The sequence below is a fragment of the Pseudomonas sp. GM78 genome (assembly GCF_000282475.1).
Classification (GTDB): Bacteria; Pseudomonadota; Gammaproteobacteria; order Pseudomonadales; family Pseudomonadaceae; genus Aquipseudomonas.
In genome coordinates, this window is record NZ_AKJF01000068.1 from 1 (window position 1) to 55,327 (window position 55,327).

At 60.1% G+C, this 55,327-nt stretch carries 50 protein-coding genes; 31 read left to right on the forward strand and 19 right to left on the reverse strand.

Annotated elements, in window-relative coordinates:
* Together PMI35_RS33785 and PMI35_RS21530 are read right to left on the reverse strand one after the other, a co-directional pair.
* Positions 1–196: 3-hydroxyacyl-CoA dehydrogenase NAD-binding domain-containing protein (locus PMI35_RS33785; RefSeq protein ID WP_238543158.1), on the reverse strand; the 196-nt coding region annotated here is incomplete at its 3' end.
* Positions 197–371: 175 nt separating this feature from the next.
* Positions 372–2,300, reverse strand: a complete 1,929-nt coding sequence (locus PMI35_RS21530) for a RecQ family ATP-dependent DNA helicase (RefSeq protein ID WP_008057576.1) — start codon at positions 2,298–2,300, stop codon at positions 372–374.
* A 262-nt stretch (positions 2,301–2,562) separates the two neighbouring features.
* Between PMI35_RS21530 and PMI35_RS21525 the strand changes: the two genes are divergently transcribed.
* From PMI35_RS21525 to PMI35_RS21505, 5 genes are all read left to right on the forward strand, one after another.
* Positions 2,563–3,627 (forward strand): S8 family peptidase, encoded by a 1,065-nt coding sequence (locus tag PMI35_RS21525; protein ID WP_008057577.1) that lies wholly within the window; start codon positions 2,563–2,565, stop codon positions 3,625–3,627.
* A gap of 301 nt (positions 3,628–3,928) precedes the next feature.
* A complete protein-coding gene (locus tag PMI35_RS21520; protein WP_008057578.1) occupies positions 3,929–4,219 on the forward strand; it encodes a hypothetical protein in 291 nt (96 codons plus the stop codon).
* Positions 4,220–4,623: 404 nt separating this feature from the next.
* Positions 4,624–4,923, forward strand: a complete 300-nt coding sequence (locus PMI35_RS21515; protein WP_008057580.1) for a hypothetical protein — start codon at positions 4,624–4,626, stop codon at positions 4,921–4,923.
* Positions 4,924–5,172: 249 nt separating this feature from the next.
* Positions 5,173–5,526 carry a DUF1493 family protein gene (locus tag PMI35_RS21510; RefSeq protein ID WP_008057581.1) on the forward strand — a complete coding sequence of 118 codons (354 nt, stop codon included), beginning with the start codon at positions 5,173–5,175 and terminating at the stop codon, positions 5,524–5,526.
* Between the two features lie 45 nt (positions 5,527–5,571).
* A complete protein-coding gene (locus PMI35_RS21505) occupies positions 5,572–6,426 on the forward strand; it encodes a DMT family transporter (RefSeq protein ID WP_008057582.1) in 855 nt (284 codons plus the stop codon).
* Positions 6,427–6,486: 60 nt separating this feature from the next.
* On the opposite strand, the gene PMI35_RS21500 is transcribed toward PMI35_RS21505, so the two are convergent.
* The 3 genes from PMI35_RS21500 to PMI35_RS21490 all read right to left on the reverse strand — a co-directional run bounded on the left by PMI35_RS21500 (position 6,487) and on the right by PMI35_RS21490 (position 9,728).
* Positions 6,487–8,028 carry a phosphoenolpyruvate carboxykinase gene (locus PMI35_RS21500; protein ID WP_008057583.1) on the reverse strand — a complete coding sequence of 514 codons (1,542 nt, stop codon included), beginning with the start codon at positions 8,026–8,028 and terminating at the stop codon, positions 6,487–6,489.
* Positions 8,029–8,207: 179 nt separating this feature from the next.
* Positions 8,208–9,110, reverse strand: coding sequence for an Hsp33 family molecular chaperone HslO (gene hslO, locus PMI35_RS21495; protein ID WP_008057584.1), 903 nt, complete (start codon positions 9,108–9,110; stop codon positions 8,208–8,210).
* A gap of 213 nt (positions 9,111–9,323) precedes the next feature.
* Positions 9,324–9,728: an RNA-binding S4 domain-containing protein gene (locus PMI35_RS21490; protein ID WP_008057585.1), complete on the reverse strand. Its 405-nt coding sequence runs from the start codon at positions 9,726–9,728 to the stop codon at positions 9,324–9,326.
* Between the two features lie 215 nt (positions 9,729–9,943).
* On the opposite strand from PMI35_RS21490, the gene rimB reads away from it, so the two are divergent.
* Together rimB and rimK are read left to right on the forward strand one after the other, a co-directional pair.
* Positions 9,944–10,423 (forward strand): retropepsin-like aspartic endopeptidase RimB, encoded by a 480-nt coding sequence (rimB, locus tag PMI35_RS21485; RefSeq protein ID WP_008057587.1) that lies wholly within the window; start codon positions 9,944–9,946, stop codon positions 10,421–10,423.
* Positions 10,420–11,325: a 30S ribosomal protein S6--L-glutamate ligase gene (rimK, locus tag PMI35_RS21480; RefSeq protein WP_008057588.1), complete on the forward strand. Its 906-nt coding sequence runs from the start codon at positions 10,420–10,422 to the stop codon at positions 11,323–11,325. Before rimB ends, rimK begins: the two co-directional genes overlap by 4 nt.
* Before the next feature lie 120 nt (positions 11,326–11,445).
* Here the strand turns inward: rimK and PMI35_RS21475 are convergent, their stop codons facing one another.
* Positions 11,446–12,759 carry an ATP-binding protein gene (locus tag PMI35_RS21475; RefSeq protein ID WP_008057589.1) on the reverse strand — a complete coding sequence of 438 codons (1,314 nt, stop codon included), beginning with the start codon at positions 12,757–12,759 and terminating at the stop codon, positions 11,446–11,448.
* Positions 12,760–12,875: 116 nt separating this feature from the next.
* The gene (gene ompR / locus PMI35_RS21470) at positions 12,876–13,616 is read right to left on the reverse strand and encodes an osmolarity response regulator transcription factor OmpR (protein WP_008057590.1); all 741 of its coding nucleotides are present in this window, start codon (positions 13,614–13,616) and stop codon (positions 12,876–12,878) included.
* 361 nt (positions 13,617–13,977) lie between these two features.
* On the opposite strand from ompR, the gene PMI35_RS21465 reads away from it, so the two are divergent.
* From PMI35_RS21465 to tauD, 7 genes are all read left to right on the forward strand, one after another.
* Positions 13,978–16,302: a Tex family protein gene (locus PMI35_RS21465; protein WP_008057591.1), complete on the forward strand. Its 2,325-nt coding sequence runs from the start codon at positions 13,978–13,980 to the stop codon at positions 16,300–16,302.
* A complete protein-coding gene (locus tag PMI35_RS33290) occupies positions 16,302–16,685 on the forward strand; it encodes a PaaI family thioesterase (RefSeq protein WP_008057593.1) in 384 nt (127 codons plus the stop codon). Before PMI35_RS21465 ends, PMI35_RS33290 begins: the two co-directional genes overlap by 1 nt.
* A 273-nt stretch (positions 16,686–16,958) precedes the next feature.
* Positions 16,959–18,542 carry a glutamate--cysteine ligase gene (gene gshA, locus PMI35_RS21460; RefSeq protein WP_008057594.1) on the forward strand — a complete coding sequence of 528 codons (1,584 nt, stop codon included), beginning with the start codon at positions 16,959–16,961 and terminating at the stop codon, positions 18,540–18,542.
* A gap of 207 nt (positions 18,543–18,749) precedes the next feature.
* Positions 18,750–19,727 carry a taurine ABC transporter substrate-binding protein gene (tauA, locus tag PMI35_RS21455; RefSeq protein ID WP_008057596.1) on the forward strand — a complete coding sequence of 326 codons (978 nt, stop codon included), beginning with the start codon at positions 18,750–18,752 and terminating at the stop codon, positions 19,725–19,727.
* A gap of 16 nt (positions 19,728–19,743) precedes the next feature.
* Complete coding sequence (gene tauB, locus PMI35_RS21450; protein WP_008057598.1) at positions 19,744–20,538, forward strand: taurine ABC transporter ATP-binding subunit; 795 nt, start codon at positions 19,744–19,746, stop codon at positions 20,536–20,538.
* Positions 20,535–21,368, forward strand: coding sequence for a taurine ABC transporter permease TauC (gene tauC / locus PMI35_RS21445; protein WP_008057599.1), 834 nt, complete (start codon positions 20,535–20,537; stop codon positions 21,366–21,368). Before tauB ends, tauC begins: the two co-directional genes overlap by 4 nt.
* A 145-nt stretch (positions 21,369–21,513) precedes the next feature.
* A complete protein-coding gene (gene tauD / locus PMI35_RS21440) occupies positions 21,514–22,356 on the forward strand; it encodes a taurine dioxygenase (protein WP_008057600.1) in 843 nt (280 codons plus the stop codon).
* Positions 22,357–22,515: 159 nt separating this feature from the next.
* On the opposite strand, the gene mgrA is transcribed toward tauD, so the two are convergent.
* From mgrA to PMI35_RS21425, 3 genes are read right to left on the reverse strand one after another with little or no spacing between them, the layout of a single operon-like run.
* Entirely contained in the window at positions 22,516–23,553 is a 1,038-nt protein-coding gene (mgrA, locus tag PMI35_RS21435) for an L-glyceraldehyde 3-phosphate reductase (protein WP_008057601.1), read from the reverse strand.
* Positions 23,554–23,573: 20 nt separating this feature from the next.
* On the reverse strand, positions 23,574–24,917 hold the full coding sequence (locus PMI35_RS21430) for an LLM class flavin-dependent oxidoreductase (RefSeq protein WP_008057602.1): 1,344 nt from the start codon (positions 24,915–24,917) through the stop codon (positions 23,574–23,576).
* A 2-nt stretch (positions 24,918–24,919) separates the two neighbouring features.
* Entirely contained in the window at positions 24,920–27,166 is a 2,247-nt protein-coding gene (locus PMI35_RS21425; protein WP_032831484.1) for a TonB-dependent receptor, read from the reverse strand.
* Between the two features lie 206 nt (positions 27,167–27,372).
* On the opposite strand from PMI35_RS21425, the gene PMI35_RS21420 reads away from it, so the two are divergent.
* Positions 27,373–28,413, forward strand: a complete 1,041-nt coding sequence (locus PMI35_RS21420; protein ID WP_008057604.1) for a LacI family DNA-binding transcriptional regulator — start codon at positions 27,373–27,375, stop codon at positions 28,411–28,413.
* Positions 28,414–28,449: 36 nt separating this feature from the next.
* On the opposite strand, the gene PMI35_RS21415 is transcribed toward PMI35_RS21420, so the two are convergent.
* Positions 28,450–28,914 (reverse strand): type II toxin-antitoxin system HicB family antitoxin, encoded by a 465-nt coding sequence (locus PMI35_RS21415; RefSeq protein ID WP_008057605.1) that lies wholly within the window; start codon positions 28,912–28,914, stop codon positions 28,450–28,452.
* Positions 28,911–29,093 (reverse strand): type II toxin-antitoxin system HicA family toxin, encoded by a 183-nt coding sequence (locus PMI35_RS0132455; RefSeq protein WP_032831485.1) that lies wholly within the window; start codon positions 29,091–29,093, stop codon positions 28,911–28,913. The genes PMI35_RS21415 and PMI35_RS0132455 overlap by 4 nt, the downstream gene beginning before the upstream one ends.
* Positions 29,094–29,187: 94 nt before the next feature.
* Between PMI35_RS0132455 and PMI35_RS21410 the strand changes: the two genes are divergently transcribed.
* Both PMI35_RS21410 and PMI35_RS21405 read left to right on the forward strand, forming a co-directional pair.
* Positions 29,188–29,559, forward strand: a complete 372-nt coding sequence (locus PMI35_RS21410; protein ID WP_081504800.1) for an SDR family oxidoreductase — start codon at positions 29,188–29,190, stop codon at positions 29,557–29,559.
* Positions 29,560–29,665: 106 nt separating this feature from the next.
* Positions 29,666–29,926, forward strand: coding sequence for a hypothetical protein (locus PMI35_RS21405; protein WP_008057607.1), 261 nt, complete (start codon positions 29,666–29,668; stop codon positions 29,924–29,926).
* An 8-nt stretch (positions 29,927–29,934) separates the two neighbouring features.
* Here PMI35_RS21405 and betT read toward each other — a convergent pair whose 3' ends face one another.
* Positions 29,935–31,890 carry a choline transporter BetT gene (betT, locus tag PMI35_RS21400; RefSeq protein ID WP_162831842.1) on the reverse strand — a complete coding sequence of 652 codons (1,956 nt, stop codon included), beginning with the start codon at positions 31,888–31,890 and terminating at the stop codon, positions 29,935–29,937.
* A 400-nt stretch (positions 31,891–32,290) separates the two neighbouring features.
* Complete coding sequence (gene epsC / locus PMI35_RS21395; RefSeq protein WP_008057609.1) at positions 32,291–33,217, reverse strand: serine O-acetyltransferase EpsC; 927 nt, start codon at positions 33,215–33,217, stop codon at positions 32,291–32,293.
* Positions 33,218–33,407: 190 nt separating this feature from the next.
* Here epsC and PMI35_RS21390 point away from each other — a divergent pair, with 190 nt between their 5' ends.
* From PMI35_RS21390 to PMI35_RS21330, 13 genes are all read left to right on the forward strand, one after another.
* Positions 33,408–34,400: a D-cysteine desulfhydrase gene (locus tag PMI35_RS21390; protein WP_008057610.1), complete on the forward strand. Its 993-nt coding sequence runs from the start codon at positions 33,408–33,410 to the stop codon at positions 34,398–34,400.
* A 292-nt stretch (positions 34,401–34,692) separates the two neighbouring features.
* Positions 34,693–35,493: a cystine ABC transporter substrate-binding protein gene (gene tcyJ / locus PMI35_RS21385; RefSeq protein ID WP_008057611.1), complete on the forward strand. Its 801-nt coding sequence runs from the start codon at positions 34,693–34,695 to the stop codon at positions 35,491–35,493.
* Entirely contained in the window at positions 35,493–36,158 is a 666-nt protein-coding gene (gene tcyL / locus PMI35_RS21380; RefSeq protein ID WP_008057612.1) for a cystine ABC transporter permease, read from the forward strand. Before tcyJ ends, tcyL begins: the two co-directional genes overlap by 1 nt.
* Before the next feature lie 4 nt (positions 36,159–36,162).
* On the forward strand, positions 36,163–36,918 hold the full coding sequence (tcyN, locus tag PMI35_RS21375) for an L-cystine ABC transporter ATP-binding protein TcyN (protein WP_008057614.1): 756 nt from the start codon (positions 36,163–36,165) through the stop codon (positions 36,916–36,918).
* 459 nt (positions 36,919–37,377) lie between these two features.
* Positions 37,378–38,136: a hypothetical protein gene (locus PMI35_RS21370; protein ID WP_008057616.1), complete on the forward strand. Its 759-nt coding sequence runs from the start codon at positions 37,378–37,380 to the stop codon at positions 38,134–38,136.
* 221 nt (positions 38,137–38,357) lie between these two features.
* Positions 38,358–39,599 carry an SfnB family sulfur acquisition oxidoreductase gene (locus tag PMI35_RS21365; RefSeq protein WP_008057619.1) on the forward strand — a complete coding sequence of 414 codons (1,242 nt, stop codon included), beginning with the start codon at positions 38,358–38,360 and terminating at the stop codon, positions 39,597–39,599.
* A 23-nt stretch (positions 39,600–39,622) separates the two neighbouring features.
* Entirely contained in the window at positions 39,623–40,816 is a 1,194-nt protein-coding gene (locus tag PMI35_RS21360) for an SfnB family sulfur acquisition oxidoreductase (protein ID WP_008057621.1), read from the forward strand.
* Positions 40,816–42,174 carry an LLM class flavin-dependent oxidoreductase gene (locus PMI35_RS21355; protein ID WP_008057623.1) on the forward strand — a complete coding sequence of 453 codons (1,359 nt, stop codon included), beginning with the start codon at positions 40,816–40,818 and terminating at the stop codon, positions 42,172–42,174. Before PMI35_RS21360 ends, PMI35_RS21355 begins: the two co-directional genes overlap by 1 nt.
* 128 nt (positions 42,175–42,302) lie before the next feature.
* Positions 42,303–43,112, forward strand: coding sequence for a MetQ/NlpA family ABC transporter substrate-binding protein (locus PMI35_RS21350; RefSeq protein ID WP_008057624.1), 810 nt, complete (start codon positions 42,303–42,305; stop codon positions 43,110–43,112).
* Positions 43,113–43,114: 2 nt separating this feature from the next.
* Complete coding sequence (locus PMI35_RS21345) at positions 43,115–44,236, forward strand: methionine ABC transporter ATP-binding protein (protein WP_008057626.1); 1,122 nt, start codon at positions 43,115–43,117, stop codon at positions 44,234–44,236.
* Positions 44,226–44,870 carry a methionine ABC transporter permease gene (locus PMI35_RS21340; protein WP_008057629.1) on the forward strand — a complete coding sequence of 215 codons (645 nt, stop codon included), beginning with the start codon at positions 44,226–44,228 and terminating at the stop codon, positions 44,868–44,870. The genes PMI35_RS21345 and PMI35_RS21340 overlap by 11 nt, the downstream gene beginning before the upstream one ends.
* A 356-nt stretch (positions 44,871–45,226) precedes the next feature.
* Positions 45,227–45,568 (forward strand): DUF6124 family protein, encoded by a 342-nt coding sequence (locus tag PMI35_RS21335; RefSeq protein ID WP_008057631.1) that lies wholly within the window; start codon positions 45,227–45,229, stop codon positions 45,566–45,568.
* A gap of 136 nt (positions 45,569–45,704) precedes the next feature.
* Complete coding sequence (locus PMI35_RS21330; protein WP_008057632.1) at positions 45,705–46,331, forward strand: class I SAM-dependent methyltransferase; 627 nt, start codon at positions 45,705–45,707, stop codon at positions 46,329–46,331.
* Positions 46,332–46,461: 130 nt separating this feature from the next.
* On the opposite strand, the gene PMI35_RS21325 is transcribed toward PMI35_RS21330, so the two are convergent.
* From PMI35_RS21325 to PMI35_RS21315, 3 genes are read right to left on the reverse strand one after another with little or no spacing between them, the layout of a single operon-like run.
* Entirely contained in the window at positions 46,462–49,515 is a 3,054-nt protein-coding gene (locus PMI35_RS21325) for an efflux RND transporter permease subunit (RefSeq protein WP_008057634.1), read from the reverse strand.
* Complete coding sequence (locus PMI35_RS21320; RefSeq protein ID WP_008057635.1) at positions 49,512–50,579, reverse strand: efflux RND transporter periplasmic adaptor subunit; 1,068 nt, start codon at positions 50,577–50,579, stop codon at positions 49,512–49,514. Before PMI35_RS21320 ends, PMI35_RS21325 begins: the two co-directional genes overlap by 4 nt.
* Complete coding sequence (locus PMI35_RS21315; protein ID WP_008057636.1) at positions 50,576–51,679, reverse strand: efflux RND transporter periplasmic adaptor subunit; 1,104 nt, start codon at positions 51,677–51,679, stop codon at positions 50,576–50,578. Before PMI35_RS21315 ends, PMI35_RS21320 begins: the two co-directional genes overlap by 4 nt.
* A 189-nt stretch (positions 51,680–51,868) precedes the next feature.
* On the opposite strand from PMI35_RS21315, the gene PMI35_RS21310 reads away from it, so the two are divergent.
* Positions 51,869–53,065, forward strand: a complete 1,197-nt coding sequence (locus PMI35_RS21310; RefSeq protein WP_008057637.1) for an AAA family ATPase — start codon at positions 51,869–51,871, stop codon at positions 53,063–53,065.
* 18 nt (positions 53,066–53,083) lie between these two features.
* Here PMI35_RS21310 and PMI35_RS33295 read toward each other — a convergent pair whose 3' ends face one another.
* Together PMI35_RS33295 and PMI35_RS21305 are read right to left on the reverse strand one after the other, a co-directional pair.
* Entirely contained in the window at positions 53,084–54,184 is a 1,101-nt protein-coding gene (locus PMI35_RS33295) for an RHS repeat-associated core domain-containing protein (protein ID WP_008057639.1), read from the reverse strand.
* A gap of 174 nt (positions 54,185–54,358) precedes the next feature.
* Entirely contained in the window at positions 54,359–55,141 is a 783-nt protein-coding gene (locus tag PMI35_RS21305) for a MetQ/NlpA family ABC transporter substrate-binding protein (protein ID WP_008057641.1), read from the reverse strand.
* Positions 55,142–55,327: the final 186 nt, after the last annotated feature.

Sequence of the window (55,327 nt, forward strand, 5' to 3'; positions counted from 1 at the left end):
CGGCATAATCGGCGGCCGCCGTGACCCGCGCAATGCGGGCATCGGCCTCGACCTGATCGATGCGTTCCTGCCGAACACTGTGGGCATAGGTGTCCGCCACGGTGACCAGTGCCTGTTCAAGCATCTGCGGATTGTTATCGACCCATTGCACCGCCACCCCGGCGTTGGCCAGGCACATGACGATACCTCGACCCATGGTGCCCGCGCCGATGACGGCTGCGCGCTGAATATGAACGGTGTCTGGCTCATACTTTGTTCTCTTGTTGGCGATCCAAAGACAGCCCTCACCATAGTCAGCCGCCACGCCTTTTTGAAATTTATTCCTGTGATGAGCAACATTCAGCGGATGGATGCGCTCCGCCAGACTCCGATTAGAGGTGTGCCTGGGCCCACCCTCGCACCTCGGCATACGGATAATCCTCCAAGACCGCAAACCCCGAAATAGTCCGCACCTTGAGCTTGGTAAACAGCGGCATACTGATTCCGCACAGAAACCGCGTCACGCGTTCGGCCGACGGCACCTCCCCAGTGTGCTGTTGATGCCTGTGGATAAAACCGCTGCACAATGCCTCGAAGTTTTTATCCACAAGCGCCGGTAATGCCGGCGGTTCAGGCAGCCGCGCCACCTGCCCGTGGCAAACCGAGCAATGCCCGCACTGGCGAGGCACATTTTCGTCACCGAAATACTCGGCCAGGCGATAGCCCAGGCAGCGATCAGTGGCGAATAAATCCAGCATGGCGTGAATCCGCGCAACCTCGGTCTGTTCATGCCGAGTGAAACCGGCGTGCAGCTCTTCACTCAACGCGGCACTGTCCAAACCGCTTTGCAGCAGGCTGTAGACCTCGGTCATCTGCTTGCTTTCCAGCTCGACCCAGCCCTTTTCCTGGAAATAATCCAGCGCCTTGACCACCCGACTGCGCTCGGCCCGGTGCTGTTCATACAGCGCTTCGAAATTCACCGTGGCCCAGGTACGTGCGCGGCTGGACGTCTGGATGATCGCCGCGACGAAATCCCTGCGCTCGCCCTCGAAGCGGGCCAGCAATACCTCTGGCTCCTGCAGGTATTTGAACCGGTATTCGGCGTAATAGGCGTAACGCGGAGCGATCAAGCCACGAAGCTCCAACTGAACCAGCAAGGTCTTGAGCGGCAGCTGGCGGATGTTGCTCTGGTCTGCCAGAGGCCCCAGCAGAAACTCCCATTGCCCTTCGGGCACGGCGGCCTGCATCTCGTCGAGCACGTAGCGGATACCGTCCCGTTCAGGCGTGTCACCGTAGACGAAGTTTTCCAGCACGTTGAGGCTGTCGCGATTGGCCAGCACCAGGCAGTCCGATGGCTGCCCATCCCGCCCGGCACGGCCGATTTCCTGGCTGTAGTTTTCGATGGATTTGGGCAGGTCGAAATGCACCACGTTGCGGATGTCGCTCTTGTCGATGCCCATGCCGAAAGCGATGGTGGCGACGATGCAATTGGACTGCCCACCCATGAAACGCTTCTGAATGCCTTCGCGCTGCTCGTGGGGCAAGCCGGCGTGATAAGCCTCGGCCTGGATGCCATTGCGCTGTAGATGCTCAGCTATGTGCTCGGCGGTTTTCTGTAGGGTGACGTAGACAATGCTCGGCTGGCCGGGCCGCTGGCTCATCCACTCCACCAGGCGTCGGCGCTTGTCCTGGCCGCGAACCGGCTCCACCCACAGATTGAGGTTCGGCCGATAGAAACCGGTGGTCACCACGTCGCCAGGTTCGATGGCGAATTTCGCCTGCATGTCGGCGATCACTTTCGGAGTCGCGGTGGCGGTCAGCAATAACGCCTGGGGGATGTTGAACTGGCGCTGATAGTCCGGAAGCTTGAGGTAGTCCGGGCGAAAGTTATGCCCCCATTCCGAAATGCAATGCGCCTCATCCACCACCAGCAGCGAGATGGGCACCTGCTGCAGGAAATTTCGAAAACGCTCGTTCTTCAGGCGCTCCACGGAGACCATCAGGATTTTCAGTTCGCCGGACCTGGCGCGGGCCATGACATCGCTCGCGTCGTCACGACCCTGGGTCGAATCGATACTGCCCGCGGCAATGCCGTGTCGCTCCAGGAACGCCAACTGATCCTGCATCAGCGCCAGCAATGGCGAGACCACCAGCGTCAAGTGCGGCAGCAATACCGCCGACAGCTGATAACAAAGGGACTTGCCGGAACCGGTGGGGAAAATAGCAGCCGCCGAGCGCCCCGCCAGCACCGCACTGACCACCGCCTCCTGACCGGGCCGAAACTGTGGATAACCGAAAACCTGTTCCAGGGTGTTGTGCATAAGCTGTCACTCCGTTGACTGCTGCGATGAGCAAAGCCTAGCCGGCGATCGCAGCGAGTCGAGAAAAGGTCGGGGGCAAAAACGATACGGGATGATACAGCGTTCCATCCACCGATCCTTGGCCACAGGTTGAAACACACGAGGCACTTTGCCAACTGACGCCAAGCTTCCCTCAGCCGGTATGGTTGATCTCCATCAACCTCCGTCAGGTGTTCATCATGCAGAAAGCCTGAGATACGCGGATCTATATCAAGGAACGATCATGTCCCAAACATCCTGTTCACCATTCGCCCTCGTCCTGGTGTTTCCCGTGCTGTTGAGCGGATGCCTGACCGTCCCGGAACGACCTTCCCCTGACACTGCTGCATTCGAAACGCCGGAGTATCAAGCCCAAAAAGGTCTGGCGATTGTCAAAGCATCAAGTCTTTATGCCCGCGGCGGAACCGGCCAGGGTGTGGCTGTCGCACTGATCGACTCGGGCCTGAACAGCAGCTTGCCGGAGTTTCAAGGACGGCTCCGTGATCCGGGTTTTGATTATGTCGAGAATCAGGTCGGCACCATTGACCGGGTCGGACATGGCACCCAGATGGCCGGCATTCTCGCAGCTAACAAGGATGACCAAGGCATGCACGGCGTCGCGTTCAATGCACAGCTGATTCCCTATCGTTTTGGCGACGACAACGAACCGTTTTTCTTCGACAGTGAAATCGCTCAGTCCTGGCAAGCAGGTTTCGACAAGGGCACGCGCATTTTCAACAACTCGTGGGCCAACGCCATTCCAGCGACCGAAATCAACGAGGCGCGCTACAAGCAGGTCATGCCGCAATCAATGGTTACCGCGCGAAAACTGGTTGAGGACGGTGCTGTATTTGTTTTCCCTACCGGCAATGAGCTGAAACGAGAACCCTTGGCTGAACCCGGCTTACCTGTCGCCATACCCGAACTGGAAAAAGGCTGGATTGCGGTGGTTGCGTTGAAAAACGACGGTAGCGCCATCAATGCCAAATCCAATTATTGTGGCGTGGCGGCAGCTTGGTGCATCGCCGTACCGGGCGGCGACTCCGGTGCAGGGCAAGGCTTGCTAACCACCAGCAAGGATGGCAAATATACCCAGACGGCAGGCACCTCACCTGCTGCCGCGCTGGTCAGCGGTGCATTGGCGGCATTGCAAAGCCGTTACCCCGAACTCACCGCGCAGCAAGTACGCGAGCGTCTGCTGTCGACGGCAAACCGGACTGGCATCTATGCCAACAGTGAGGCGTACGGTAGAGGATTAATGGATCTCGATGCGGCATCGCGCCAGGTGCCAAAGGTTTTGGCCAAGTAAGTCGTATGGGTTGTTCAGCACGCAATAGCGAAACGCCCTACGGTTTATGACACGCCCTCTGTCGAAGTCTGCCTCGCCGTAGCCAACATCTCTGTAGGCTTTTTTACCAACAGCAGGTCCACAGCAAAAAACTCAAACAACCTGTAGGGCACGTCCTCAAAAACAATAAAAGCCCTACAAAACCTGTCCATCACAGCCGTCTTGTCGCACGGTAATACGCGCCTCTATAGTTTCCGGCGCAGCTGAAAAAGTGTCTCTGAATGCCGGGCGCACTTGCCGATTTCGCACAGGACCCACCTCGATGAACAACGCCGATCCACTGACCGACCGCTATCACCTGCTCAAGTCCAGTAACAGCGAAACCCCAGTGCTGGTAATCGACACCGAGGCTGACCCCCTGGAAATCCTCGACGCCGCCCGTCAACGCATCCGCGCCGCCAGTGACCTTCTGGAAACCTTGTACTGCCTGTGCTTCAAACAGGCCGACGCCAGCGACATCCCCAACATCGTCAACGCGCTGTACCTGCTGACCCAGGATGGTAACGACCTGCTCGACATCGCCCGGCAACGCCTGACGAAACTCACCGACTGAAGAACACCAAAATCCCGTGCAAGAGCGAGCCTGCTCGCGATGAACGATAACGCGGTGCACTGTGGACAAGTCCGTCAGCAATGCCCTATCAAAGCTTCGGCAAGGTCCTACAAAAGAAGATGCCTTGTCTCCTATCGCTGCCGGGAGACTCAAATCTATAGTCCGAACTGTCGCTGCCAAATCAGCGGCTCGGGTTTGGTCACCTGAAAATGAGAGAAAACTTACGCATGCGCTTGTATGCTGTCGACATCTTTTTGTCGGCACACTTTATGGCGGCTGTGTTTGGGACGCTTCGGCGTGCCCGGGTTATCTCTCCCTGGTTTGACCAACCTGAACACAGTCCGCCTCCCAATCGCTTGGTCACGATTACGGCGGTTCATCGGCTACTAAAAGAGAAAATCCCAATGAACAAATGGAACCCGTTCAACAACGAACGCTACCTCCCGCTCCACACCAACCTCACCGACACCATTCCGCTAGTCATCGACACAGAAGCCAACCCCCAACACATCCTCGAAGCCGCTCTCCAGCGCATTCGGGCTTCCAGCGAGCTCCTGCAAACCCTGCACTGCCAAAGCTTCCATGACGGCGACGTCGAAGACATCCCGCACATCACCCACGCGCTCTACCTTCTGACACAGGACGGCTGCGACCTGCTCAAAGTCGCTCAGCAACGCATGCTCAACTGGAAAGCTCCGGTTTAACGTCAGTTGCAGATCGCTCCCACGCACTGCGCAGGAGCGATCAAGAAACAAGATTTGGTTCGATTGAAAACAATGCGCATCGAAAGCCACCATCGAACATTGGTGATAGCAATGAACAGATTTTTTGATGAGCTAATGGAAAGCGTTCAACAGATGAACGAGATTCTGCGGGATGAATGTCGATACGAATTCTTCCCCTCCAGTCCAACGCCCAATAAGATCTGTCCAAGCCCACCCGGACACCCCGCAATGAACCTCGCCCCCAACCTCCCCGACGACCCCACCCTCCAACTGCTCATCCAGCTTCTACACGAAGAACTCGGCCTCCCCGAACGCAAAACCATCAGCCTCAACACCTCGATCAACTTCGACCTGAACTGCAACGGTGTCGATGCACAACACTTGATCGAAACCCTGGAAGATCACTTCGCCATCGATTTCGTGGATTACGACAGTTATCGCTATTTCCACCCCGAAGGCTACGATGTATTTCTCAAACGCAAAGCCAAGGGTCGCGGCGTCAAGGAACCATTGACCATCGGCATGCTCTACCGAGCAATCAAAGCTCAACGCTGGGACACCCGGGAGCTCGAAGGCCTGTAGCGCGTCCGCGGCGCATAACAATAAGGAAATTGCGTGGACGTATTGATGGGCTTGTTGGCCGCCTTGCTGTGGGGCGGTACGGATTTTCTGGTGGGTTTGAACGCCCGTGCGGTTGGTGTCAAACGTGCCGTGTATTTCGGTCAGGCACTGGGCTTTACCATCATGAGCCTTCTGCTGATCGCCTTCCCCGTGTTCATTCTCAGGTCCATGGCCGCGCCGCTTGATGTCTGGTTGATCGGCGTCGCTGCCGCCGTGCTGACCGTGTCTGGTGCGCTGGCCTTGTCCAAGGCCTTCGCCCTGGGTAAAGCCTCCATTGTGGCGCCGCTGGTGACCTCCTACGGCGTAGTGACCACGTTGTTGTCCTGGGCTGGCGGTGAGCAGATCAGCCTGCTGCAGTTGCTGTGCATCGCGCTCTGCGTCATAGGCGTGGTCCTCTCCAGCATTCATTCCGACCCAAAGGTGCCACACACCACGCAGGCGAGCAGCTCCATTGCCTATGCGCTGCTGGCGGCGCTGTTCTACGGCACCAGCTTCTGGTTGCAAGGTCGCTTTGTGTTGCCCGTGCTGGGGCCGGTGACGATGCTCTGGCTCGCGTACCTTGTCGGACTGATCGTGCTGGTGGGCATCGTGCTTAGGATCGACGACGGCCTGAAATTCCCGCCGCTGAAAAATTGCCTGACACTAACCGGTGCCAGCCTGATGAACCTCGGCGGGTTTTCATCCTTTGCCTGGGGTGCGGTGGCGGGATCGGTTTCGGTGGTGACGGTGATCAGCACGTTGTCAGGCGGGATTGCGGCAATTCTGGGGTATGTGTTTTTCAAGGAGCGCCTAGGCAAGGTGCAGGTGCTGGGGGTTGTACTGGTGTTGGTCGGGGCGTTTGTCCTGCATCTGAAAACCTGAAATGCCGTGCACAAAAAAGCCGCCCCGAAGGGCGGCTTTTTCATGGCTTCAAACCAACACTTACAACTTAGGACCCGCAGCCTTGATCGCGTCGCTCACTTCGAACTTCTTGAAGTTCTCGATGAACAGGCCGGCCAGTGCTTTGGCGGCTTCGTCGTAGGCGGCTTTGTCAGCCCAGGTGTTGCGTGGGTTCAGCAGGCCAGTTTCAACGCCCGGCACGGCCAGTGGCACGTCGAGGTTGATGGTGTCCAAGTGCTCGGTTTCGGTGCCGATCAGCGCGCCGCTCTGGATCGCAGCGATCACCGCACGGGTGGTCGGGATGTTGAAGCGCTTGCCGACGCCGTAGCCACCGCCGGTCCAGCCGGTGTTGACCAGGTAGACCTTGGAGCCGAAGCCGCGGATGCGCTTGATCAGCAGCTCTGCGTATTCGCCAGCCGGACGCGGGAAGAACGGTGCGCCGAAGCAGGTGGAGAAGGTCGACTTGATGCCGCTGCCCGAACCCATTTCAGTCGAACCCACCAGAGCGGTGTAGCCGGACAGGAAGTGGTAGGCCGCTTGTTCTTCGTTGAGGATCGACACTGGCGGCAGCACGCCGGTCAGGTCGCAGGTCAGGAAGATTACAGCATTCGGCTCGCCACCCAGGTTCTTCTCGGAACGCTTGGCAACGTGCTCCAGCGGGTACGCGGCGCGGCTGTTCTGGGTCAGGCTGACATCGGCGTAGTCGGCGTGCTTGGCATCGTCGATCACGACGTTTTCCAGGACCGCACCGTGCTTGATGGCTTTCCAGATAACTGGCTCGTTCTTCTCGGACAGGTCGATGCACTTGGCATAGCAACCGCCTTCGATGTTGAACACCACGCCTTCGCCCCAGCCGTGTTCGTCGTCACCGATCAGGTAACGGCTTTCGTCGGCGGACAGGGTGGTCTTGCCAGTGCCGGACAGACCGAAGAACAGGGTCACGTCGCCCTCTTCGCCGATGTTGGCAGCGCAGTGCATTGGCAGTACGTCGGCAGCCGGCAGCAGGAAGTTCTGCACCGAGAACATGGCTTTCTTCATTTCACCGGCGTAACGCATGCCGGCGATCAGCACTTTCTTCTGCGCGAAGTTGATGATCACGCAACCGTCGGAGTTGGTGCCGTCACGCTCTGGATCACATTCGAAGTTGGCAACGTTGAGCACTTGCCACTCTTCACGGCCAGCCGGGTTGTACTGGGCCGGGTTGATAAACAGGCAACGACCGAACAGGTTCTGCCAGGCAGTCTGGGTGGTCATCTTCACGGCCAGGTAGTGCTCGGAAGCCGCACCTACATGCACGTGGGAAACGAAGTGCTCTTGCGCGTTGTTGAACGCCTCAACGCGGTTCCACAGGGCATCGAACTTGTCGGCCGGGAACTTGCGGTTGATCGGGCCCCAGGCGATGGCGCCTGTGGTGGTCGGCTCATCAACGATGAAACGATCGACTGGCGAACGGCCGGTACGGTGACCGGTGCGAACAACCAGTGCGCCGGTATCGGCAAGCTCGCCTTCACCGCGGTTGAGGGCTTCTTTAACCAGATCATCAACACTCAGATCGGTGTACACGGCGTTATTGGCTTGCGTCATGAGGTTCCCCGTCGGCCAGTGGCCGAGTGCTCCAAACGTTTTGTAGTAGAAAGTCGTGCACTACTACCGCGAAAAAAGTGGGCCGGATTATGCCAGAAAAGCCCAAAAAGAGTAGGGCCCTCCCGTCGTAACGGCGCTATTGCGGTACTTTCCAGTGAATTTACCTGCGCTGAACCGTTTTAGTGCCGGGTATCCGACGGCGTCTCGACACCCGCTCCGGCGAACAATTGGGTGACATCGGCGGCGTCGAACAGGTACTGCTGGTTGCAGAACTGGCAATCGATCTCGATGTTACCACCGTGTTCGAGCACAAGATTTTGCGCATCTTCCATACCCAGACTGACCAGCGCATTGGCTGAACGTTCGCGCGAGCAGCTGCAACGGAAGCGTAATTTCTGTACATCGAACAGCCGGACCTGCTCTTCGTGATAAAGGCGATGGAGCACGGTTTCGTTGTCCAGGCCCAGCAATTCATCGGTCGTCAGGGTGGTGGCCAGTGCCGTGAGGTGTTGCCAGCTGGCGGCACGCTCTTCCTCGTCTTTCAGGCGATCGGCGGGCAACTGCTGCAGCAACAGGCCACGGGCACGGCGACCGTCGGCGCAGAGTTTGATGCGAGTGCCAATCTGCTGGGACATGACGAAGTAGTTGGTGAAGCAATCGGACAAGGTTTCGCCGTCCAGATCGACGACGCCCTGGTAGCGCTGACCCTGCTTGGGGTCGATGGTCAATGTCAGCGAGCCGTCCGGCATCAGGTCGGCCAGGGTGGCGTCGGGGGCAATCCGGTCAGCCTCGTAACGGGCCAGGCCACGAATGTCGCGCTCGCTGGAGCACTCGATCATCAGCAACGGGATCGGGCCTTCGGAGCGGGCCTGAAGGATCAGCAGGCCATCGAACTTCAAGGTGCCGACCAGCAACGCCGCAGCCGCCATCAGTTCGCCGAGCAGTTGCGCAACCGGCTCCGGATAGGCGTGTTTGGCCAGGACTTCAGCGTAGCTGAGTTCCAGCGAAACCATCTCGCCACGGGTGTCGCTGTCATCGAAGATGAAGCGTTGGGTGAAGTCGTTATCCGGTAAGTCGGTCATAAGTCTGGTATCTGAATGGGTGACAAAAGTGGTTACAGAACGAGGTTACGCCTTGGCTATAGCGTATGGCTGCCGGGTTGTGGCCTGAAGACCGGTGGCTGTGCGCGCTTTACGACGAATGGCACATGCACGGCAGACTAATTACCTCATATGGCTACGCACAGGTGCAATTGCAAGTCCTGGCCTGATTGGCGCGATCGGTGGCCCGGTCAATCATTCGTTGCTGCTGCCACGAAACTTGAACAGATCCCGCCGCTGTTTCTTGCTCGGTTTGCCATCGGTGCTCACGCCCAGGGCACCGGCCTTGCGCTCGGCCGCGGCATTTTCGCGCTTAGAGATGCTGGCTTCGGTTTCGGCATACAGCGTCTGCGCTTCGGGAGCTCCACGACGCACGATCGACAGCGCCTGAACCACCACCGTGCGCTCCTCGAAACCGGTGCGAATCACGAATTCATCGCCAATGTGCGGCTCCTTGCCGGGTTTGCAGCGTTCACCCCGGCAGTGCACCTTGCCGCTTTCGATCGCCGCCTTGGCCAAGGCACGGGTCTTGTAAAAGCGCGCCGCCCACAACCATTTATCGAGCCGGACTTTGTCATCCTCTTCGTTTTTTTGTGCCATGGGATTTCCTCGTTCTGAAATATTGGTGAACTGTACTACCGTTCTCTCGTACCAAGAATTACGTCGTCTCGGATTACAATGCAGACATTCCAGAACCTCCCCGTTGGGCTGGAAATCCGGGCCGTAGATATCTGTCGCCTTTTAACCATTATTCTGCGTGAATACCGCGAATTCGGCCGCTTGCGGCCAGAGCGGTTTCTACCGGTTGAGCAACTTTGAAGACATTTGACCATTTGACCGTTGTCGGTCTGCGCGAGTGGGTGGCGCTCCCTGATTTGGGAGTCGCGGGCCTTCGGGCAAAAATCGACACCGGTGCCAGCACCTCCAGCCTGCATGCCACCGACATCGAGACTTTCGATCGCGATGGCGAGCAGTGGGTGCGCTTCACCGCGCACCTGGGCACGGTGGTGCAACTGCGTCATCGTCGCTGCGAAGCACCGCTGGTGACGAGAAAAACCATTAAGAGCTCCAACGGTCATGCGCAGGTGCGATACGTGATCAGCACCACCCTGGCCCTCGGCGATCGGGTCTGGCGGGTCGAGTTCACGCTCGCCTGCCGCAAATCCATGCGTTATCGCCTGCTACTCGGGTCAAAAGCCCTGATTGATGGCCAGTTGGTCGTCAATCCGGGTATCAAATATGTACAAGACAAGCCGGTGTTCCCGGTATCTACCTCCTCCACAGGTGTTGCATGAAGATCGCTGTGCTGTCGCGGAACCCGCGTCTGTATTCCACCCGTCGCCTGGTCGAAGCCGGTACCGAACGCGGCCATGAAATGGTGGTGGTCGACACCCTGCGCGCCTATATGAACATCGCCAGCCACAAGCCGCAGATTCACTATCGCGGCAAACCGCTGGAGGGTTTCGATGCAGTGATCCCGCGGATCGGTGCGTCGGTCACGTTTTATGGCTGCGCGGTGTTGCGCCAGTTCGAAATGATGGGGGTTTTTCCGCTCAACGAATCGGTCGCTATTGCTCGCTCGCGGGACAAACTGCGCTCGCTGCAGTTGCTGTCTCGTCGCGGGATCGGCTTGCCGGTCACCGGTTTTGCGCACTCCCCCGATGACATTCCCGACCTGATTGCAATGGTCAACGGCGCCCCACTGGTGATCAAGGTGCTGGAAGGCACCCAGGGTATCGGCGTGGTGCTGTGCGAAACCGCCACGGCGGCGGAGTCGGTGATCGAGGCATTCATGGGCCTCAAGCAGAACATCATGGTTCAGGAGTACATCAAGGAGGCTGGCGGCGCCGACATTCGCTGCTTCGTGGTGGGTGACAAAGTCATTGCAGCCATGAAGCGCCAGGCCAAACCCGGGGAGTTCCGCTCCAACCTGCATCGCGGTGGCAGCGCCAGCCTGATCAAGATCACCCCGGAAGAACGCATGACGGCATTACGCGCGGCGAAGGTCATGGGGTTGGCCGTGGCAGGGGTGGATATCCTGCGCTCCAATCATGGGCCGCTGGTGATGGAGGTGAACTCGTCGCCGGGCCTGGAAGGGATCGAGACCACGACCAGCAAGAACGTGGCGGGGATCATCATCGAGCACCTGGAGAAGAATGGCGGGCCGAACATGACGCGGACCAAAGGCAAGGGCTAACACACTGATCGTTCCCACGCTCTGCGTGGGACTGCCTCAACGGACGCTCCGCGTTCGGCTCTGGAAGGGACGCGGAGCGTCCCGGGCTGCATTCCCACGCAGAGCGTGGGAACGATCGGGCTAGACCGCATCCCGGGGCAACATCAGGCCAAGCGGCAAGCGCACCCGCGCTTCCAGGCCGCCGCCAGAACGGTTGCGCAATTCAACATTGCCACCATGCATCGAAGCAATTCGCTTCACGATCGCCAACCCCAACCCCGTGCCCTTGCCGCCCCGGGCGCGATCGCCCCGGGTGAACGGGTTGAAAATCGCTTCCAGCTCCGATGGATCTATCCCGGCGCCGCGGTCCATGACACTCAGAACGACATAAGGCGCACTGGTGTCCCCCGACACATACGCTGCCACTTCAACGCCACTGCCCGCGTGATTCAACGCGTTGCCAATCAGGTTGTTCAACAGCCGCTTCATCGACACCCGACGTAACGGGAAGGGTTGAATCGGTTCAAGACGTAAGCGCACCTTTTCTTCGTTCTGGTTGTACGGCGCGGCGACTTCACGGACGAGATCGCTCAGGTCCACCTCCTCCACCGACTCGTCACGCCCATCGCGAATGAACGCCAGGAACTGATCGAGAATGGCGTCCATGTCCTCGATATCGCGCACCATGGCGTCCGTCAGGTCGTTATGGTCGCCCATCAGCTCCAGCGACAGGCGCAACCGGGTCAACGGCGTGCGCAGGTCATGGGAAACCCCGGCCAGCATCAGTTCGCGTTCGCGGCCGGCCTGTTCGACGTCTTCGGCCATCTGGTTGAAGGCGCGATAGACCTCGGTCATTTCACTCGGTGTATCACTGATCGGCAAGCGCACGCTGCGCCCCTGGCCGAGTTGCCGCGCGGCATACACCAGGCGCTTGAGGGGCTGGTTGAGCTGGCTGACGAAGATCCACGCCGAGGCAGTGGACAGCAGGCCGATGGCGAGAAACCAGCCGAGCACATTCCAGATTTTCTGGCCACGCAACGGGTGCGGATACAGCGGCACTTTCAGCCAGCCATCGCCCAGGCTGGGCGCCCGCACCCACAACGCCGGTGGCGAGTGCATGCGCAAGCGCACCTCGGTATCAGCCCCCAGTTCGGCTTGCATCTGCCGCTGATAGATCTCGCTGTAGGGCCAGTGTTGTTCGCCCTCAGGCACACCGGCGCCCACCACCCGGATCAGGGTTGCGGCTTCGGCGATCTTTTCGCGATTGTTTTCATCGGCCGCCCAGTAGGCGCGCAGCGTCAGGGCGACGCCATGGCTGTATTGGCGATCCACCAGCACGTCTTCGTTCATCAGCAGATAAACCAGGGTCAGCGCCTTGGAAAACAGGACAACGATCAGCACCAGCCAAAGGGTGCGGGAGAAGAAACTCTGGGGGAACCAAACCGGGGTTTTCATGGGTAACCGTTAAACACGTGCAGGAGCGAGCGATGCTCGCACATTGCCGGCCGCGAGTCTGCGGGCAAGGCCATCTGGCCCGTTACCCGCACAAACCCGCGCCTACAAATCGCCGATCACTTGGTGGCGGCGCCATCCGGAACAAATACGTAGCCCACACCCCAGACAGTCTGGATGTAACGCGGCTTGGACGGATCGGGCTCGATCATCCGGCGCAAACGGGAAATCTGCACGTCGATGGAGCGCTCCAGGGCATCCCACTCACGACCACGGGCCAGGTTCATCAGTTTGTCCCGGGTCAGTGGCTGACGGGCGTTCATCACCAACGCCTTGAGCACCGCGAATTCACCGGTGGTGAGCATGTGCACTTCTTCACCACGCTTGAGTTCGCGGGTGGCCAGGGACAGCTCGTAGTCACCGAAGGTCACGCTTTCGTCTTCGCTGCCTGGTGCGCCAGGCACTGGAGCCGACTGACGACGCAGCACGGCTTTTACGCGGGCCATCAGCTCGTCCGGGTTGAACGGCTTGGCCAGGTAATCGTCGGCGCCCAGTTCAAGGCCCTTGATCCGGCTCAGCTCATCGCCCTTGGCGGTCAGCATGATGATTGGAATCTGGTTGTTTGCGCCACGCAGGCGGCGACAGGCGGTCAGGCCGTCTTCGCCAGGCAGCATCAGGTCGAGAACGACCAGGTTGAACACCTCACGCGCCAGCAGGCGGTCCATTTGTTCAGTGTTCGGTACGGCGCGGGCGCGGTAGCCCTTGCTGACGAAAAAACGCTCCAGCAGGCTGCTGAGGCCCGGATCGTCGTCAACAATAAGAATTTTTTCGCCTTCAGCATTGTTTGCAGTGCTGCTCATTGGATGCTCCTTTGATCTCGGCACGCATTATGGCGTAGCTACCGATATACGTACCGTGTGCATTGTTAGCAGATTTTTCCTTCACCGCCAGGAATCCGGGGATTATGCCTACAACCTGCGATGCCCCCCGAAGCGCGCAACGCTGGTTATAATGTGCGGCCTTTTGTGTCAGGCAACGTCTGATCGTTACGCTGGTTGGCCGCTTTTTATTTTCATGGCGCCGGCAGTAATTGTTCGATTTCACGGGTCAACGGGATACCTTTGATCCAGGTAGCGGCGCAGGCCAGGCCGCTCAACCAGACTCGCCAAGGCCTCATCGTTGCGCCTGCGAGCCTGCTTTCACAATTTGTCAGGTGGTTTTATGGACAGCATCAACAGCCGCATCGCCGAGGAACTCGGTGTACGCCCACAACAGGTCGAAGCGGCCGTCGCGCTACTCGATGAAGGCTCTACCGTTCCCTTCATCGCCCGTTACCGGAAAGAAGTGACCGGCAGCCTCGATGACACTCAGCTGCGTCACCTGGAAGAGCGTCTGCGCTACCTGCGAGAACTCGACGAACGGCGCATCAGCATCCTTGCCAGCATTACCGAGCAAGGCAAGCTGACCCCGCAGCTGGAACGCGACATCAAGCTCGCCGACACCAAGACCCGCCTCGAAGACTTGTACCTGCCGTACAAGCAGAAGCGCCGCACCAAGGGCCAGATCGCCCTGGAAGCCGGCCTCGGCGAATTGGCTGACGGCCTGTTCAACGACCCGACCCTGAGTCCGGAAACCGAAGCCGCCCGCTTCATCGACGCCGAAAAAGGCGTGGCCGATGTGAAAGCCGCCCTCGAAGGCGCCAAGTACATTCTCATGGAGCGCTTCGCCGAAGACGCCGGTCTCCTGGACAAGCTGCGCAATTACCTGAAGCAGGAAGCCACCCTCAGTGCCCGCGTGATCGCCGGCAAGGAAGAGGAAGGCGCCAAGTTCCGCGACTACTTCGAACACGACGAACCGCTCAAAAGCATGCCGTCGCACCGCGCGCTGGCGATTTTCCGTGGCCGCAACGAAGGCATTCTCAGCTCCGCGCTGAAGGTCGGCGATGAACTGCCGGGCACCATGCACCCGTGCGAGGGCATGATCGGCCAGCAATTCGGCATCCAGAACCAGAACCGTGCCGCCGACAAATGGCTGGGCGAAGTGGTGCGCTGGACCTGGAAGGTCAAGCTCTACACCCACCTGGAAACCGACCTGTTGGGCGAGCTGCGCGACGGCGCGGAAACCGAGGCGATCAACGTGTTCGCCCACAACCTGCACGACCTGCTGCTGTCGGCCCCGGCCGGCCCGCGCGCGACCCTGGGCCTCGACCCGGGCCTGCGCACCGGTTGCAAAGTCGCGGTGGTCGATTCCACCGGCAAGCTGCTCGATCACGCCACGGTTTACCCGCACGTGCCGCACAACAAGTGGGACCAGACTCTCGCCGTGCTTGCCGCCCTGTGCGCCAAGCATGCGGTGGACCTGATCGCCATCGGTAACGGTACCGCCAGCCGTGAAACCGACAAGCTGGCCGCTGAGCTGATCAAAAAATACCCAGCCATGAAGATGACCAAGGTCATGGTTTCCGAAGCCGGTGCCTCGGTTTACTCGGCATCGGAACTGGCTTCCAAGGAATTCCCGGACCTGGATGTGTCGATCCGCGGCGCCGTCTCGATTGCCCGTCGCCTGCAGGACCCGTTGGCGGAGCTGGTGAAGATCGATCCGAAATCCATCGGTGTCGGCCAGTACCAGCACGACGTGTCGCAGCTGAAACTGGCGCGAGGCCTGGATGCCGTGGTCGAAGACTGCGTGAACGCCGTGGGCGTCGACGTCAACACCGCCTCCGTGGCGCTGTTGGCGCGGATCTCCGGCCTCAACGCGACCCTGGCGCAGAATATCGTCAGCCACCGCGACGAACACGGTGCGTTCAAGACTCGCGCTGCGCTGAAGAAAGTCGCACGTCTGGGCGAAAAAACCTTCGAACAGGCCGCCGGTTTCCTTCGCGTCATGAACGGCGAAAACCCGCTGGATTCGTCAGCGGTGCACCCGGAAGCCTATCCGCTGGTACAGCGAATCGCCGCGGAAACCGACCGTGACATCCGCTCGCTGATCGGCGATGCCGCGTTCCTCAAGCGCCTGGACCCGAAAAAGTACACCGACGAAACCTTCGGTCTGCCAACGGTCACCGACATCCTGCAAGAACTGGAAAAACCAGGTCGCGACCCGCGTCCCGAGTTCAAGACCGCCGAGTTCCAGGAAGGCGTCGAAGACCTCAAGGACCTGCAGCTGGGCATGATCCTCGAAGGCGTGGTGACCAACGTGACCAACTTCGGTGCATTCGTCGATATCGGCGTGCATCAGGACGGTTTGGTGCACATCTCCGCGCTTTCGGAGAAGTTCATCAAGGATCCTCGCGAAGCGGTCAAGGCCGGTGACGTGGTGAAGGTGAAGGTCATGGAAGTCGACATCCCGCGTAAACGCGTGGGCCTGTCGATGCGCATGAGCGACACCCCGGGCGAGAAAATCGACGGCGCCCGTGGTGCGCGTCCTGGCTCGGCGCCACGCCAATCCCAGAACACCGCTCCGCGCAAGGAAACCACGGCCGCCGCGCCGAGCAACAACGCCATGGCGTCGCTGTTCGCTAACGCCAAACAGCTGAAGAAGCGTTGATGGAGATCCCTGCCGGGTACACCGAAAGCGCTTTTTTCAAGCTGCTGGGCTGCCGTTTGCACAGCCTGGAAACCGGGGTGGCGCAAGTCGCCCTGGCGCTTGAGCCGCAACTGCGCAATCGCGCCAACAAGCTGCACGGCGGGGCCTTGTTCAGCCTGGTGGACATTGCCATGGGGCTGGCCTGTTCCAGCACCCACGGCTTTGACCAGCAGAGCGCGACCATCGAGTGCAAGATCAACTACATCCGCGCCGTCGAAGGCGGCGAGGTGATGTGCACGGCGCGGGTGATCCACCCGGGCCGCCGCACGCTGGTGGTCGAGGCCGACGTGATGCAAGGCGACAAACTGGTCGCAAAAGCACAAGGCACGTTCGCTGCCCTGTAGCTAGATGTCATCGATTTGAGGTAATTTCGGCGCTGTGACCGCAGCGCCGGAGTTTCCTGTGGGAGCGAGCCTGCTCGCGAAGGCGGTGTATCAGGCGACTTCAATGTCGACTGAGACTCCCTCTTCGCGAGCAGGCTCGCTCCCACAGGGAATTGCGACGATCAGTACGTGCACGGCTCCAAAACCAGGCGAAAACGCCAGTTTTAACTTCACCCTTGTAGACCGTCTTGCCCACCCCCATATTGGGGCGACTGACGCGTGAAGGAATCCAACTTGAGCGAACTTCTCAACCGCCGCCTGGCCCTGCTCGGCGAGCGCGCTAACCTCTCTCTGCTCGAACAGTGCCTTCACGGCATCGAACGTGAATGCCTGCGCGTGACCGATGAAGGTCGCCTGGCGCAAACGCCGCACCCCGAAGAATTGGGTTCCGCGCTGACCAACGAACAGATCACCACCGACTATTCCGAGTCGCTGCTGGAGTTCATCACCCCGGCCCTGCCCGACCCGGCCGATACGCTGGCGAGCCTGGACAGCATTCACCGTTTCGCCTACAGCAAGCTCGGCACCGAGTACCTGTGGAGCCCCTCGATGCCGTGCCCATTGCCGGCCGAGGAAGACATCCCGATCGCCTACTACGGCACGTCCAACATCGGTCAGCTCAAGTATGTCTACCGCAAGGGCCTGGCGCTGCGCTACGGCAAGACCATGCAGTGTATCGCCGGCATTCACTACAATTTTTCCCTGCCGGAAAAACTCTGGCCACTGCTCAAGCAGGCCGAAGGCTTTACCGGCACCGACCGCGATTATCAGTCGTCGGCCTATATCGCGTTGATCCGCAACTTCCGCCGCTACAGCTGGCTGTTGATGTACCTGTTCGGTGCGTCGCCGGCGCTGGACGCCGGGTTCTTGCGCGGGCGTTCGCACCAGCTGGAACAGCTGGACCCGGACACCCTCTATTTGCCGTACGCCACCAGCCTGCGCATGAGCGACCTGGGTTACCAAAGCAACGCCCAGGCCGGCCTGACGCCGTGCTACAACGACCTGAACAGCTACACCGATAGCCTGCGCAAAGCGGTGGCGACACCCTATGCGCCGTATGTCGAAGTCGGCACCCACCAGGACGGTGAGTGGGTCCAGCTCAATACCAACATCCTGCAGATCGAAAACGAGTACTACTCCAACATCCGCCCGAAACGCGTGACCTACACCGGCGAGCGGCCAATCCAGGCGTTGGTGGCGCGCGGTATCCAGTACGTCGAAGTGCGCTGCCTGGACATCAACCCGTTTCTGCCGATGGGCATTGACCTCACCGAATCGCGTTTCCTCGACGCCTTCCTCCTGTACTGCGCGCTGAACGACAGCCCGTTGCTGACCAACACCAGCTGCACCAATGCCACCTCCAACTTCCTCAGCGTGGTCAAGGAAGGCCGTCGCCCGGGCCTGCAATTGCAACGCGACGGGCACCCGGTCGACCTGAAAGAGTGGGCTGGCCAATTGCTGGAGCAGATTGCCCCACTGGCCGCGCTGCTTGATCAGAGCCATGGCGGCGATGCCCACAGCAAAGCGCTGGACGCGCAGATGGCCAAGGTCCAGAACCCTGCCCTGACGCCATCGGCCCAGGTACTGGCGGCAATGGCCGAGCACAAGGAAAGCTTTGCCCAATTCTCCCTGCGTCAGAGCCGGGTACACGCGGAGTTTTTCCGCAGCGAGCCATTGCCAGCAGAGCAACAGGCCAGGTTTGAGGAGCTCGCGCGTTCGTCGCTGGCCCAACAGGCTGAGCTTGAGCAGAACGAAGTCGGTGATTTCGATGTGTTTGTCGGGGCGTACCAGGCGAGCATTCTGGCGATTAGTAATTAATCACCGTCTGTAAAAAGATCGCAGCCTGCGGCAGCTCCTACAGGGGAACGCATAGCCCCATGTAGGAGCTGCCGCAGGCTGCGATCTTTTGATCCTTTAGAATTTTCCGCTCATAAGCTAATTCGAAAAAGTTATTTATTTTCGTATTCTTATATCATTTAGTCTCCTGTCACGCCGACTCTCGGTCGCCTGACAAGGAGCTTCTCGATGAAACTGAATTTCCCCCTTCGCTTGCTGGCGGCCGCCTCCCTGGCGGCGGCGAGCTTTCTTGCCCAGGCAGCCGACGTGACTGTCGCTTACCAGACCACCGTAGACCCGGCGAAAGTCGCCCAGGCCGACGGCGCGTATGAAAAAGCCACCAAGGCCGACATCAACTGGCGCAAGTTCGACAACGGTGCTGACATCATCGCCGCCATCGCCTCGGGTGACGTGCAGATCGGCTACCTCGGTTCCAGCCCGCTGACAGCAGCGATCACCCGCAAAGTGCCGGTGGAAACCTTCCTGATCGCAACCCAGATCGGCGCCGCCGAAGCCCTGGTGGCCCGCGACGGTTCCGGGATCAAGACGCCCCAGGACCTGATCGGCAAGAAAATCGCCGTACCCTTCGTTTCCACCGGCCACTACAGCCTGCTGGCCGCGCTGAAGCACTGGAACATCGACCCATCGAAAGTCACGGTGCTGAACCTGGCGCCACCCGCGATCATTGCCGCCTGGAAACGCGGTGACATCGACGCCACTTACGTATGGGACCCAGCCCTGGGTGTGGCCAAGGAAAACGGCAAAGTGCTGATCACCTCCGGCGAACTGGCCAAGTTCGGTGCGCCAACCTTCGATGCCTGGATCGTGCGCAAAGACTTCGCCGAGAAGCACCCGGAAATCGTCACCGCATTCGCCAAAGTGACCCTGGATGCCTATGCCGAGTACCGCAAAGACCCACAAGCCTGGCTCGCCAATCAAGGTAACGTCGACAAGCTGGTAAAACTGTCCGGCGCCAAGGCCAGCGATATTCCGCTGCTGCTGCAAGGCAACGTCTACCCGCTGGCCGCCGATCAAGTGATTACGCTGGGCGCACCGACCACCAAGGCCATCACCGACACCGCCGTGTTCCTCAAGGAGCAAGGCAAGGTCGATGCTGTGCTGCCGGACTACGCGCCGTACGTCAGCGCCAAGTTCATCACGGATTGATAGGGAGTTAATGGCGATGGCTTTGCTACAGCTGGAGCGCATCAGCGCACAGTACCCCGGTAGCCCTACACCGGTACTGGCGGATATTTCCCTGACCCTCGGGCCCCAGCAGTTGCTGGTTGCCCTCGGCCCGTCCGGCAGTGGCAAGACTTCGCTGTTGAACCTGATTGCAGGTTTTGTCGAGCCCAGCGCCGGGCGCATTACCCTCGACGGCGTGCCGGTCAAAGGCCCGAGCGCCGAGCGCGGCGTGGTGTTCCAGGACGACGCCCTGCTGCCCTGGCAGGACGTGCTGGCCAACGTCGGCTTTGGCCTGGAACTGGCCGGCGTTGCTCGGAACAAACGCGAAATCCGCGCAAGGGAAATGCTTGCACTGGTGGACCTTGCCGGTTTTGAAAGCCGCCGGATCTGGCAACTCTCGGGCGGCCAGAAACAGCGTGTCGGCCTGGCCCGCGCACTCGCTGCCGATCCGCGTGTATTGCTGATGGACGAACCCTTCGGGGCCCTCGACGCCTTCACCCGCGAACAGATGCAAGAGCTCCTGTTGCAAGTCTGGCGGCGCACCGCCAAGCCGGTCTTCCTGATTACCCACGACATTGAAGAAGCGGTGTTTCTCGCCACGGATCTGATTCTGCTGGCACCCAATCCCGGGCAGATCGTCGAGCGTCTGCATCTGGATTTCGGTCAGCGTTATGCCGCTGGTGAATCGGCACGGTCGATCAAGTCCGATCCGCGCTTTATCGAAACCCGCGAACACGTGCTCGCCAAAGTGTTCTCCCAACGCAGCGCCGCCCAGCGGCAGGAGCGCGCATGAGCAGCTACGAAATTCCCGCCGCGGCGGTTAAACCAGGAACTACGGTCATTCCACTGCGCCGCAGCTTGAGCACTCGCTGGATCAGTGTACTGACATTGATCGCGCTGATATTCATTTGGTGGGCCGTCACGGCGACTGGCTTGATCGAACCCCTGTTCCTGCCGCCACCGTCCGCCGTGCTGCAAAAAGGCTGGCTGTTGGTCACCAGCGGCTACATGGATTCGACCTTGTGGCAGCACTTGGGCGCGAGCCTCAGCCGCATTGGCCTGGGCCTCGGCTTTGCGGTGCTGACCGCCGTACCGGTTGGCATTGCCATCGGTGCCAACCGTATTGCCCGCGGCGTGCTGGATCCGTTGATCGAGTTCTACCGCCCTATTCCACCGCTGGCTTACCTGCCGCTGATCGTGATCTGGTGCGGTATCGGCGAATTGTCGAAAGTGTTGCTGATCTACCTGGCCATTTTCGCCCCGATCGCCATCGCCACCGCCACGGGTGTGCGAACCGTCGACCCGGCCAAATTGCGCGCAGCGCAGTCACTGGGCGCGACCCGCGCACAACTGATCCGCCACGTGATTCTGCCGAGCGCCTTGCCGGACATCTTGACGGGTGTGCGCATTGGCTTGGGCGTGGGTTGGTCGACGCTGGTAGCCGCCGAATTGATTGCCGCCACCAGCGGCCTGGGTTTCATGGTGCAGTCGGCTGCGCAGTTCCTGGTTACCGACGTGGTGGTGCTGGGGATTCTGGTGATCGCACTGATTGCCTTCGTCATGGAGATGGGCCTGCGAGCCCTGCAACGCAAACTGGTGCCATGGCACGGCCAGGCTCACTAAGAATCAATGTAGGAGCTGAGCTTGCTCGCGATTGCGGTGTATCTGTCAGAGCAAATCTGCCTGACCTATCGCCATCGCGAGCAAGCTCGGCTCCTACAGACTGACTACGCCGACAAATCGGCGCCCCGAATTGAAGAGAAAGACCATGAGTAATCTGACCATCGTCCCTTTGAGTTCAGCACTCGGCGCGCAAATCAGCGGCGTCGACGTCAGCCAGCCGCTGAACCTGGAACAACGCGACGCCATCGAGCAGGCGCTGCTCAAGCACCAGGTGCTGTTCTTCCGTGACCAGCCGATCACCCCACAACAGCAGGCACGATTCGCCGCCAATTTCGGCGACCTGCACATCCACCCGATCTACCCCAACGTGCCGGAACAACCGGAGGTCCTGATCCTCGACACCGCCGTCACCGACGTGCGTGACAACGCGATCTGGCACACCGACGTGACCTTCCTGCCGACCCCGGCCATGGGCGCGGTGCTCAGTGCCAAGCTGCTGCCGGAGTTTGGCGGCGATACCCTGTGGGCCAGCGGCATCGCGGCGTATGAAGCGTTGTCGGCGCCCTTGAAAAGCCTGCTCGAAGGGTTGACCGCCACCCACGACTTCACCCGTTCGTTCCCGCTGGAACGCTATGGCAACACGCCTGAAGCGTTGACCCAATGGGAAGAGACACGGCGCAAGAATCCGCCGCTGTCGCACCCGGTGATCCGCACACACCCGGTGAGCGGACGTCGCTCACTGTTCGTCAACGAGGGCTTCACCTCGAAGATCAACGAGTTGTCGGAAACCGAGAGCGAGGCGATCCTGAAGTTCCTGTTCGCCCATACGACCCGGCCGGAATTCACCATTCGCTGGCGCTGGCAGAAAGACGACATCGCCTTCTGGGACAACCGCGTGACCCAGCATTACGCGGTGGATGATTACCGCCCGGCGCGGCGGGTGATGCAGCGGGCGACGGTGTTGGGGGATGTGCCGTTCTTCCGCTGATCAGTCAGTTTTGTACTGACTCTGATGGCCCCATCGCGGGCAAGCCCGCTCCCACAGGCTCAGCAGTGTTCACAGACTTTGTGTACGACTCAGACACTGTGGGAGCGGGCTTGCCCGCGAAGAGGTCGGAACAGGCACCAGAAATCCAGTGCCGATCACTTACTCAGCGGTAGAAGGCTTCTCCCAAAGATTGATTCCACCCTCCTGGGCAAACCGGTCAATCTCCGCCAACTCTTCTGCGCTAAAGCTCAAATTCTTCAACGCCCCGACGTTCTCGATGATCTGCTCCGGCCGGCTCGCGCCGATCAGCGCAGAGGTCACCCGAGGGTCGCGCAGGGTCCAGGCCAGCGCCAGTTGCGCCAGGCTCTGACCGCGACGCTTGGCGATCTCATTGAGCGCGCGCACCTGGGCAATGTTGCTCTCGGACAAATGCGCGGCCTGCAACGAACCACCGCCCGGACGGTTGACTCGCGCATCGGCCGGCACGCCGTTGAGGTACTTGTCCGTCAGCAGCCCCTGAGCCAGCGGTGTGAAGGCAATCACGCCGGTGCCGAGCTCGTCGGTGGTGTCCAGCAGGTCCTTTTCCACCCAGCGATTGAGCAGGTTGTAGGCCGGTTGGTGAATCAACAACGGGACTTTCCATTCTTTGAGCAACGCCGCTATTTCGCGGGTTTTCACCCCTGAATAAGACGAGATACCAATGTACAACGCCTTGCCCTGCTGTACGGCGCTGGCCAGCGCGCTGGCGGTTTCTTCCAGCGGGGTGTCCAGGTCGAAACGGTGGGAATAAAAGATGTCCACATAGTCGAGGCCCAGGCGTTGCAGGCTCTGGTCAAGGCTGGCGAGCACGTACTTGCGTGAACCACCGCCCTGACCATAAGGGCCAGGCCACATGTCCCAACCGGCCTTGCTGGAAATGATCAACTCGTCGCGGTACTGCTTGAAGTCTTCACGCAGCAAACGCCCAAAGTTGGTTTCGGCACTGCCGTACGGCGGGCCGTAGTTGTTGGCCAGGTCGAAATGGTTGATGCCCAGGTCGAACGCCGTGCGCAACAGCGCACGCTGGGTGTCGATCGGCGTGCTGTCGCCGAAGTTGTGCCACAGGCCCAGTGACAGAGCCGGCAGCACCAGCCCGCTGCGGCCCACGCGGCGGTAAGGGATGGAGTCGTAGCGGTTTTCGGCAGCGGTGTAAGTCATCGAATCCTCTCTTGTCTGTTTTATCTGAAATCTTCAACCGGTTTTGTCGCAAATCTATTGGAAGGCCTTGCCAGTCCAAGGTTCTGGCGCAGCGTGCGACCTTCGTATTCGGCTCGGAACAATCCACGTCGTTGCAGCTCCGGTACAACGCCGCGGGCAAAATCCTCCAGACCGTCGGGCAAGTGCGGTACCAGCACATTGAAGCCATCCGCCGCGCCGTGTTCGAACCACTCCTGCAAGTGGTCGGCAATCTGCGCCGGCGTTCCCACCAGGCTGTAATGCCCGCGACCGCCGGCAATCCTGCGCCCCAGTTCGGCGAGGCTGAGGTGCTCCTGGCCCGCCAGCTCCGTCAGCAACTTTTGTCGGCTTTGCTGACCGCTTTCAGTCAGCGGCAAGTCGGGTAACGGCCCGTCCAGCGGATACTTCGACAAATCGAAGTTGCCCAGCATACGCCCAAGCAAGGCCACGCCAACCTCCGGTTCGACTAATTGCTGAAACGTTTCATTTTTTTCCCGGGCTTCGCTTTCAGTTTGCCCGACGACCACGAAAACACCGGGCATGATCTTCAGCGAGTCGTCGCTGCGACCGTATCGACTCAAACGTCCTTTCAGGTCGCGATAAAACGCCTGGGCACTGGTCAGCGACGTCTGCGCGGTGAACACCACTTCGGCCGTCTGCGCCGCCAGCTCACGACCGGCCTCGGAAGAACCGGCCTGCACGATCACCGGTTGGCCCTGAGGCGAGCGCGCTACGTTCAGCGGGCCTTTGACCCGGAAGTGTTCGCCGAGGTGATCCAGCGTGTGGACTTTTTCCGGGTGGTAGTACGTACCACTGGCCTTGTCGCGGATAAAGGCGTCATCTTCCCAACTGTCCCAAAGCCCGCTGACCACCTGATGAAACTCTCGCGCCCGGCTGTAACGCTCGGTATGCCCAAGATGCTCGGTGCGGCCAAAGTTCAACGCCTCGGCGGCATTGTCGGACGTCACCAGGTTCCACCCCGCGCGTCCTCCTGAGAGATGATCCAGGGAAGCGAACTTGCGCGCGACATGGTACGGCTCGTTGTAGCTGGTGGTGGCCGTGGCGATCAGCCCGATATGTTCGGTCACCACGCTCAACGCCGAGAGCAGCGTCAGCGGTTCAAAATGGTCGGAACGGGCCATGCGACTGGCGATTGCCCCGGTCGCTGCCGCCACGCTGTCGGCGATGAACAAGGCATCGAATTTCGCCGCTTCGGCGATCTGCGCCAGGCGCTTGTAGTGGGCGAAATCCAGGCCGGCATCGGCCGGCACTTGCGGATGGCGCCAGGCGGCGACGTGGTGCCCGGTCGCCATCAGGAAAGCGCCAAGCTTGAGCTGTCGGGTCATGGTCAGAAATCCTTGCGCAGTTGCACGCCGAAGTAGCGCTCGTCGTCCCGTGGCACGGCGCGGTAGATGTAGTTGCCGCCACTGGCCAGCAGCGGTGAGTAGGACTTGTCCGCGAGGTTCTTGCCCAGCAGAGCCACGCTCCAGCCGTTGTTGTAGTCGGCCAAAGCGACGCTGGCGTTCCAGATGCCGTAAGCGCCCTGCTTGGTGTCGACGTTCTGGCTGATGTCGTATTGCACTTCGCTCTGCCAGCTGAAGTCGGTGCCCAGTTCGATATCCAGGCCGTTATCCAGGGGGATGCTGTAGTCGGCACGCACGTAGCTTTTCCAGTCCGGGCTGAACGGCAGTGGCTTGCCGTTGACGTTGCACGACGCCGCCGCACCTGCCGGGCAGGCGAATTCGTCGATGCGTGCGCGGGTGTAGGCCAGGGCGCCGGAGAACTTCAGTTGTTGGGTGGCCTGCAAGGCGTAATCGAGTTCGACGCCTTCGGTGCTGACACTGCCGGCGTTGATCAGGCGGGTCACCACTTGTCCCGCCACGGTATCGAAGAAGTTCGCCTGGTAGTTGTCGTAATCGCTGTGGAACACCGCGACGTTGGTGGTCAGGCGATTGTTCCAGCTTGTGGCCTTGATACCGGCTTCCCAGGTGTTGGAGGTTTCCGGTTTGAGCGCCTCGGTGTCCCGTGGCTGCATGTTGAAGAACACGTTGTAGGCCGGGCCTTTGTAGCCACGCGAGTAGGTCAGGTACGTGGTGACGGCATCACTCAAGTCGTACTGCACGCCAAGACGTCCGGACCAGCCATCTTCATCCACCGAACCGGAGCTGCTGGTGCCTGGCTGAATGCCGCTGACGGCGGTGGCCGACGTCGATACCCGGCGGTGATCGTATTCCAGTTCATCGTGGGTGTAGCGCAGGCCGGCGATACCGCGAAAATCCGGGGTGAAATTGAGGGTACTTTCACCGAACGCCGCGTAGCTGTCGCTGCTGGTGCTGTAATCGGCGACGCCACGGTTGACGCTGGTGGGCGTGGTCAAGGTGCGCTGATAGGTCTCGTCGTCCTTGCCGTGCATGTAGAACAGACCACCCACGTATTCGAGGAACTCGCCTGTCGGTGAAGCCAGGCGCAGCTCTTGCGAGTATTGGTCGAAAGCCAGGTCGCCCTTGTCGGCAGTGCCGGGGAACGCCGCGGTCACCGTGCTCAAGCGGTCGCCATCCTGATACTGGGTGTTGTCCCAACCGCGCCAGGCGGTGATCGAGGTCAGGGTGTAATCGCCCAGTTGCCAGTCGAGTTGGCCAGATAGGCCTTTGTTGATGTCTTCGACGTGGGTGCGGGTTTGGGTGTTGATGTCGCGGTTGTCACTGGACGCCCGCACCGGGCTCAAGGCATTGGCGAACGCAGGCGTCAGGGATTTGCTGACCACGCCATTGGGCGCATCGTCGTGGGACTGCATGTAGTCGGCAATCAGCGTAAAGGTGAGGTCTTCATTCGGGGTGAATTGCAGTTTGCCGCGCGCGCCCTTGTGGTTGTAACCGTTGACCTCCTGGCCGTTGTAGCGGTTATCGACGTTGCCGTCGTAGGTGCCGAACAGCGTGGTGATCGAGCCTATGAGGGTGCCCGGAACCAGACTGCCGCCGAGGCCGAAGCGGGTACGGCTTTCGTTGCCGCTGTAGTACGACTGATCGATGTGGCCTTGGGTTTCGGCGGTCGGGGCCCGGCTGGTGATGTTGAGCACGCCGGCCGAGGCGTTCTTGCCGAACAGCGTGCCCTGCGGCCCGCGCAGCACTTCGACGCGCTCCAGATCCAGCAGGTCCAGGGTCGATTGGCCCGGACGGGCATAGACCACGCCGTCGATCACCGTGGCCACGGTCGGCTCGACGCCCGGTGAGGTGGAAATGGTCCCGACGCCGCGAACGAATAGAGAAGTGTCCTTGTTCGACGCGCCGGTACGGAAGTTCAGCGATGGCACTTGCTGGACAATGCTCGACACGCTGGTGCGGTTATCGCGCTCCAGTTGCTCGCCATCGAGCACGGTTACCGCTACCGGGATTTTCTGCAGCGACTCTTCGCGGCGAGTCGCGGTGACCGTCACGGACTTGAGGGTCGGCTCCTGTTCGGCGTTGTCGGCGGCGAAAGCGCCCGGCACGGGCAACGCCGCCAATCCGGCGAACAGCCAGCCAAGGTACGTGCGACGTGGTGTGGCGGCGCGAATCGATTGCGCCAGTTTTTGTGATTCCCCAAAGGTGAAGTGCATGGTCTGCCCGCTCGAAAATTGCCCTGAACCGCTGCCGTTCTGCGACGACAGTGCGAGTGAAGTTGTCTTGGGCATTCGCTCGAGCGAGTAGCAGACAGAACGCTTTGTTAGCGCTAACATCATCAGTATTGGCAACCCCCACATAGAGCGTCCAATACTGAAAAATTACTTTTATATGCCTTTTTGTTTTTAAGAGGGGTCGCCCGTTGAGTGAAGACAAGCCCCGCAAACGCCGTGGCGCCGGACGCGTCACCCTGAACACCGTGGCTCGCCAGGCGGGTGTTTCGGCGATCACAGTGTCGCGCTACTTCAATCAGCCAGACCAGGTGTCACCGGAACGCCGCGAGCGCATCGCCGCCGTCGTCGCGGCACTGGGTTACGTACCCAACCTGGTAGCCGGGGGGCTGGCGTCGGCCCGTGGCAGGATCGTCGGCATGGTGATCCCGAACATCTCCGGGCCGATCTTCGCCAACACCATCCAGGGCTTCAGCGACACCCTCAGCCGCCACGGTTACCAGCTGTTATTGGCATCGAGTTACTTCGACGCCACACAGGAAGAAAGCGCGGTGCGGGCGTTTCTCGGCTGGTCGCCGGCAGCGTTGGTGCTGACCAGCCACTTCCATAGTGCCGGCACCGAAAAGCTGATCGCCGAAGCGGACATTCCAGTGATCGAAACCTGGGACTACCAACCCGAGCGCGAGCCGCTGCAAATCGGTTTTTCGCATTTCGAGGTGGGCGTGGCAGCCGCGCGCTACCTGCATGGCAAGGGTTATCGGCGCATTGCATTCGTACAGAACAGTGCACCGGGAGACTTCAGTGCGCTGGAACGGCGTGACGGCTACGCGGCCACCGTGCGTGAGTTTGGGCTCGAGCCCTGGGTGTTCGCCCCGGATGCCGATCGCGCCCCGTTCGAAGCCGGCAAGCAAGCCATGCAAGCCTTGATGAACGTCTCACCACGACCCGACGCCATCATTTTCGCCAACGACAACCTCGCCGCCGGCGGCTTGCTGGCCGGACAACGGGCCGGCCTGAGCATTCCCCAGGACTGCGCGGTACTCGGCTTCGGAGATTACCCCTTCGCCGAAATGCTCCTGCCAAGCTTGAGCACCATCAAGCCACCGGCGCTGGAGATCGGCGTACTCGCCGCAACCCGGGTGCTGGAGAGCCTGGGCGTGCTGCCGGTGGAGAATGAGGTCAAGCGCTTGAATCTGCTGGAGTGTCGGGTGATCGAGCGCGAGAGTGCTTGAGCGACAGGCGTCCTTTACGGATCTGCCCCGCTCCTGTCAGGCCGATAACTCGCGCAGAGCTGCAGCCGCCAAAAAACCCGACCTTGAGCTGTAGCGCCGGTCCCGCCTGACAGTCTGATCGATGCGTTCAAGCAATTGCTCAGGTAGCGTGGCGTTGAAGCGCACTGACTTGCCGAAGTAAGGCGTGACATCGAACTCCACCACACCCCACACGCCACCAGCGTAATCGGGGTTATCGATATGGACGTCGATCTCGCGAACCTGAGGCAGTGGATCGCCATCGGCAACCAGACCTTCATAGTGCAGGGACAATGCTTCTTTCACATTTTCAAATGCCTCGGCAACTGTAGTGCCTGCGGAGAAACAACCCGGTACGTCCGGGATGATCACTCCGTAGTCTGAGTCGGCATCCTTGTGCAGAACGACCGGGAATTTCATTTGGATGAATCCTTCCTGTGACAAGTCCGCATCGGGACTCTCGTATCCAATGACAGGCCTCATTTCAGACCCGCCTGTTTCAATATGCTGTTGATCGTTCCCTTTGGAAGATCAGAGTCTGGGTGCTTGATCGTCACCCTACCTGGCTTGTGCGAATGCTTGTATTGATGGTGACTGCCTTTCACAGCCACCAGATACCAACCATCCTCCTCGATCATCCTGATCATCTCCCGACTCCGCATTCCCTTCGCCCTGTTCGTCAGCAACTGCGACGTAATGTAGGCGGTGGAGCAGGGATCGAATACACACCATACACACTATGCAAAATATTAGTCGATTTTGTTACGCCGATTTCTCGCCCAGACCAGCGGTTACTGCGCCCCCGCAAACAGTACCGTGGGCCTGAACCTGCCGGGCTACGCCGTGTACATTGCCAGCAGGGCCGCGGTGGAATCGTTAACCCAGGTGTTTGCCAAGGAAATGCCCGAGCACAACATCACGGTCAATGCCGTGGCGCCGGGGCCGGTGGCAACCGATTTGTTCCTGCACGGCAAGAGCGAAGAACAGATCCAGACTTTCGCCAAAATGGCGCCGCTTGAGCGTCTCGGGCAACCGGAGGATATTGCCCGTGTCGTGTCGTTCTTGGCCGGACCGGAGTCGGCGTGGGTCAATGGGCAGATTCTGCGGGTGAATGGTGGGCTGGTTTAACTAAGCTCACATTGAAACCGCAGCGACGCCAATCGCGAGCAGGCTCGCTCCTACAGTGATCGCGGTGAACCTTGTGGCAGCACACACCTGAAGGGAGGCACACACCATGCACACCACCATCATCATCTCGTTTGGCCTGATCCTGCTCGCGCTGATGCTGTACATCGGCGAAAAAATCGGCTTCCCCCGCCAGGTCCTCGCCTACAGCTTTATCGTGCTGTGGCTGGCCCTGACGCTGATCAATGGCGCGGTGGGCATCGTGCATGCCCGCCAGCCATTAGGCACGGAGGTGATGGTCGGCAGCGCCGTGTTCGGTATCCCGGTGGCGGCGCTGGTGTTGTTCATGGTGTTGACCACCGAGACCTGAAGACCTGCTCAACGCACCAGGTGCAGGAACTGCATGTGCCTTTCGTACTGATCAAGGATGTCGTTGATGATCTGCTCCTTGGTGTATCCCACCAGGTCGTAGTTCTGACTGCCCTCGCTCAAATGCACTTCGGCCCGGTAATAACGACGATTATTGAGCTCCTTGGCGCCCATGCCACCCCGGGCAAACGACGGCGTGAAGTAACCGCGCATTTGTACCTGATAGATGAATGGGTGTTCGTCGCCGTGACCGATTTCCAGGCTGACGCTGTCATTGACCGGCTCCGGGTGAGTCACGACGCTCAGGCCCTTTTCGATGAACACCGCCGACACCTCTTCGATGGCCGGGCGCACCGTCGAATCGAGGAAGCGATAAACCTCGTCCCGCGACGGGAAATGCACCGCCTGGCCCAAGCGCTGACGCCAACCACCGCGCCGCGAGCCGGACACTGGCGCCAGGGAATGCATCTGCGCAATCTGCTTCTGCGATTCCAGATAAAACGCTTTATGCAGCCCCCACATCATCAACAGCAAAATCAGCGAGAACGGCAGCGAAGTCAGGACCACGGCTGACTTCAACGCATCGATGCTGCCGGAAAACAGCAACGCACTGGTCACCAATGCGGTCATCGCGCCCCAGAACACCCGCAGCCATTTCGGCCCGTCTTCATCCGGGTTGCCACCCTTGGCGGACAGCGTCGACAACACCACGGTGCCGGAATCGGCGGAGGTGACGAAGAACACGAAGCTGATGAACACCGTGACTGCGATCACGGTTTTGCTCCAGGGGTAGGTTTCCAGCAGCAGGTAGAGGGTCATCGACGGATTCTCGATGGCCGACAAGCCCAGCGCCGACATGCCGTGGTTGAGCACCTGGTCGATGGCGCTGTTGCCGAAGATCGACATCCACGCCAGGGTAAAACCCAGCGGAATCAGCAGCACGCCGAAGACGAACTCGCGGATGGTCCGGCCACGGGAAATCCGCGCAATGAACAGGCCCACGAACGGCGACCAGGCGATCCACCAGGCCCAGTAGAACACCGTCCAGCCACCCAGCCAGTCGCTGGGCTTGTCGTAGGCGTAGAGGTCAAAACTCTTCATCGGCAAGGCGCCAAGGTAGTCGCCAACGTTCTGGATCAGGGTATTGAGCAGATGCTGGGTAGGCCCGGCGAACAACACGAACAGCAGCAGCGCACAGGCCAGCAGCATGTTGATGTCGGACATCACCCGCACGCCCTTGTCGACCCCGGACACCGCCACAATGATCGCCGCGCCCATCATCAGCGTGATCAGCCCGACCTGGATCCACTGGGTGTGAGCGATGCCGAACAGGTAGTCCAGGCCCGAGTTGAGGTGCAACACGCCAAAGCCCATGTCCGCGCCGAGACCGAAGACCGTGGCGATGATGCCGAAGCCGTCCACCGCGTAACCGATGGGGCCGTTGATGCGTTTGCCGATCAGCGGGTACAGCGCCGAGCGCAAGGCCAGCGGCAGGTTATGCCGGTAGGCGAAGTAGGCCAGCGCCATGCCGACAAAGGCGAACACGCCCCAGCCATGCAGGCCCCAGTGCAGGAACAGAATCTGCATCGCCTGGCGCGCCGCATCCGCCGTGCCCGCCTCGCCCTGAGGCGGTTGCAGCATATGGGTCAGGGGCTCGGACACACAGAAGAAAAACAGCGTAATGCTGATCCCGGCGGCGAACAGCATGCCGGCCCAGGACAGATAACTGAATTCGGGCTCGTCGTGGTCGGCACCGAGTTTGATCTTGCCGTAGCCCGATAACGCGGTGACCACCACGAAGACCAGATACAGGGTCATCGCCAGCATGTAATACCAGCCAACCGTGTTGGCTGCCCAGTTTTGCGCCGCCAGCAACCAGGCGCCGGCCTGTTCGGGCATGGCCATGACCACGACACCGAACAGCAGAATGAACGTCGCCGCGAAGTAGAACACCGGCGGATTCATGCGGATCAGGCCGCTTGGGGGAATAGACGATGCACTCATTGAAGGTGCACCTCGAAGGGGTCGAACGTGGCTGTAGAAATCAGACTCAGCAAAGGCAAGCCTCCTGTTGTGAGCGGGCAGCGAACCACCGGTTTAACTTGAATGAACGTTCAAGTTAAACATGAATAGGGTGCTAAGGACTAATCGCAGGGCTCGGCGGTCGTGCTCGAACAGTAGCTCAAGGAGCGATATAACGCGGGGCTTGGGGGGATTCGTTCAGGGGAGAAGGGGTGAAAGCCAATATCTCGATATGGCTTGAAAACATTCGCGAGCAGGCTTGCTCCCACAATTGAAATGCATTTCCTTGTGGGAGCGAGCCTGCTCGCGAAGAGGCCCGCTCAGTCAGCGAGGATTTGAGACCTTACTTCTGCGCCCCATCATCAAGCTGCAAATTCGCCTGGGTCAGGTTGCTGCCCGCCGGTACGCTGCGGGTCAGCCAGACATTACCGCCAACGGTCGAGCCCTTGCCGATGGTGATCCGCCCCAGAATGGTCGCGCCCGCGTAAATCACCACGTCATCCTCGACGATCGGATGCCGCGGTTGGCCCTTCTGCAACTGGCCGTCTTCGTCCGCTGGAAAGCGCTTGGCACCCAGGGTCACCGCCTGATAAATCCGCACTCGCTCGCCGATGATCGCGGTCTCGCCGATTACCACACCGGTCCCGTGGTCGATAAAGAAACTGCGGCCGATCTGCGCGCCCGGGTGAATGTCGATGCCCGTGGCCGAATGGGCGATTTCCGCGCTGATCCGGGCCAGCAGCGGCAACCCGGCGCGGTATAAATGGTGAGCGAGACGATGGTGAATCACCGCCAGAATACCGGGATAGCACAGCAGCACTTCATCGACGCTACGTGCCGCCGGGTCGCCGTGATAGGCCGCCAGAACGTCGGTGTCCAACAGGCTGCGCAGCGCTGGCAACGCAAGGGCGAAGTCCTGGATGATCTGAATGGTCTTGTCCTCTACCTCAGTGTCGGCCTGGGCGCTGTGGCGGGCGGCGTAGCGCAACTCAAGTCGCGCCTGAGCCAGCAACGCATTCAACGCCACATCGAGGGTGTGGCCAACGTAGAAGTCTTCACTCTCTTCGCGCAAGTCCACCGGCCCCAGGCGCATCGGGAACAGCGCACCGCAGAGCGCTTCGAGAATGTCCGCCATGGCCGCCCGCGACGGCAACTCGCGACCACCCTGCTCACCGCTGGCGCGGCCGTTTTGTGCGCGCCACTGCTCACGCGCCGTGCGCAGTTGGCTGACGATGGTTTGCAATTGCCAATGGCTGGAACGCTCACTCACGGTAAAAACTCCTCACGGGCGGCCGGACTGTCGGGCCGCACTGACGGCGATTACTTTACGGCAAGGCCCGCAAGCCAAATTAAGAACCAATTGTGCTGTCGTAAGCACAATCGGCTATAAGCGATTGGCGGTTGCCGCGACAAAGTGGCGTGCCTATAGTCCAGAGACCTTCCACCGCCAGTACGGACCCATGATCAAACAACAGCTTGCCCGCTTCAATCGTCTCGACCTGCTCGGTCAGCCCACCGCCCTGGAAAAACTCGAACGCCTGTCGGCCTGGCTGGGGCGCGACGTCTACGTCAAACGCGATGACCTGACCCCACTGGCCATGGGCGGCAACAAGCTGCGCAAACTTGAATACCTGGCAGCCGATGCCCTGGCCCAGGGCGCCGATACATTGATCACGGCGGGCGCGCTGCAGTCCAACCATGTGCGCCAGACCGCTGCCATTGCGGCCAAGCTGGGGCTTGGCTGCGTGGCCCTGCTGGAAAACCCGCTGGGCACCGACGACGCCAACTATGTCGGTAACGGCAATCGGCTGTTGCTGGACCTGTTCGATGCCAAGGTCGAGCTGGTAGAAAACCTGGATAACGCCGACGAGCTATTGCAAGCTTTGGCCGCCCGCCTGCGCAGCAATGGCAAGAAGCCGTACCTGGTGCCGATCGGTGGCTCGAATGCACTGGGTGCACTGGGTTATGTGCGAGCCGGGCTGGAACTGGCCGAGCAGATCAAGGACACCGGGCTGAACTTTGCCGCCGTCGTCCTGGCCTCGGGCAGCGCCGGAACACACAGCGGACTGGCATTGGCATTGAGCGAAGCGTTGCCGGATTTGCCAGTCATCGGCGTCACGGTTTCTCGCAGCGATGAAGATCAGCGGCCAAAAGTACAGGGCCTGGCTGAGCGTACCGCCGAGTTGTTGGGGGTGCCATTGCCGGCGAGCTTCAAGGTCGAGTTGTGGGACGAATATTTCGCGCCGCGCTATGGCGAGCCCAATGCCGGGACGCTGGCCGCGGTGAAGCTGGTGGCCGGTCAGGAAGGCCTGTTGCTGGACCCGGTCTACACTGGCAAGGCCATGGCGGGGTTGCTGGACGGGATTGGACGCCAGCGTTTCGATGAGGGACCGATCATCTTCCTGCACACCGGTGGGGCTCCGGCGTTGTTTGCCTACACGAGCTTTCTGTAAGAGCTAAAGATCAAAAGATCGCAGCCTTCGGCAGCTCCTACAGGATACGCCGATCCATGTAGGAGCTGCCGCAGGCTGCGATCTTTTCAACAGACAACACATATTCCTTTAAGAAATAACAAAAATAGAATTTATTATTTTCTAATCTAAAAGCGTCATCATATAGTCTCGCCGCAGGCGAATTTGTAACGCGACGCGTACGTTGCTTTAAGGCAGGATAACGCAGTCGTCAAAATCCCGAATTTGCCAACTTTCCTTAAGCGTCTTCCATAAGAAAACACAGGGGCTTGTCATGAATTTTTCCGCACTACGTCGCAATCTGCTGGTGGGTTCGCTGGGCCTGGCACTCAGTGCCGGCCTGATCGGCCAGGCAGTGGCCGGTGAGCAACTGCAACAAATCAAGGACAAAGGCGTGATCAACGTCGGCCTGGAAGGCACCTACCCACCGTTCAGTTTCGTCGACGCCGACGGCAAGCTGACCGGCTTCGAAGTCGAATTTTCCGAAGCCCTGGCCAAAGAGCTGGGTGTGAAGGTCAAACTGCAACCGACCAAATGGGACGGCATCCTCGCGGCACTGGAATCCAAGCGCCTGGACGCCGTGGTCAACCAGGTGACCATCTCCGAAGAGCGCAAGAAGAAGTATGACTTCTCCGAGCCCTACACCGTTTCCGGGATTCAGGCGCTGGTACTGACCAAGAAAGCCGCCGAACTGAACATCAAGTCCGCTGCCGACCTGGGTGGCAAGAAAGTCGGTGTGGGCCTGGGCACCAACTACGAGCAGTGGGTCAAAGCCAATGTGCCGACCGCTGACGTGCGCACCTACGAAGATGATCCGACCAAATTCCAGGACCTGCGTGTCGGCCGTATCGACGCCATCCTGATCGACCGCCTGGCCGCGCTGGAATACGCCAAGAAAGCCAAGGACACCACCGCTGCCGGCGACGCGTTCTCCCGTCAGGAAGCCGGTATTGCCCTGCGCAAAGGCGAGCCTGAACTGCTGGCAGCCGTGAACAAGGCCATCGACAAGCTGCGCGCCGACGGCACGCTGAAAAAGCTTTCGGAAAAATACTTCAGCGCTGACGTCACCCAATAATGGAAGAAGCTTTTCAACTCGCACTGGACTCCCTGCCCTTTCTGCTCAAGGGGGCGTACTACACGGTCATCTTGAGCCTGGGCGGGATGTTCTTCGGCCTGGTGATGGGCTTCGGCCTGGCACTGATGCGCCTTTCACGCTTCAAGCTGGTGAGCTGGATCGCCCGCATCTACGTGTCGTTTTTTCGCGGCACGCCGTTGCTGGTGCAACTGTTCGTGATCTATTACGGCTTGCCGCAATTGGGCATGGAACTCGATCCACTGCCGGCGGCCCTGATCGGCTTCTCGCTGAACATGGCGGCCTATGCCTGCGAAATCCTGCGTTCCGCGATCAGTTCCATCGAGCGCGGTCAGTGGGAAGCCGCTGCCAGTATCGGCATGACCCGTGCGCAAACCCTGCGCCGGGCCATCCTGCCGCAGGCGATGCGTACCGCATTGCCGCCACTGGGCAACAGCTTCATCTCGCTGGTCAAGGACACCGCGCTGGCCGCCACCATCCAGGTACCGGAGCTGTTCCGCCAGGCGCAACTGATTACCGCCCGCACCTTCGAAGTGTTCACCATGTACCTTGCCGCCGCGCTGATCTACTGGGTCCTGGCCACGGTGCTGTCGCACCTGCAGAACCAGCTGGAAGCACGGGTCAACCGGCACGACCAGGAGTCCTGACCCCATGATTGTCGTGGAAAAACTGACAAAGCAGTTCAAGGGTCAAGTCGTGCTCAACGGCATCGATCTGCAAGTGAAGGAAGGTGAGGTGGTGGCGATCATCGGGCCTAGCGGCTCGGGCAAGACTACCTTCCTGCGTTGCCTGAACTTCCTCGAGGAACCCACCAGCGGCCGGATCAAGGTCGGCGACATCGAAATCGATACCAGCCGCCCGTTGAACCAGCAACAGAGCCTGGTGCGCCGTTTGCGCCAGCACGTGGGCTTCGTGTTCCAGAACTTCAACCTGTTCCCCCACCGCACCGCCCTGGAAAACGTTATCGAAGGCCCGATCATCGTCAAGAAGATCGCGCACGCCGACGCCGTTGCCCTGGGTAAAAAACTGTTGGCCAAGGTTGGCCTGGCAGGCAAGGAGGACGCCTACCCGCGCCGCCTTTCGGGGGGGCAGCAACAGCGTGTGGCGATTGCCCGCGCGCTGGCGATGGAACCGGAAGTGATTCTGTTCGACGAACCGACCTCGGCGCTCGACCCGGAGCTGGTGGGTGAAGTGCTGGCGACCATCCGCGGCCTGGCCGACGAAAACCGCACCATGGTGATCGTCACCCACGAAATGGCTTTCGCCCGTGACGTGGCCAATCGCGTGGTTTTTTTCGACAAGGGTGTGATCGTCGAACAAGGCGAAGCAAAGGCGTTGTTTGCCAACCCCAAGGAAGAGCGCACCAAGCAATTCCTCAGCAAGTTCCTGAACAACGCACACAACTAAATCCCTTGTAACACCTGTCAACTTCCATGGATGGAAGTGACACCCTCCGCGTAAAACCACCTACTCTTACATAATTAAATATACGTGTATGACAAGCACACTTTGTCAGCACCCTCGATACATATATGTATTGCGCAACAGTTTTACCGACTGAACATCAGTCGCTACCAAACTGCGCAAAACCCTCAAAAAATGGCGCTCCGAGCAGGTAGATTCGACGCACGGGGACAGTTTATTAACTTCAATGCGTAGGATTATTCTGAATAACAGCCAACTTCCCACTTAACCAACTCACTCTATTGACACCTACTCCGACTAACTCTTATCTAGTCTCCTTCCAGCGGCACCCTTCACGCTCAATCATTATTTAAAAATCAAAGTAATGAACTGTTTTGCTGTTCGAACTCACGTTTTATTTTTCCGAAACGGACTTCAATGCAAAACATCAAGGAGACCTCCATGACAAGCACCTCAAATAAAACCGGACTTGCCGCCCCGACTCTGGCGCAATCGCACAAGGCCGGAATCAACCTCGCCTCGGCGACGCACTTGCTGATCGAGGTGCCGCCCTACCCCGCGATGGACGAAGGCGACCTGATCGAACTGTTCTGGGACAACTGCTACGTCGCCTCCAGGGTCCTGATGGCCGATGAGATTGGCCACCCCGTCCAGCTTCGGGTACCCGAGAGCTTCATCACCAGTGGTTCCTCTCGCGTCCACTATCGAATCATGCAGATAGGGCAAGCACCGATCGTATCGCCCGCCAGGCGCGTGCAGTCCAAACTCGAGTGTCCCGGCGGCCAGGTGTCTGCGCTGAGTGGCGACGAGAACCAGAGCCTGGCCCCGGTAAACATTCCCGGAACGATTCGCCGCCAGGGCGTGAACCCCAACCAGGTCAAGCGCGGTGTGCCGGTGACCATCGAGCCGTACCTGAACATGGCCGCCGATGACGAAATCACCCTGCGCTGGGGCGATGCCCGCATGGACCTGCCCCCACTCAAGGAAAGTGATGTGGGCCAGCCGGTTCAGGTCTGGGTGCCACCGGCGATCATCCTTGAAGCCGGCGAAGACCTGCGACTGGAGGTGACTTACTGCATCCTCGATCGCGTAGGCAACAATTCGCGCTGGGCGCCAGCACGGACGTTGAAGATTGGTTGTACCAACCCGTATCTCAAGATTCCGAAAAAGGAACACCTCCAGGCCGCGGAACGTCGTTAGCGAAGGCTGCGATTTTTTTGACCTTCTATGCATATTCCTAAAAGTTAGTTCAAAAAGTATTTATACACGTTTAGGGTATATAAACCGGACCACCGGACATTCTTGTTTTCGTTCGCCGCACCCCGCGGCGTTTTCATGAGATGTGAGGTAGGTATGGTCCGGAACACAATCACCCCAGTGCAGATCGCCAGGGCATTGCGTGTAGCCAAGGAGTGGCACTGATGTCCAGTCTGGCTGATGCAATCGTCCAGAGTGACCTGGACATCGCCCCATTGTTGTTGCCCGCGCAAGTGCTGCGCAACGACGCCCAAGCCATCAAGGCCGCACACGAACTGGCGCAAGTCGCGCGCCTGCAAGCAGCCAGGCGCGACCGGCAGCGCAAGCTGCCGTGGTCGGAAATCGAACAATTCACCCGAAGCGGTCTGGGCAGCATCGCCATTCCCCGCGAGTACGGTGGCCCACAGGTTTCATTCGTCACCCTGGCCGAGGTCTTCGCGATCATTTCCGCGGCGGACCCGGCCCTGGGGCAGATTCCACAGAACCAGTTCGGCATCCTCAACCTGGTGCTCGGCAGCGCCACCGAGGTGCAGAAAAAACAGCTGTTCAAGAGCGTTCTGGAAGGCTGGCGAATCGGCAATGCCGGACCCGAACGCGGCGCTAAAAACACCCTGGAACTCAAGGCCCGCATCACCGCCGACGGCGATGGTTTTGTCCTCAACGGACAGAAGTTTTATTCCACCGGCGCGTTGTTCGCGCACTGGGTCGCGGTCAAGGCGCTCAATGACGACGGCAAGCAAGTGCTGGCCTTCGTTCGTCGCGGTACGCCGGGGCTGCGCATCGTCGATGACTGGTCCGGTTTCGGCCAGCGCACCACCGCCAGCGGCACCATCTTGCTGAACAACGTGCGGGTCGACGCAGAGTGGGTGGTGGATAACTGGAAGATCAACGACACGCCCAATACTCAGGGTGCGGTTTCGCAGTTGATCCAGGCCGCCATCGATGCCGGCATCGCCCGGGGCGCCCTTGATGACGCCATCGAGTTCGTGAAAACCCGCGCACGGCCATGGGTCGACGCCAACGTTGAACGGGCCGGCGATGACCTGTACGTCATCGCCGATATCGGCAAGCTGAAAATCGAATTGCACGCTGCCGAAGCGTTGCTGCGCAAGGCCGGGCAGGTGCTCGACCAGGTGAGCGCCGCGCCGCTCACCGCCGAGTCCGCCGCCCGCGCTTCGATTGCCGTCGCCGAAGCAAAAGTGTTGACCACCGAGATCTCGTTGCTGGCCAGCGAAAAGCTGTTCGAGCTCGCCGGCAGTCGCGCCACCCTCGCCGAATTCAACCTCGACCGCCACTGGCGCAACGCCCGGGTGCACACCCTGCACGACCCGGTGCGCTGGAAGTATCACGCGGTTGGCGCCTATTACCTGAACGGCACTTTGCCGGCTCGTCATTCCTGGATTTAACGACCAGACATCTGGAGAAACTTATGACTTTTTCTCACCCCGTCGCGGTCATTACCAGCGATGAGCAAGCCCTGATTGTCGCCAGCGACCTGGCCGAAGATTTCAAACGCGACAGCGCCCTGCGCGACCGCGAACGCCGTTTGCCGCACCCGGAGCTGGAAGTGTTTTCCCGCTCGGGCCTGTGGGGCATCAGCGTGCCCAAGGAATACGGCGGAGCCGGTGTTTCCAACGTCACCCTGGCCAAGGTCATCGCACTGATCGCCCAGGCGGATGGCTCCCTCGGGCAAATCCCGCAGAATCATTTCTACGCGCTGGAAGTGTTGCGCGTGAACGGCAGCGAAACGCAGAAAAAGCGCCTGTACGCCGAAGTACTGGCTGGCCAGCGCTTCGGTAATGCGCTGGCAGAACTGGGGACTAAAACCGCCCATGATCGCGTCACCAGCCTGAAAAGCGATGGCAGCGGTTATCGCATCAACGGCCGCAAGTTCTACGCCACCGGGGCGATTTACGCCCAGCGCATTCCGACCTCGGTGATCGATGAAAACGGTGTGCAGCAATTGGCGTTCGTTGCGCGCGACAGCAAAGGCCTGACGGTAATCGACGACTGGAGCGGCTTCGGCCAGCGCACCACCGGCAGCGGCTCGGTGGTATTCGAAGATGTCTACGTTGCTGCCGAAGACGTGATCCCGTTCCAGACAGCCTTCGAGCGTCCGACACCTGTCGGCCCGCTGGCGCAGATTCTCCACGCCGCTATCGACACCGGTATCGCCCGCGCGGCCTATGAAGATGCGCTGCATTTCGTGCGCAGCAAAACCCGGCCGTGGATCGACGCCACCCATGAAAAAGCCACCGACGACCCACTGACCCTCAAGAGTTTCGGGCACTTGAGCATTCGCCTGCACGCCACCGAAGCCTTGCTCGAACGCGCCGGTGAATTCCTCGACAAGGCCCAGGCCGACACCAGCGCCGAGAGCGTTGCCGCCGCGTCGATCGCCGTCGCCGAAGCGCGCGCTATCAGCACCGAAGTCTCCCTCGCCGCCGGCACCACCTTGTTCGAACTGGCCGGCAGCCAGGCCACCCTGATCGAGCACGGCCTGGATCGCCATTGGCGCAACGCCCGGGTGCACACCCTGCACGACCCGGTTCGCTGGAAATACCACGCGGTCGGCAACTACTACCTCAACGATGAAAACCCGCCACTGCGGGGGACCATCTGATGGCCGAGGCGAAAAAGAAGATTCTGCTCAACGCGTTCAACATGAACTGCATCGGGCACATCAACCATGGCTTGTGGACGCATCCACGGGACACCTCGACCCAGTACAAGACGATCGAATACTGGACCGAACTGGCACAGTTGCTGGAACGCGGGCTGTTCGACGGCTTGTTCATCGCCGACATCGTCGGCGTCTATGACGTGTACCAGAACTCGGTGGACGTGCCGCTCAAAGAGTCGATCCAGTTGCCGGTCAACGACCCGTTGCTGCTGGTTTCGGCGATGGCTGCGGTGACGAAAAACCTCGGCTTCGGCCTCACCGCCAACCTCACCTACGAGCCGCCGTACCTGTTCGCCCGGCGCATGTCGACGCTGGATCACCTGAGTCGCGGTCGCGTGGGCTGGAACATCGTCACCGGCTACCTCGACAGCGCGGCCAAGGCCATGGGCCTGAGCGAACAAGTCGAGCATGACCGCCGCTACGACCAGGCCGATGAATACCTGGAGGTGCTCTACAAACTCTGGGAAGGCAGTTGGGAAAACGGCGCGGTACTCAACGATCCGCAGCAGCGCATCTACGCTGCGCCGGAAAAAGTGCACAAGGTCGCGCACAAGGGCGAATTCTATCAGGTCGAGGGTTACCACCTGTGCGAACCGTCACCGCAGCGCACGCCGGTGCTGTTCCAGGCGGGCAGTTCCGATCGCGGTTTGCTGTTCGCCGGGCGCCATGCCGAGTGCGTATTCATCAGCGGCCAGAACAAGCCGTCGACCAAGGTTCAGGTGGACAAGGTCCGCGCCAGCGCCGTCGAGGCCGGGCGTAATCCTGAGGACATCAAGGTGTTCATGGGGTTGAACGTGATCGTCGGCGCCACTGAAGAACTCGCCTGGGCCAAGCACGCCGAGTACCTGAGCTACGCCAGCGCCGAGGCCGGCGTGGCGCATTTTTCGGCGTCTACCGGCATCGACTTTTCCGAATACGCCATCGACGAACCGATCCAGTACGTCAAGAGCAATGCGATCCAGTCGGCGACCAAAAACCTGCAAAACAACGACTGGACCCGACGCAAATTGCTGGAACAACACGCCCTCGGTGGGCGCTACGTCACCGTGGTCGGTTCGCCCGAACAGGTGGCCGACGAGTTGGAGTCCTGGATCGCCGAAACCGGCCTGGACGGCTTCAACCTGACGCGCATCGTTACGCCGGAAAGCTATGTGGATTTCATTGATCTGGTGATTCCGGAGTTGCAGCGGCGTGGGTCGTACAAGACCGCTTACGACGATGGCTCTTTGCGCGAAAAACTGTTTCACGAAGGGGCGCATTTGCCTGAGCAACATACGGGGTCGGCGTTCAGACGCTAAAAGCATCGCTGGCAAGCCAGCTCCCACAGGGTTCTCGGGTGCTCACACAATCTCTGTGGGAGCTGGCTTGCCAGCGATGAGGCCCGACCAAACACCAAATATCTTATGCACTGACTGGAATAACCAACATGACCAAGAAACTCCTGACCCACCCAGTCAAAGCACTGGCCCTGGCCCTCGGCCTGTTCAGCTCCGCGGTGTTCGCCGCCGACGCGCCCCTGAAAATCGGCACCACCGCCGCCTTCGCCATTCCTCTGGAAGCGGCCGTAGAAGAGGCAGGCAAACAAGGCCTGAAAGTTGAACTGGTGGAATTCACCGACTGGATCGCGCCCAACGTCAGCCTCGCCGCCGGCGACATCGACGTGAACTACTTCCAGCACATCCCGTTCCTGGAAAACGCCAGGAACGCCTCCGGGTTTGACCTGGTGCCCTTCGCGCCGGGGATCATCAACAACGTCGGTCTCTACTCGAAGAAATACAAAAGCTTCGACGAGCTGCCCCAAGGCGCCAGCGTCGCCATCGCCAACGATCCGATCAACAGCGGGCGTGGCTTGCAGCTGTTGGCCAAGGCCGGCTTGATCACCCTCAAACCGGGGGTTGGCTACAAAGCCACCGAAGAAGACATCATCGCCAACCCGAAGAAAATCAAAATCCTCCAGGTCGAAGCCGTGCAACTGGTCCGTGCCTATGACGACGCCGATCTCGTCCAGGGCTACCCCGCTTACATCCGCCTGGCGAAAACCTTCGACGCCGGTTCTGCCCTGCTGTTCGACGGCCTCGACCACAAGGAATACGTGATCCAGTTCGTGATCCAGCCGAAAAGCAAAACCGACCCGCGCCTGATCAAGTTCGTCGACATCTACCAGCACTCGCCGGCCGTTCGCGCCGCCCTGGATAAAGCCCACGGCAAGCTGTACCAAGCCGGTTGGGAGAGCTGAGCATGACGGCCGCGATCCAACGGCGACTGGATATTCCAGAGCCTCAGAAAGCCGAACAGACCGAACTGCATCCGGACCTGAACCGTGCTCACGTGCGCTTCATCGGCCTGGGCAAAACCTACGATGGCAAGCAAGGACCGGTGGCGGCGCTGCAAGGCATCGACCTGGCGATCCAACGCGGTGAAGTGTTCGGCATCATTGGCCGCAGCGGCGCCGGCAAGTCGTCGCTGATCCGCACCATCAACCGCCTCGAGCAACCGACCTCGGGTCGAGTGCTGATCGATCAAGTGGACATCGGCGAGTTCGATGAAGACCGTCTGGTGGCGTTGCGTCGGCGCATCGGCATGATCTTCCAGCACTTCAACTTGATGTCCGCCAAGACGGTTTGGCAGAACGTCGAGTTGCCGCTGAAAGTCGCCGGCGTACCCAAGGAAAAGCGCGAGCAAAAGGTTCGTGAACTGCTGGAACTGGTTGGCCTGCAAGCCAAGCACAAGGCGTACCCGGCGCAACTGTCGGGCGGTCAGAAACAGCGCGTCGGCATCGCCCGCGCGCTGGTTCACGACCCGGCGATCCTGCTGTGCGACGAAGCCACTTCGGCACTGGACCCGGAGACCACGCAGTCGATCCTCGGCCTGCTGCGCGAGATCAATCAGCGCCTGGGCCTGACGATCATTTTGATCACCCATGAAATGGCGGTGATCCGCGAGATCTGTGATCGCGTCGTGGTCCTTGAACATGGACGAATCGTTGAACAGGGGCCCGTCTGGGAAGTCTTCGGCAACCCGCAGCATGAGGTCAGCAAGACCTTGCTCGCGCCCTTGCAACACGCCCTGCCGCCAGAACTGCAAAGCCGTTTGCATCCACAACCGCAGTCCACGGAAGACGCGGTGGTACTGCGCCTGCAATTCACCGGAACGGCCCACGCCGAACCGGACCTTGCCGCGCTGTTCAGTGCACTCGGTGGCCGCGTGCGCTTGCTGCAGGGCGGCGTGGAGCGGATTCAAGGGCACGTCCTTGGGCAATTGCTGCTGGCCGTGACGGGCTCACCCCTGGGCGTGGAAGAATTGCGTCAACGCGCCGGCCACTGGGCGCAACAGGTAGAGGTGTTGGGTTATGTGGTTTGATCGCTTGCTGCAAGGCTTCATCGACACCTTTCTCATGGTCGGCGTGTCGTCGTTGATCGCACTGCTGGCGGGCATTCCGCTGGCGGTGATCCTGGTCACCAGCTCCAAGGGTGGCATCTACGAAGCCCCGGCGCTGAACCGTGCGTTGGGGGCCTTCGTGAACCTGTTTCGCTCGATTCCGTTCCTGATCCTGATGGTGGCGTTGATTCCGTTCACCCGGTTGATCGTCGGCACCACGTACGGCGTTTGGGCGGCGGTGGTGCCGTTGACCATCGCTGCCACACCGTTCTTTGCACGCATCGCTGAAGTCAGCTTGCGCGAGGTCGATCACGGCTTGATCGAAGCGGCGCAAGCCATGGGCTGCCGGCGCGGGCATATCGTCTGGCATGTGTTGTTGCCTGAGGCTCTGCCGGGGATTGTCGGAGGATTTACGATTACGCTGGTGACGATGATCAACTCATCGGCCATGGCCGGGGCGATTGGCGCGGGTGGATTGGGGGACATTGCCTATCGGTACGGGTACCAGCGCTTTGATAGCCAGATCATGCTGACGGTGATTGTGTTGCTGGTGGCGTTGGTGGCGGTGATTCAATTGGGTGGGGATCGGTTGGCTCGGGGATTGAACAAACGCTAGCTCTTGGCGACATTTCGTACAAGAAAATCGGCAATTCTGAAGGCTCAATCCCTTTCCTTTGCAGGACGTTTCCTAGATTATTCCGCTCGCTTGCGCCTGCCAAACTCCGTGGTTAGTCTCGGTCCGTCACTGTTCAACAGTGATCGGGTTTAGTAGCCCGGAACAATAGGCGCATAGCGATTCCATGCTCATGTCCGGCATTTTTTTGCCGAGTGTGAAATATGGTGGCTGTGCGTGGGGTACCTTCGGGTGCACCGGTTTCTCCTATTGACCGGCCTACTAACCTGCGTACAGCCGCCACCCAATCGTTTAGTAGGCGAGAAGTGTCGGCTCCCATGCAGCAATAGGAGCAACACATGGAAAGATCAGTCCCCGATCCACCCCCCGAAACCTCCACCGAAGACCCACTCAGGGATCGATCAGCGCTCTACCGCGCCATTGATTTCTACCTCACCGGCGATCAACCCTCCCCGCCCGACGAACTACGGTTCTACAACGTCAGCAAAGACGTGAGCTTCGAAGACACCCTACTCTACATTGCCGACCTGCTGCGCTGCGCCTCGGTCACGGCGTATCAATGTGGCGACCATCTCAAGGGCGCCGACCGTGCAATGGTGTTCTCGGTTTGGCATTTGCTGGAGATCGCCAAGGCGATGGTGGATCACTCCATCGAGTGCCTGGGGATGAAAAAGGGTTGAGTCAGTGAAATCGCCTTCGCGGGCAAGTCGGATCGCCGCCCGCTCGCTCCTACAGATGACCGCGTGATCCGTAGGAGCCAGGCTTGCCGGCGAATGGCGTATATTTGGCGGACTCACATCAGACGCGCAGCCGACCATGAAACAGACTCCCGCCGACCTCGAGCAGATCACTTCCACGACTCTGGGGCATTACGACTCGGTGGCCGAAGGTTTCCGGGAAGGGACCCGCGATCACGATGTCAGCCAGAATATCGATGCCCTGTTGCGCCACATTCAAGGCCAGCCACCGTTCGACATTCTCGATTTTGGCTGTGGTCCCGGTCGTGACCTGCAGACCTTTACGCGCTTGGGCCACACGGCAGTCGGCCTCGATGGCTCGCAAAAGTTTGCGCAGATGGCCCGGGAGGACAGTGGTTGCGAGGTCTGGCAGCAGGATTTCCTGAAGCTGGATTTGCCGAACGAGCGCTTCGACGGGATTTTTGCCAATGCGGTGTTGTTTCACGTCCCGCGCCAGGAGTTGCCCCGGGTCTTGAAGGAGTTGCGCGCGGCGTTGAAGCCCGGTGGTGTGCTGTTCAGTTCCAATCCCCGTGGCGAGAACCAGGAAGGCTGGAACGGGCCTCGGTATGGGGCGTATCACGATCTTCACACGTGGCAGCAGTTGCTGACTGAAGCGGGGTTTGTGGAGCTGGAGCATTACTACCGGCCGGCGGGGCTGCCGCGCGAGCAGCAGCCTTGGTTGGCGAGTGTTTGGCGTAAGGTATAAAGCCTTGAATTTGTACTGTGCTAACTGACGCCATCGCCAGCAGGCTGGCTCCCACAGGGATCGAGTTGTGTGTACCAACGCGGTCAACTGTGGGAGCCAGCCTGCTGGCGATGAGCGCGCAGCGCTCGCCTTACCGCCCTTCTTTCTTCGGTTCGCGAATCCTGTACCAGGCCACATACAACGCCGGCAAAAACAGCAGCGTCAGCAAGGTGGCGACAATGATCCCGCCAATCATCGCGTAAGCCATCGGCCCCCAGAACACCTCCCGGGCAATCGGGATCATGCCCAGGCTCGCCGCCGCCGCGGTCAGCAGGATCGGCCGCCGACGATGTTCGGTGGCTTCCACCACGGCATCCCAGGGTGAAGAACCTTCGGCTATGAATGCGTCGATCTGGGTCACCAGGATCACCGAGTTGCGGATGATGATGCCGATCAGCGCCAGGATGCCAAGGATCGCCACGAAGCCCATCGGCGTTCCGGTCGGCACCAGTGCCAGCACCACGCCAATCAGGCCCAGCGGCGCAACGCTGGCCACCAGGAACATCTTCTGCACGCTGTGCAACTGAATCATCAGGAAGGTGGCCATCAGGAACACCATCAACGGCACGACCTTGTTGATCGGCCCTTGGGCCTTGGCGCTTTCCTCCACCGTACCGCCCGTGGCGACCTTGTAACCGGCGGGCAATGTGGCGGCGAACTTCACGATGTCCGGCTTGAGCTGTGTCACCAGGTCGGTTGGCTGGATATCTCCGACTACCGCCGTCTTGATGGTGATCGTCGGTTTGCGGTCGCGACGCCACACCAGCGGTTGCTCGAGTTCGTAGCGCACCGAGGCAAACGCCAGCAGTGGGATCGAGGTGCCGCCCGGAGAGAGGATCTGCAGGTTCTGCAGGGTATCCGGTGTACCCCGCTCGGCGTCCACGGCGCGCCCGACCACGTTGATCAGGTAAATGTCGTCGTCGACCTGGGTCACCGTCGAGCCGCTGACGATGCTGTTCATCAGGTTCGCCACGTCTTCGGACGACAAGCCGAGCTGGCGCGCCTTGTCCTGGGCGATGTCGACGCGCAGCACCTTGCCGGGCTCGTTCCAGTCGAAAATGATTTCGCCGATGTGCGGGTTCTTGTCCAGTTGGCTGGCCAGATCGATGGCGTGCTTGCGCACCTGGTCGATGTCCGGACCGCTGACACGGTACTGGATCGGCCGCCCCACGGGTGGGCCCATCTCCAGCGCCTGGACGAAACTGCCGATGCCGACGAAGTCCTTGCGCAGGCGTTCGCGCAGGCGGTCACTGAGGGCCGCACGCGTCTCGAAGTCTTTACTCACAATCACCAGCTGTGCGTAGTAAGGGTTCTGCAGTTGCTGGTCGAGGGGCAGGTAGAAACGAATCGCGCCCTGGCCGATGTAGGTACTCCAGCGCACGATGTCCGGGTCACCCTTGAGCGTCGCTTCGAGCTTGTCCACGGCTTTGCGGGTTTCATCGATCGAGGCGTTTTGCGGCAGGTTCAGATCCACGAGGATTTCCGGGCGATCCGAGGCCGGGAAGAACTGGTTCTGCACGAAGCGCATGCCAACCACCGACAACCCGAACAGCAGCGCCGTAATGCCGATCGCCCACCAGCGATTGCGCATGCTCCACAGCAGGCCGCCATTGAAGGCCCGCCCGAGGCGCCCGGGCTCTGCCGAGTGCGGCTTCACATTGGTGCTGAGGATGTGCACGCCGATCACCGGGGCGAACAACACTGCGACAACCCACGAGACCAACATGGCCACGGCAATCACCGCAAACAGGGTGAAGGTGTACTCACCGGCCGAGCTGCCATTGAGGCCAATGGGTACGAAACCCGCCACCGTCACCAGTGTACCGGTGAGCATCGGGAAGGCGGTCGAGGTGTAGGCGAAGGTCGCGGCCTGGTCCTTGGTTTCGCCCAGTTCCAGGCGCGAGACCATCATCTCTACGGTGATCATCGCGTCATCCACCAAAAGTCCGAGGGCGATGATCAATGCGCCGAGGGAGATCCGCTGCATGGTGATGCCGCTGTATTCCATGAACACAAACACCATCGCCAGCACCAGCGGGATCGAGCACGCCACCACCAGACCCGCGCGCACGCCGAGGCTGATGAAGCTGACCACCAACACGATCACCACGGCTTCGAACAGCGCACTGGTGAACCCGCCAACGGCCGCTTCCACCACGACAGACTGATCGGACACGTTGTGCACGCCGACGCCTACCGGCAGATCGGCTGTCAATTCGCTCATGCGCTGGTGCAGGGCCTTGCCGAAGTCCTGGATGTTGCCGCCCGTTTGCATGGCAATGGCCAGGCCAATGGCTTGCTGGCCATTGAAGCGAAACTCCGGGGTCGACGGGTCGACGTAACCGCGGCGGATGTCGGCAATGTCGGCCAGTCGATAGAAGCGGTCATTGAGCCGCAAGTTGACGTTGGCCAGGTCCTGCTCGGAAATGAACTGCCCGGAGGTGCGCACGGAGATCCGCTCGGGACCCGCTTCGATCACCCCGGCCGGGGTCACGGCGTTCTGGGTCTGCAGGCTTTGTACGACTTGCTGTTGGTCGATGCCCAGCGCCGCCAGTTTGCGAGTCGAGAAATTCAGGTAGAGCACTTCGTCCTGCTGGCCGACCATCTCGATCTTGCCCAGTCCTGGCACACCGCGGATATCGGCGCGCGCCTGCTCGACGTAGTCGCGCAACTGGCGCAACGACAGGCCGTCGGCGGTAAAGGCGTAGATCGAACCGAACACGTCACCGAACTCGTCGTTGAACGACGGGCCCTGAATGCCTTGGGGAAACGAGTAGCGAATATCGCCGATCTTCTTGCGCACCTGATACCAGATTTCCGGAATGTCCTTGGCCTTGGTGGTGTCGCGCAAGTACACGTAGACCGTGGATTCGCCGGGGCGGGTGTAGCTTTTCACGTAGTCGAGGGAATCAAGCTCTTCGAGTTTTTTCTCGATGCGGTCGGTGATCTGCTTGAGGGTTTCTTCCTGGGTCGCGCCCGGCCAGCGGGTCTGGATCACCATGGTCTTGATGGTGAATGACGGGTCTTCCTCGCGACCCAGGTTCAGGTACGAGAACACGCCCATCAATAACGAGACAAACATCAAGTACCAGACGAACGACTGATGCTTGAGGGCCCATTCGGATAAGTTGAAACTCCCTTTCATTGTGGGCTGCCCTCGTCGACTTTCACTTTTTGCCCCGGCTTGAGGCTGTTCACTCCGGCACTGACGACTCGGTCGCCGGCCTTGATATCGTCAGCCAACACCACGGTGCTGTCCGTGCGGCTGATGATGCTGACATCTCGCGGGGACACCGTTTGCGTCTGCGCATCGATGACCCAGACGCGGTTTTTGCCGTCGACCTCCTGCAATGCACTCAGGGGCAGCTCGATGCGCGGCTTGACCGCGCTTTTCAAGGTCACGCTGATCGCCGTCCCGAGGCGAAACGCGGGCGGTGTCTCGGCCAGCGTCAAGCGGGCGCGCCGGGTGCGGGTTGCACTTTCGGCCTGGGGTTCGATTTCACGCACAATGGCCGTGGTGGCAATACTCGGGCTCAGTTGCGCGGCGACTTGAAACACCACGTCGGCGGGCAACTGGTCGACCAGGGTGTCAGGCAGGTCGATCACCGCTTCCTTGATGTCCGGCTGCGCGAGGGTGACCACCTGCTGACCCGCAGTGACAACCTGCCCGGCTTCGGCACTCCACGCCGTGACCACCGCCTTGTGATCGGCGCGCAACTCGACATAGTTGAGCTGATCCCTGGCCTGACTGACCGCAGCCTTGGCCTGGTCGAGCGAGGCCTGGGTGGTTTTCAGGTCGGTGATTGCACTGTCGAGCTGCGCCTGTGAGCCCACCCCGCGATCGAACAATTGCTGCTGCCGACGGGCGTTGGCCTGGGCGTTGATGAGTTGAGCCTGGACACTCGCCAGGTTGCCCTCGGCCGAGCGCAGCTGGTTCTGCTGGTCGGTGGGATCGAGCGTGGCGAGCAAGGCCCCTTTGTCGACTTCGGCACCGACATCGACGCTGCGACTGGCAATGCGCCCCGGCACACGGAAGCCGATATTGCTTTCATAACGGGCCTGGATGCTGCCGGCGAAACGCCCGAGATTTTCCTCATCCAGCGCCTTCACCATGATCGACAGCACCGGACGTACCATTTCCGGGGCGGGCTCTTCTTTAGAGCAGGCCGTCAGCATCACACCGGCGAATACCAGTAACAGACGCTTCATGGCGCAACCCCCACGGACAAGTCCTTGTAGGTGTTTTCGGCGATTTCCACCGTCACACCGGGGTGCAGCAGCTGGCCGCCGGCGATGACGACTTTTTCACCGCCGGTCAGCCCGGCGCTGATGATGACTTTACCGGTCAAATAGCGGCCAACCTTGACGTTGTGCAATTGCGCCTTGCCCTCGCCATCCACCAGCCACACCGCCGGCTCGCTGATGTTTTTGGTCAGCGCCGACCACGGTAGCTCGACGGCGGATTTTCCCCGGGTATTGGCGGTGGCACTCACCACCGAACCCAATTGCATCCCTGGCGGCAAGGCGCCTAGAGTGACTTTGACTTGCACCGTACCCGTTTGCTCGGAGACGGCCGGGGTGACTTCCCGCACGGTCCCGGTGGTCTTGATCTGCGGATTATCCAGCAGGCTGACCACCACGGACCTATCCGACGGTGGCTCCGCCAGTAGCGATTCAAAGACGTTGAATACCGCATCCCGATCCCCGTCCCGGGCCAGGCTGAAAATCGGTACCGTGGCCTGCACCACCTGGCCGACTTCGGCCTGGCGCGCCGTGATCACGCCCGGCGCATCGGCGATCAACGCGGTGTAGCTCAATTGTTCACGGGCGTTGGCCAGTTCCGCCTGGGCTGCCGCCAACGAACTTTGGGAGCTGCGCAAGGCCGCCTGGGCGGAGTCGTATTCACTTTGGCTGGTATAGCCCTTGGGCAGCAGCTTTTGCTGGCGCACAAAGGACGCAGCGTTCTGAGTGACCTTGGCCTGCTCGGCGACGACCTGGGCCTGGGCCGAGTCCACGTTGGTCTGCAGGTCCTTGGGATCGAGCCTGGCGAGCACCTGCTTGGCCGAAACCCGGTCACCGACATCCACCATACGCTGGATGATCTTGCCCCCGACACGGAACGACAACTCGGTCTGCACCCGGGCCTGGACGTCGCCGGTCAACGTGATGTTGACGGCGTAGTCGGCCAGTTTCACCTCTTGCACGAAAACCCGGGGCCGGTCCTTCTCGACGGGCTTCTCTTTGTCGCAAGCGCTCAGCAAAGCCAAGAGGCTCAGGCCAAGCGCTATTTTCAATCCGGGACCAGCCATGCAGACTCCTTTGCGTTCAACGGGCGCGATTCGTCTGTGAGCTTAGAACAGGGATTAACCTTCGCCCACGCAAATTCAGCATTTACTCTGTAGGAGCTGCCGAAGGCTGCGATCTTTTGTATTTAAATGATCAAGATCAAAGGATCGCAGCCTGCGGCAGCTCCTACAGGACCACAGAGAACGTCCTTCATGCTCAATACCCTCGCGGTGGCCAACTACCGTTCGATCAATAAACTGGTCATCCCGTTGGGTCGGCTGAACCTGATTACAGGCCCCAACGGCAGTGGCAAATCCAATCTCTACCGCGCGCTACGCCTGTTGGCGGAAACAGCCCAAGGCGGCGTGGTCAATGCGTTGGCCCGCGAGGGTGGGCTCCACTCGACCTTCTGGGCCGGCCCGGAAACCATCAGCCGACGCATGCGCAATGGCGAGGTGCCGGTCGAGGCGACGGTGAGGCAGGGCGTGAAGCGCCTGCGACTGGGCTTCTCCGGAGAAAATTTCGGTTACTCGATCAGCCTGGGGCTGCCCGACTCCAACGGCCATTTCATGCTGCCCGGGCACAGCACCCCTATCCCGTCGCGTTTCAGCCTCGACCCGCAAATCAAGCGCGAGTGTCTGTGGGCCGGGCCGTTCTACCGTCCGGCGAGCCTGCTGGTGGATCGCGATGGCCCGCTGATCCGCACTCGGGCCAACCGCAGTTGGGACGTGTTGGCGCAACACACGCCGAATTTCGACAGCCTGTTCGATCAGGTCGGCAGCCTGCGTACTTCGCCGGAGGTATTGGAGACCCGCGAGTTCATCCGACGCTGGCGCTTCTACGATCACTTTCGCAGCGACGCCGACGCCCCGGTGCGTCAACCACAACTGGGCACACGTACCCCGGTGCTGCACCATGACGGCAGAGACTTGGCGGCAGCGTTGCAGACCATTATCGAAATCGGCGACCCCGAGGCATTGCGTAACGCGATCAGCGACGCATTTCCCGGCGCACGATTGCACATTGAACCGCTGGCCGGTGGTCGCTTTGCTATCGAGTTTTATCAGGAGGGATTGTTGCGGCCGTTATCGGCAGCTGAGTTGTCGGACGGGACGTTGCGTTATTTACTGCTGGTGGCGGCGCTATTGACGCCCCGGCCGCCGACGTTGATGGTGCTGAACGAACCGGAAACCAGTCTGCATCCGGATCTGCTGCCAGCGCTGGCGAGGCTGATTATCCGTGCTTCGGAGCAGTGTCAGGTTTGGGTAGTATCCCATGCGCGGCGCCTGATTTCTGCGTTGCAGGAAGATCCTGAGTGCAATTGCGTCGTGCTGGAGAAAAACCTCGGGCAAACCGGGATTGTCGGGCAGCGGATGCTGGATGAGCCAGCGTGGTATTGGCCGGATTGAGGCTTCTGAATGAGAATCTCAGGTCTGCCGAATTTCCTCGTTCGAGTTCACGGTTGCAATCCGACGCTTGGCCTTCAAAATTGGCCGGTCAATTTCCGGTCGAAACCTCTCGGCGTATGTTCGTTTACCCCTAGGCGCGAATTGGTTTCGTGGCGGGGCCGAGGGCTCGGGAGACAGGGAGGCACGACGGGATGCCGCAGGCGGTGTCGGTGGGAATATCTGCCCCTTATTCTTCACAAAATCCCTCAAGGCCCTCTCAGTCCCGGGGTCTTTCGCAGCCCAATAAGTCCCTCCTCTCGATACGAACGCCAACACAGTCAGCCCTAAAACGATATACCCCAATATTGCGGCCACCTCAGTGTCCTCGGTGATTACCGCAACGGCACTGCCAACCCCAATCACAGATGTAGTGAGTATCGCACCACTTGCCACGACCGTGCTTAGTGCCGCAAAGGACTGTTTGGGAGACAATTTCTTCATTGCTCCCAATATCAAAGCATCCTTGGATAAATTAAAGGAGGGGATGACACGGGACATGCCTAGCCCTGTGTTCCACAGACTCAAGCCGCTCTGGGCTAGACGGAGAATATCGCCAAACTGCCCCGTCGGATCACTGAAATTTACCGGGTCGCCCAAACAGTATGTATAAGGATTAAGCCCACCCCGCCCAAACGGGCTCAAACTGTCAGGGCTGTTGAAGCGCATCAACAACGGGTTGAATGCCCGGTGGCCATTGCCCAGCAAATAATGACCGGTCACCGGATCAAGTACTTCGCCGGTAAATCCCAGCAGACTGCCAGAACCACCTTCAACCCGCCGGTTACCGTAGGGGGAATAGGTCTGCTGCACCGATCCGGCAGCCTCGGTGACTTGCAAGACAGAACGCTGTGGATCAGTGGTCAGTAGCTGGCAGTTGACGGCATCCAATTCGCGCGATTGCAGGGCAAGCAGTTGCGCACCGTTCTGCAATACGCTCTGGCTGGAGCCGCCCTGAAGCTCGCTCACCAGATGGTCGCGACAGTAAAAACGCTGAAGGTTTTCTTGCCCGGCACGGTCAAGACCAGTCAACTGGTCCAGAGCATCGTAGCGGTAGCGACACATCGTTGTGTTTAATGTCATCAGAACCCCCTCTGCGTACCGTGCTTAGATTGCACCTGCCGTGGGGTTCGCACACCTAGCAGAACTGCTAGCCCAGGCCGCTCGTATGCCACGGAAAAAGGCGGACGCAAAAAAAACGCCGACGCTATTACTAGCCGTCGGCGCTCGAAACCTTGAAGAGGTTTACCTCGCGAATCAGAACGCCGGCAGAACCGCGCCGCTGTACTTCTTCTCGATGAATGCTTTCACTTCCGGGCTGGTCAGGGCCTTGGCCAGTTTCTGGATGGCGACGCTGTCCTTGTTATCAGGACGAGCCACCAGGAAGTTCACGTAAGGCGAATCGGCACCTTCGATCACCAGTGCGTCCTTGGCCGGGTTCAGGCCCGCTTCCAGCGCGTAGTTGGTGTTGATCATGTCCAGGTCAACCTGATCCAGCACACGCGGCAACATGGCAGACTCAAGCTCCTTGAACTTGAAGTTGTGCGGGTTCTTGGCGATGTCTTTCGGCGTGGCCAGGGCGTTTTTCGGGTCTTTCAACTCGATCAGGCCAGCCTTCTGCAGCAGGATCAGCGCACGACCGCTGTTGCTGCCTTCGTTAGGAATGGCAATGGTCGCGCCATCTTTCAGCTCGGCCAGGGTTTTGACTTTCTTCGAGTAGCCGCCGAACGGTTCAACGTGAACACCGACCACGGTTTCCAGGTGAGTGCCTTTGCCTTCGTTGAAGCTTTTCAGGTACGGCAGGGTCTGGAAGTAGTTGGCGTCCAGACGCTTCTGGTCGACCTGTACGTTCGGCTGAACGTAGTCGGTGAAGACTTTGATTTCCAGGTCCACGCCTTCTTTGGCGAGGGTTGGCTTGATCAGCTCAAGAATCTCGGCGTGTGGAATCGGAGTTGCCGCTACCACCAGTTTCTCGCCAGCCTGGGCCAGGCCCGCAGTCAGGGCAGCCGCCAGTGCGGTGAACAACAGAACCTTTTTCATGCAGTGTCCTTATCGAAAATCACGGTCGCTTGTGGCGACGGCTAGATATTTAAGTGCCAGCGAAGTGCTATCGCTGGCGTGACGCGGACAATACCGGGATTTTTTATTCCCGAACAATATCTTTTATTCACTTTCATATTCCATTTTATTCATACATACCCACAACCCATGTAGGAGCTGCCGCAG

Bases quoted from the DNA above. Each gene is read 5' to 3' on its own strand.
- PMI35_RS21500 (WP_008057583.1), bottom strand. From the start codon at position 8,028: ATGACGCAAGCCAATAACGCCGTGTACACCGATCTGAGTGTTGATGAT.
- PMI35_RS21520 (WP_008057578.1), top strand. From the start codon at position 3,929: ATGAACAACGCCGATCCACTGACCGACCGCTATCACCTGCTCAAGTCC.
- PMI35_RS21530 (WP_008057576.1), bottom strand. From the start codon at position 2,300: ATGCACAACACCCTGGAACAGGTTTTCGGTTATCCACAGTTTCGGCCC.
- PMI35_RS33290 (WP_008057593.1), top strand. From the start codon at position 16,302: ATGGAGATCCCTGCCGGGTACACCGAAAGCGCTTTTTTCAAGCTGCTG.
- PMI35_RS21355 (WP_008057623.1), top strand. From the start codon at position 40,816: ATGGCCGAGGCGAAAAAGAAGATTCTGCTCAACGCGTTCAACATGAAC.
- tauC (WP_008057599.1), top strand. From the start codon at position 20,535: ATGAGCAGCTACGAAATTCCCGCCGCGGCGGTTAAACCAGGAACTACG.
- PMI35_RS21370 (WP_008057616.1), top strand. From the start codon at position 37,378: ATGACAAGCACCTCAAATAAAACCGGACTTGCCGCCCCGACTCTGGCG.
- tauA (WP_008057596.1), top strand. From the start codon at position 18,750: ATGAAACTGAATTTCCCCCTTCGCTTGCTGGCGGCCGCCTCCCTGGCG.
- PMI35_RS21525 (WP_008057577.1), top strand. From the start codon at position 2,563: ATGTCCCAAACATCCTGTTCACCATTCGCCCTCGTCCTGGTGTTTCCC.
- PMI35_RS21390 (WP_008057610.1), top strand. From the start codon at position 33,408: ATGATCAAACAACAGCTTGCCCGCTTCAATCGTCTCGACCTGCTCGGT.
- PMI35_RS21405 (WP_008057607.1), top strand. From the start codon at position 29,666: ATGCACACCACCATCATCATCTCGTTTGGCCTGATCCTGCTCGCGCTG.
- betT (WP_162831842.1), bottom strand. From the start codon at position 31,890: ATGAATCCGCCGGTGTTCTACTTCGCGGCGACGTTCATTCTGCTGTTC.
- PMI35_RS21415 (WP_008057605.1), bottom strand. From the start codon at position 28,914: ATGAGGCCTGTCATTGGATACGAGAGTCCCGATGCGGACTTGTCACAG.
- PMI35_RS21345 (WP_008057626.1), top strand. From the start codon at position 43,115: ATGACGGCCGCGATCCAACGGCGACTGGATATTCCAGAGCCTCAGAAA.
- PMI35_RS0132455 (WP_032831485.1), bottom strand. From the start codon at position 29,093: ATGCGGAGTCGGGAGATGATCAGGATGATCGAGGAGGATGGTTGGTAT.
- tcyN (WP_008057614.1), top strand. From the start codon at position 36,163: ATGATTGTCGTGGAAAAACTGACAAAGCAGTTCAAGGGTCAAGTCGTG.
- tauD (WP_008057600.1), top strand. From the start codon at position 21,514: ATGAGTAATCTGACCATCGTCCCTTTGAGTTCAGCACTCGGCGCGCAA.
- PMI35_RS21475 (WP_008057589.1), bottom strand. From the start codon at position 12,759: ATGAAAACCCCGGTTTGGTTCCCCCAGAGTTTCTTCTCCCGCACCCTT.
- PMI35_RS21340 (WP_008057629.1), top strand. From the start codon at position 44,226: ATGTGGTTTGATCGCTTGCTGCAAGGCTTCATCGACACCTTTCTCATG.
- PMI35_RS21365 (WP_008057619.1), top strand. From the start codon at position 38,358: ATGTCCAGTCTGGCTGATGCAATCGTCCAGAGTGACCTGGACATCGCC.
- PMI35_RS33295 (WP_008057639.1), bottom strand. From the start codon at position 54,184: ATGACATTAAACACAACGATGTGTCGCTACCGCTACGATGCTCTGGAC.
- PMI35_RS21425 (WP_032831484.1), bottom strand. From the start codon at position 27,166: ATGCACTTCACCTTTGGGGAATCACAAAAACTGGCGCAATCGATTCGC.
- PMI35_RS21430 (WP_008057602.1), bottom strand. From the start codon at position 24,917: ATGACCCGACAGCTCAAGCTTGGCGCTTTCCTGATGGCGACCGGGCAC.
- tcyJ (WP_008057611.1), top strand. From the start codon at position 34,693: ATGAATTTTTCCGCACTACGTCGCAATCTGCTGGTGGGTTCGCTGGGC.
- PMI35_RS21505 (WP_008057582.1), top strand. From the start codon at position 5,572: ATGGGCTTGTTGGCCGCCTTGCTGTGGGGCGGTACGGATTTTCTGGTG.
- PMI35_RS21320 (WP_008057635.1), bottom strand. From the start codon at position 50,579: ATGAAGCGTCTGTTACTGGTATTCGCCGGTGTGATGCTGACGGCCTGC.
- PMI35_RS21325 (WP_008057634.1), bottom strand. From the start codon at position 49,515: ATGAAAGGGAGTTTCAACTTATCCGAATGGGCCCTCAAGCATCAGTCG.
- PMI35_RS21465 (WP_008057591.1), top strand. From the start codon at position 13,978: ATGGACAGCATCAACAGCCGCATCGCCGAGGAACTCGGTGTACGCCCA.
- PMI35_RS21310 (WP_008057637.1), top strand. From the start codon at position 51,869: ATGCTCAATACCCTCGCGGTGGCCAACTACCGTTCGATCAATAAACTG.
- PMI35_RS21330 (WP_008057632.1), top strand. From the start codon at position 45,705: ATGAAACAGACTCCCGCCGACCTCGAGCAGATCACTTCCACGACTCTG.
- tcyL (WP_008057612.1), top strand. From the start codon at position 35,493: ATGGAAGAAGCTTTTCAACTCGCACTGGACTCCCTGCCCTTTCTGCTC.
- PMI35_RS21490 (WP_008057585.1), bottom strand. From the start codon at position 9,728: ATGGCACAAAAAAACGAAGAGGATGACAAAGTCCGGCTCGATAAATGG.
- hslO (WP_008057584.1), bottom strand. From the start codon at position 9,110: ATGACCGACTTACCGGATAACGACTTCACCCAACGCTTCATCTTCGAT.
- PMI35_RS21315 (WP_008057636.1), bottom strand. From the start codon at position 51,679: ATGGCTGGTCCCGGATTGAAAATAGCGCTTGGCCTGAGCCTCTTGGCT.
- rimK (WP_008057588.1), top strand. From the start codon at position 10,420: ATGAAGATCGCTGTGCTGTCGCGGAACCCGCGTCTGTATTCCACCCGT.
- PMI35_RS21510 (WP_008057581.1), top strand. From the start codon at position 5,173: ATGAACCTCGCCCCCAACCTCCCCGACGACCCCACCCTCCAACTGCTC.
- PMI35_RS21305 (WP_008057641.1), bottom strand. From the start codon at position 55,141: ATGAAAAAGGTTCTGTTGTTCACCGCACTGGCGGCTGCCCTGACTGCG.
- PMI35_RS21350 (WP_008057624.1), top strand. From the start codon at position 42,303: ATGACCAAGAAACTCCTGACCCACCCAGTCAAAGCACTGGCCCTGGCC.
- PMI35_RS21515 (WP_008057580.1), top strand. From the start codon at position 4,624: ATGAACAAATGGAACCCGTTCAACAACGAACGCTACCTCCCGCTCCAC.
- PMI35_RS21360 (WP_008057621.1), top strand. From the start codon at position 39,623: ATGACTTTTTCTCACCCCGTCGCGGTCATTACCAGCGATGAGCAAGCC.
- PMI35_RS21335 (WP_008057631.1), top strand. From the start codon at position 45,227: ATGGAAAGATCAGTCCCCGATCCACCCCCCGAAACCTCCACCGAAGAC.
- mgrA (WP_008057601.1), bottom strand. From the start codon at position 23,553: ATGACTTACACCGCTGCCGAAAACCGCTACGACTCCATCCCTTACCGC.
- ompR (WP_008057590.1), bottom strand. From the start codon at position 13,616: ATGAGCAGCACTGCAAACAATGCTGAAGGCGAAAAAATTCTTATTGTT.
- tauB (WP_008057598.1), top strand. From the start codon at position 19,744: ATGGCTTTGCTACAGCTGGAGCGCATCAGCGCACAGTACCCCGGTAGC.